The organism is Marinobacter sp. HL-58 (assembly GCF_001314605.1).
Classification (GTDB): Bacteria; Pseudomonadota; Gammaproteobacteria; order Pseudomonadales; family Oleiphilaceae; genus Marinobacter.
This window is the reverse complement of the sequence record NZ_LIHP01000012.1, coordinates 57,672-114,346: the sequence shown is the minus strand read 5'-3', so window position 1 is coordinate 114,346 and position 56,675 is coordinate 57,672. Positions and strand designations below refer to the sequence as shown.

The 56,675-nt window shown below is 58.2% G+C and carries 54 protein-coding genes (2 of these 54 cut by a window edge); 20 read left to right on the top strand and 34 right to left on the bottom strand.

Translation table 11 applies throughout. From position 1 onward, the window contains the following. A protein-coding gene (locus tag HLUCCO03_RS11080) for an ATP-binding protein (RefSeq protein ID WP_027832349.1) crosses the window boundary here: on the bottom strand, positions 1-659 show its beginning. It extends 1,672 nt beyond the left edge of the window; 659 of the gene's 2,331 nt are visible here — the first part of the coding sequence; it begins with the start codon at positions 657-659; the stop codon falls past the left edge of the window. A 63-nt stretch (positions 660-722) separates the two neighbouring features. Beyond that, positions 723-1,496, bottom strand: coding sequence for a hypothetical protein (locus tag HLUCCO03_RS11075; protein WP_027832348.1), 774 nt, complete (start codon positions 1,494-1,496; stop codon positions 723-725). 206 nt (positions 1,497-1,702) lie between these two features. Between HLUCCO03_RS11075 and HLUCCO03_RS11070 the strand changes: the two genes are divergently transcribed. Beyond that, the gene (locus HLUCCO03_RS11070; protein ID WP_027832347.1) at positions 1,703-2,713 is read left to right on the top strand and encodes a LysR family transcriptional regulator; all 1,011 of its coding nucleotides are present in this window, start codon (positions 1,703-1,705) and stop codon (positions 2,711-2,713) included. On the opposite strand, the gene HLUCCO03_RS11065 is transcribed toward HLUCCO03_RS11070, so the two are convergent. From HLUCCO03_RS11065 to HLUCCO03_RS11030, 8 genes are all read right to left on the bottom strand, one after another. Next, a complete protein-coding gene (locus tag HLUCCO03_RS11065; RefSeq protein WP_027832346.1) occupies positions 2,702-3,667 on the bottom strand; it encodes a GNAT family N-acetyltransferase in 966 nt (321 codons plus the stop codon). The genes HLUCCO03_RS11070 and HLUCCO03_RS11065 overlap by 12 nt on opposite strands. A 37-nt stretch (positions 3,668-3,704) precedes the next feature. Then, positions 3,705-4,856 (bottom strand): cupin domain-containing protein, encoded by a 1,152-nt coding sequence (locus HLUCCO03_RS11060; protein WP_027832345.1) that lies wholly within the window; start codon positions 4,854-4,856, stop codon positions 3,705-3,707. Positions 4,857-4,859: 3 nt separating this feature from the next. After that, positions 4,860-6,227, bottom strand: coding sequence for an adenylosuccinate lyase (gene purB / locus HLUCCO03_RS11055; protein ID WP_027832344.1), 1,368 nt, complete (start codon positions 6,225-6,227; stop codon positions 4,860-4,862). Between the two features lie 77 nt (positions 6,228-6,304). Then, positions 6,305-6,949 carry a high frequency lysogenization protein HflD gene (gene hflD / locus HLUCCO03_RS11050; protein WP_027832343.1) on the bottom strand — a complete coding sequence of 215 codons (645 nt, stop codon included), beginning with the start codon at positions 6,947-6,949 and terminating at the stop codon, positions 6,305-6,307. Further along, positions 6,946-8,106, bottom strand: coding sequence for a tRNA 2-thiouridine(34) synthase MnmA (mnmA, locus tag HLUCCO03_RS11045; protein WP_027832342.1), 1,161 nt, complete (start codon positions 8,104-8,106; stop codon positions 6,946-6,948). Before mnmA ends, hflD begins: the two co-directional genes overlap by 4 nt. 49 nt (positions 8,107-8,155) lie before the next feature. Beyond that, complete coding sequence (locus HLUCCO03_RS11040; protein ID WP_027832341.1) at positions 8,156-8,605, bottom strand: NUDIX hydrolase; 450 nt, start codon at positions 8,603-8,605, stop codon at positions 8,156-8,158. Next, positions 8,602-9,246: a pseudouridine synthase gene (locus HLUCCO03_RS11035; protein WP_027832340.1), complete on the bottom strand. Its 645-nt coding sequence runs from the start codon at positions 9,244-9,246 to the stop codon at positions 8,602-8,604. The genes HLUCCO03_RS11040 and HLUCCO03_RS11035 overlap by 4 nt, the downstream gene beginning before the upstream one ends. Before the next feature lie 209 nt (positions 9,247-9,455). Next, positions 9,456-9,782 carry a cold shock domain-containing protein gene (locus HLUCCO03_RS11030; protein WP_027832339.1) on the bottom strand — a complete coding sequence of 109 codons (327 nt, stop codon included), beginning with the start codon at positions 9,780-9,782 and terminating at the stop codon, positions 9,456-9,458. Between the two features lie 330 nt (positions 9,783-10,112). Between HLUCCO03_RS11030 and clpS the strand changes: the two genes are divergently transcribed. Further along, a complete protein-coding gene (clpS, locus tag HLUCCO03_RS11025) occupies positions 10,113-10,472 on the top strand; it encodes an ATP-dependent Clp protease adapter ClpS (RefSeq protein ID WP_027832338.1) in 360 nt (119 codons plus the stop codon). 18 nt (positions 10,473-10,490) lie between these two features. Next, complete coding sequence (clpA, locus tag HLUCCO03_RS11020; RefSeq protein WP_027832337.1) at positions 10,491-12,761, top strand: ATP-dependent Clp protease ATP-binding subunit ClpA; 2,271 nt, start codon at positions 10,491-10,493, stop codon at positions 12,759-12,761. A gap of 86 nt (positions 12,762-12,847) precedes the next feature. Here the strand turns inward: clpA and infA are convergent, their stop codons facing one another. The 9 genes from infA to HLUCCO03_RS10975 all read right to left on the bottom strand — a co-directional run bounded on the left by infA (position 12,848) and on the right by HLUCCO03_RS10975 (position 19,695). After that, the gene (gene infA, locus HLUCCO03_RS11015) at positions 12,848-13,066 is read right to left on the bottom strand and encodes a translation initiation factor IF-1 (RefSeq protein ID WP_007153725.1); all 219 of its coding nucleotides are present in this window, start codon (positions 13,064-13,066) and stop codon (positions 12,848-12,850) included. Between the two features lie 78 nt (positions 13,067-13,144). Next, on the bottom strand, positions 13,145-13,858 hold the full coding sequence (locus tag HLUCCO03_RS11010) for an arginyltransferase (RefSeq protein ID WP_027832336.1): 714 nt from the start codon (positions 13,856-13,858) through the stop codon (positions 13,145-13,147). Further along, entirely contained in the window at positions 13,859-14,572 is a 714-nt protein-coding gene (aat, locus tag HLUCCO03_RS11005) for a leucyl/phenylalanyl-tRNA--protein transferase (protein ID WP_027832335.1), read from the bottom strand. It abuts the gene before it with no gap. Between the two features lie 200 nt (positions 14,573-14,772). Further along, positions 14,773-15,723, bottom strand: a complete 951-nt coding sequence (trxB, locus tag HLUCCO03_RS11000; RefSeq protein WP_027832334.1) for a thioredoxin-disulfide reductase — start codon at positions 15,721-15,723, stop codon at positions 14,773-14,775. Between the two features lie 21 nt (positions 15,724-15,744). Continuing rightward, positions 15,745-16,656, bottom strand: coding sequence for an AAA family ATPase (locus HLUCCO03_RS10995; protein ID WP_292016692.1), 912 nt, complete (start codon positions 16,654-16,656; stop codon positions 15,745-15,747). A 7-nt stretch (positions 16,657-16,663) separates the two neighbouring features. Then, a complete protein-coding gene (locus HLUCCO03_RS10990; RefSeq protein WP_027832333.1) occupies positions 16,664-17,587 on the bottom strand; it encodes a carbon-nitrogen hydrolase in 924 nt (307 codons plus the stop codon). After that, positions 17,584-18,618 (bottom strand): agmatine deiminase family protein, encoded by a 1,035-nt coding sequence (locus tag HLUCCO03_RS10985; RefSeq protein WP_081813565.1) that lies wholly within the window; start codon positions 18,616-18,618, stop codon positions 17,584-17,586. Before HLUCCO03_RS10985 ends, HLUCCO03_RS10990 begins: the two co-directional genes overlap by 4 nt. 95 nt (positions 18,619-18,713) lie before the next feature. Continuing rightward, on the bottom strand, positions 18,714-19,022 hold the full coding sequence (locus tag HLUCCO03_RS10980; RefSeq protein WP_155939960.1) for a hypothetical protein: 309 nt from the start codon (positions 19,020-19,022) through the stop codon (positions 18,714-18,716). A gap of 85 nt (positions 19,023-19,107) precedes the next feature. Beyond that, positions 19,108-19,695, bottom strand: a complete 588-nt coding sequence (locus tag HLUCCO03_RS10975; protein ID WP_027832330.1) for a PilZ domain-containing protein — start codon at positions 19,693-19,695, stop codon at positions 19,108-19,110. A gap of 113 nt (positions 19,696-19,808) precedes the next feature. On the opposite strand from HLUCCO03_RS10975, the gene HLUCCO03_RS10970 reads away from it, so the two are divergent. Both HLUCCO03_RS10970 and HLUCCO03_RS10965 read left to right on the top strand, forming a co-directional pair. Further along, positions 19,809-21,050, top strand: coding sequence for a lipoprotein-releasing ABC transporter permease subunit (locus HLUCCO03_RS10970; protein WP_027832329.1), 1,242 nt, complete (start codon positions 19,809-19,811; stop codon positions 21,048-21,050). Then, the gene (locus HLUCCO03_RS10965) at positions 21,043-21,753 is read left to right on the top strand and encodes an ABC transporter ATP-binding protein (protein ID WP_027832328.1); all 711 of its coding nucleotides are present in this window, start codon (positions 21,043-21,045) and stop codon (positions 21,751-21,753) included. Before HLUCCO03_RS10970 ends, HLUCCO03_RS10965 begins: the two co-directional genes overlap by 8 nt. Here the strand turns inward: HLUCCO03_RS10965 and HLUCCO03_RS10960 are convergent. Beyond that, complete coding sequence (locus tag HLUCCO03_RS10960) at positions 21,741-22,316, bottom strand: DUF2062 domain-containing protein (RefSeq protein ID WP_027832327.1); 576 nt, start codon at positions 22,314-22,316, stop codon at positions 21,741-21,743. The two genes, HLUCCO03_RS10965 and HLUCCO03_RS10960, sit on opposite strands and share 13 nt — an antisense overlap. A gap of 95 nt (positions 22,317-22,411) precedes the next feature. On the opposite strand from HLUCCO03_RS10960, the gene HLUCCO03_RS10955 reads away from it, so the two are divergent. The 9 genes from HLUCCO03_RS10955 to murB all read left to right on the top strand — a co-directional run bounded on the left by HLUCCO03_RS10955 (position 22,412) and on the right by murB (position 31,231). Further along, entirely contained in the window at positions 22,412-24,790 is a 2,379-nt protein-coding gene (locus HLUCCO03_RS10955) for a DNA internalization-related competence protein ComEC/Rec2 (protein ID WP_081813564.1), read from the top strand. A gap of 94 nt (positions 24,791-24,884) precedes the next feature. After that, complete coding sequence (locus HLUCCO03_RS10950) at positions 24,885-25,511, top strand: MotA/TolQ/ExbB proton channel family protein (protein WP_027832325.1); 627 nt, start codon at positions 24,885-24,887, stop codon at positions 25,509-25,511. A 5-nt stretch (positions 25,512-25,516) separates the two neighbouring features. Then, positions 25,517-25,939 carry a biopolymer transporter ExbD gene (locus tag HLUCCO03_RS10945; RefSeq protein WP_027832324.1) on the top strand — a complete coding sequence of 141 codons (423 nt, stop codon included), beginning with the start codon at positions 25,517-25,519 and terminating at the stop codon, positions 25,937-25,939. Beyond that, entirely contained in the window at positions 25,936-27,711 is a 1,776-nt protein-coding gene (gene msbA / locus HLUCCO03_RS10940) for a lipid A export permease/ATP-binding protein MsbA (protein ID WP_051603885.1), read from the top strand. Before HLUCCO03_RS10945 ends, msbA begins: the two co-directional genes overlap by 4 nt. Continuing rightward, entirely contained in the window at positions 27,708-28,736 is a 1,029-nt protein-coding gene (lpxK, locus tag HLUCCO03_RS10935) for a tetraacyldisaccharide 4'-kinase (RefSeq protein WP_027832322.1), read from the top strand. Before msbA ends, lpxK begins: the two co-directional genes overlap by 4 nt. Then, positions 28,729-28,917, top strand: coding sequence for a Trm112 family protein (locus HLUCCO03_RS10930; RefSeq protein WP_027832321.1), 189 nt, complete (start codon positions 28,729-28,731; stop codon positions 28,915-28,917). The genes lpxK and HLUCCO03_RS10930 overlap by 8 nt, the downstream gene beginning before the upstream one ends. A 12-nt stretch (positions 28,918-28,929) precedes the next feature. Continuing rightward, entirely contained in the window at positions 28,930-29,718 is a 789-nt protein-coding gene (gene kdsB / locus HLUCCO03_RS10925) for a 3-deoxy-manno-octulosonate cytidylyltransferase (protein WP_027832320.1), read from the top strand. Next, on the top strand, positions 29,715-30,194 hold the full coding sequence (locus HLUCCO03_RS10920; RefSeq protein WP_027832319.1) for a low molecular weight protein-tyrosine-phosphatase: 480 nt from the start codon (positions 29,715-29,717) through the stop codon (positions 30,192-30,194). Before kdsB ends, HLUCCO03_RS10920 begins: the two co-directional genes overlap by 4 nt. Next, positions 30,191-31,231 (top strand): UDP-N-acetylmuramate dehydrogenase, encoded by a 1,041-nt coding sequence (murB, locus tag HLUCCO03_RS10915; protein WP_027832318.1) that lies wholly within the window; start codon positions 30,191-30,193, stop codon positions 31,229-31,231. Before HLUCCO03_RS10920 ends, murB begins: the two co-directional genes overlap by 4 nt. 4 nt (positions 31,232-31,235) lie before the next feature. On the opposite strand, the gene HLUCCO03_RS10910 is transcribed toward murB, so the two are convergent. Then, the gene (locus HLUCCO03_RS10910) at positions 31,236-32,969 is read right to left on the bottom strand and encodes a proline--tRNA ligase (protein WP_027832317.1); all 1,734 of its coding nucleotides are present in this window, start codon (positions 32,967-32,969) and stop codon (positions 31,236-31,238) included. 107 nt (positions 32,970-33,076) lie between these two features. Here HLUCCO03_RS10910 and HLUCCO03_RS10905 point away from each other — a divergent pair, with 107 nt between their 5' ends. Further along, positions 33,077-33,505 (top strand): PaaI family thioesterase, encoded by a 429-nt coding sequence (locus tag HLUCCO03_RS10905; RefSeq protein WP_027832316.1) that lies wholly within the window; start codon positions 33,077-33,079, stop codon positions 33,503-33,505. A 9-nt stretch (positions 33,506-33,514) separates the two neighbouring features. Further along, entirely contained in the window at positions 33,515-34,129 is a 615-nt protein-coding gene (locus tag HLUCCO03_RS10900) for a TetR/AcrR family transcriptional regulator (protein WP_027832315.1), read from the top strand. Positions 34,130-34,131: 2 nt separating this feature from the next. On the opposite strand, the gene HLUCCO03_RS10895 is transcribed toward HLUCCO03_RS10900, so the two are convergent. Then, entirely contained in the window at positions 34,132-34,629 is a 498-nt protein-coding gene (locus HLUCCO03_RS10895; protein ID WP_027832314.1) for an Lrp/AsnC family transcriptional regulator, read from the bottom strand. A gap of 146 nt (positions 34,630-34,775) precedes the next feature. On the opposite strand from HLUCCO03_RS10895, the gene leuA reads away from it, so the two are divergent. After that, positions 34,776-36,476: a 2-isopropylmalate synthase gene (gene leuA, locus HLUCCO03_RS10890; protein ID WP_027832313.1), complete on the top strand. Its 1,701-nt coding sequence runs from the start codon at positions 34,776-34,778 to the stop codon at positions 36,474-36,476. Positions 36,477-36,555: 79 nt separating this feature from the next. Here leuA and HLUCCO03_RS10885 read toward each other — a convergent pair whose 3' ends face one another. The 3 genes from HLUCCO03_RS10885 to xseA all read right to left on the bottom strand — a co-directional run bounded on the left by HLUCCO03_RS10885 (position 36,556) and on the right by xseA (position 40,464). Beyond that, entirely contained in the window at positions 36,556-36,768 is a 213-nt protein-coding gene (locus HLUCCO03_RS10885) for a cold-shock protein (protein ID WP_027832312.1), read from the bottom strand. A gap of 333 nt (positions 36,769-37,101) precedes the next feature. Beyond that, a complete protein-coding gene (locus tag HLUCCO03_RS10880; protein ID WP_027832311.1) occupies positions 37,102-38,976 on the bottom strand; it encodes a propionyl-CoA synthetase in 1,875 nt (624 codons plus the stop codon). Positions 38,977-39,084: 108 nt separating this feature from the next. Further along, positions 39,085-40,464: an exodeoxyribonuclease VII large subunit gene (xseA, locus tag HLUCCO03_RS10875; RefSeq protein ID WP_036197556.1), complete on the bottom strand. Its 1,380-nt coding sequence runs from the start codon at positions 40,462-40,464 to the stop codon at positions 39,085-39,087. Positions 40,465-40,655: 191 nt separating this feature from the next. On the opposite strand from xseA, the gene guaB reads away from it, so the two are divergent. Further along, positions 40,656-42,119 (top strand): IMP dehydrogenase, encoded by a 1,464-nt coding sequence (guaB, locus tag HLUCCO03_RS10870; protein ID WP_027832309.1) that lies wholly within the window; start codon positions 40,656-40,658, stop codon positions 42,117-42,119. Positions 42,120-42,184: 65 nt separating this feature from the next. After that, the gene (gene guaA / locus HLUCCO03_RS10865) at positions 42,185-43,762 is read left to right on the top strand and encodes a glutamine-hydrolyzing GMP synthase (RefSeq protein ID WP_027832308.1); all 1,578 of its coding nucleotides are present in this window, start codon (positions 42,185-42,187) and stop codon (positions 43,760-43,762) included. Between the two features lie 15 nt (positions 43,763-43,777). On the opposite strand, the gene HLUCCO03_RS10860 is transcribed toward guaA, so the two are convergent. The 7 genes from HLUCCO03_RS10860 to HLUCCO03_RS10830 form a co-directional block, all read right to left on the bottom strand. Beyond that, the gene (locus HLUCCO03_RS10860) at positions 43,778-44,539 is read right to left on the bottom strand and encodes a helix-turn-helix domain-containing protein (protein ID WP_292016691.1); all 762 of its coding nucleotides are present in this window, start codon (positions 44,537-44,539) and stop codon (positions 43,778-43,780) included. 246 nt (positions 44,540-44,785) lie between these two features. Continuing rightward, on the bottom strand, positions 44,786-47,104 hold the full coding sequence (locus HLUCCO03_RS10855; protein ID WP_027832307.1) for an endonuclease/exonuclease/phosphatase family protein: 2,319 nt from the start codon (positions 47,102-47,104) through the stop codon (positions 44,786-44,788). A gap of 7 nt (positions 47,105-47,111) precedes the next feature. Continuing rightward, positions 47,112-48,404, bottom strand: coding sequence for a glycosyltransferase (locus HLUCCO03_RS10850; protein ID WP_027832306.1), 1,293 nt, complete (start codon positions 48,402-48,404; stop codon positions 47,112-47,114). Then, positions 48,401-50,656, bottom strand: a complete 2,256-nt coding sequence (locus HLUCCO03_RS10845; RefSeq protein ID WP_027832305.1) for a hypothetical protein — start codon at positions 50,654-50,656, stop codon at positions 48,401-48,403. The genes HLUCCO03_RS10850 and HLUCCO03_RS10845 overlap by 4 nt, the downstream gene beginning before the upstream one ends. Beyond that, positions 50,653-51,396: a TVP38/TMEM64 family protein gene (locus tag HLUCCO03_RS10840; RefSeq protein ID WP_027832304.1), complete on the bottom strand. Its 744-nt coding sequence runs from the start codon at positions 51,394-51,396 to the stop codon at positions 50,653-50,655. Before HLUCCO03_RS10840 ends, HLUCCO03_RS10845 begins: the two co-directional genes overlap by 4 nt. 75 nt (positions 51,397-51,471) lie before the next feature. Next, a complete protein-coding gene (locus HLUCCO03_RS10835; protein WP_081813562.1) occupies positions 51,472-53,541 on the bottom strand; it encodes a CocE/NonD family hydrolase in 2,070 nt (689 codons plus the stop codon). Further along, complete coding sequence (locus HLUCCO03_RS10830; protein ID WP_081813561.1) at positions 53,541-54,884, bottom strand: ATP-grasp domain-containing protein; 1,344 nt, start codon at positions 54,882-54,884, stop codon at positions 53,541-53,543. Before HLUCCO03_RS10830 ends, HLUCCO03_RS10835 begins: the two co-directional genes overlap by 1 nt. 233 nt (positions 54,885-55,117) lie before the next feature. Here HLUCCO03_RS10830 and HLUCCO03_RS10825 point away from each other — a divergent pair, with 233 nt between their 5' ends. Next, positions 55,118-55,612: a CBS domain-containing protein gene (locus tag HLUCCO03_RS10825; RefSeq protein ID WP_051603881.1), complete on the top strand. Its 495-nt coding sequence runs from the start codon at positions 55,118-55,120 to the stop codon at positions 55,610-55,612. A 103-nt stretch (positions 55,613-55,715) separates the two neighbouring features. Here HLUCCO03_RS10825 and HLUCCO03_RS10820 read toward each other — a convergent pair whose 3' ends face one another. Both HLUCCO03_RS10820 and HLUCCO03_RS10815 read right to left on the bottom strand, forming a co-directional pair. Beyond that, positions 55,716-56,441 carry a Crp/Fnr family transcriptional regulator gene (locus tag HLUCCO03_RS10820; RefSeq protein WP_027832302.1) on the bottom strand — a complete coding sequence of 242 codons (726 nt, stop codon included), beginning with the start codon at positions 56,439-56,441 and terminating at the stop codon, positions 55,716-55,718. 197 nt (positions 56,442-56,638) lie between these two features. After that, positions 56,639-56,675, bottom strand: partial view of a glycosyltransferase gene (locus HLUCCO03_RS10815; protein ID WP_027832301.1) — the final stretch only. Its footprint extends 1,205 nt past the window's final position; 37 of the gene's 1,242 nt are visible here — the last part of the coding sequence; the start codon falls outside the window, past its right edge — the gene reads right to left on this strand; its stop codon occupies positions 56,639-56,641.

The following is a 56,675-nucleotide window of genomic DNA, read 5'->3' as shown; positions in this document are numbered from 1 at the left end:
TGGCCGATTTCATCTTCCCGGTGATTGGCCGGTACCGGCAGCCGGACCTTTTCCGGGGACTCGGCGCGGACGCGGCTCAGTGCACCGATTACATTGAGCATGGGGCGGGTCAGCACGAAATAGAAAATGGCGAGCAGGGCGGCAGTGAGAACCAGGCTTTTCAGCAACCCGCTCACCATAGTGTATCCGGCCCTTTGCATGAACAGCAGGCCATAATGATAGGTATCGATGGTCACGGTCAGTTTGCCAAGGGAAAGATCGCTCAGTTGCGGTACCATCAGTTCCTCGCTGAAAACGCGGCTGTCGCCGAACAACAGGTCGCTGATCCAGCGGTAGCGGGATTCCGGGCTGCTCTGGCTGGCGGCTGCCATGGTCTGGCCGTTATTGTCAGATATACGGGCGTCGATGGTGGCGGGGTGACGGAGCAACCCGTCCAGCAGTTCCTCGGCCAGCCGGATGTCGATGTTATAGGCAATCTGGGAGGCAGGGCTGTGACTTATTTCGATCAGGGCACGGATTTCCTGCTCCATGGAATCCCGGGCACTGAAGTAATCAAGGGTTACCTGGACAATATTGAGTACCAGACCAAGCACCATGGCAATCAAAACGGTGTCCCGGGTCAGGCGGTAGGAAAGCCGTTTTTTGAATGGAGTTGTCACAGTGTATTCACAGTCCCTGTCGGTCAGCAGCGGGTATGGTATTGATCGGCCGCCGGGGCATTGTTAATCGTCGTAATCGGCCTTTTTACGCCATTCGTCATCGTGCAGGAAGGTATCCCATTCACGGTCAAGGCGCGATTGCCCTTCGGCAACGCCCCCCTTTGAGGTGTCATCCTTCATGGCTTCCAGTTCCTTGATGCGGGTGCGGAAACTCTTCACCGCTTTCATGGCCATAGGGTTGTCCCGGGATTTGCCCATTTCGGTACTGGCCAGATGATAGGCGTGAATGGCTTTGCGAATCTGGTTCTGCTTCACATAATCACGGGCCTGGAACACATGCAGGTCAGCGTGGGTCTTGTGGACCAGGAACAATACAAATTTGAGGTTCTTCTTGGCGGTGGCGCTGTCGATCTTGCCGGCCTTGTGCATGCCTTCAATCATTTTGAAGAGATTCTCCAGCAATTCCTTGACGTAGCTGGATTTTTCCGGTGAATCAATCTTCACGGGCGCTCGCTGGTCGTCGTTGTTCATGACCTTCTGTTTGAGCTGTTGAGCGGCACTGAGCCATTCGCTGACGGGCTGGTCGGATTTGAGCGCCTTGAGGTCCCTGCAGGTTTCCTCCATGCGCTTGATCAGCAGGAGCTTGAGATCGGCGGTCAGGTACTGGCCGGGAATTTCGGAAAGCAGACGATTGGCGCGGTTATAGCTGTCTTCCAGGGCAGTAATCTTCCGCGCACGCTCGATACGGGCACGTTCCCGCATCTGGCTGGCCACAATAATGATGATCGACACGGTAACGATAGCTGCCAGAAGCAGCACAATCATTGTGGTATCCATTCTATTGCAAACACTCCGGTTCAAGGGCTGCCACTGGGAGCTCCGGTGACTGAAATGAACCGGAGAAATCCAGCAAGTATTCGAAAGACTAGCAGAAAACCGGAAACGATTCCGTTTTGAAATGTGAAAGATTATGGGTTTCTATCATTTCAGTGAATTGCTACGCTTGGCAATATTAATCCTGTGAATAAAGCCGGTGACAACCAATGGATATCTCCCGGGTCGATCTGAATTTGCTGGTCTATCTCGATGTGCTTCTCAGGGAGCGAAATGTAACCAAGGCAGCGAATCACCTGGGTATTACCCAGCCTGCCATGAGTAATGGCCTGCGCCGCCTGAGGGACCTTTTCGGTGACCCCCTGCTGGTGCGGACCAGTGAGGGAATGACCGCAACGGAACGTGCCGCGGAGCTGCAGCCACTGGTGCGCGGCATCCTCTCGGACATCGAGCAGGCCATTCACGAGAAAACCGCCTTTGCCGCCATGGAAAGTCAGCGGGTCTTCCGGATCATGGCCAGTGACTACGCCGAATCCTGCCTGATGCCGCGGGTGCTTCGGCGGATTCGTCAGGAAGCGCCCCACGTTACCCTGGATGTGCTGACGCCCAGTGACGTCAGCTTCCTGGATGTGGAGCAGGGCCGGCTGGATATGGCCATAAACCGTTTCGACAAGATCCCACAGTCATTCCACCAGAAAACCCTGTGGACGGAATATTTTGCCTGCCTGATGAACGCCCGCAATCCCATCCTGAAGGAACCCTTCACGCTGGACACCTATCTGGATGCCAGTCATATCTGGGTCAGCAAGACCGGCTTTGGTGTCGGGGTGGGTGTGAACCCGAAGGATGTCCAGCGACTGGGCTGGGTGGATGAGGCGTTGTCGCTGATGGGTCGCAAGCGCCAGATTTCGGTGTTTACCCGGCATTACCAGGTGGCAATGTTGCTGGCGGAACAGCACGACCTGATTGCCACACTGCCCTCAAGGGCCGCCTGGTTGCAGAAGGACAACCCCAATCTGGTCGTGAAGGTGCCGCCGTTCGAGATTCCGCCATTCGAGCTGAAAATGGCCTGGAGTCCGTTGCTGCAGCACAATACCGATCACCAGTGGCTGAGAAAAGTGATCGCGGAAGTGGCAGAGGAAGTGGATACGGAATTCGCTCCGTTCGGGGCGCAGTTCGAATCGGCGGATGTCCCCGGCATTCATCACTCAGAGCGGTAGTTCCCGCAACTCCAGTGAGCCTTTTCCGGCATCCCACATGCGCTGGAAGGATTCTGCAAGCAGCTTCACCCGGCCTCCGTCGGCAAACTTCGCGAATCCTTCCGGTTTGTAAAAGTCGTGGCGGTAAACGACGCCTTCCCGGTCGGCCAGCAGGAATGGCTGGTCATCCACAGGATAGTCCTCATTGATCAGCCTGAGTTCGATGCGGCTGGGCAGGCGACGCATCAGCTCCACAATCTGGTGACGGCGTTTGACCAGTGGCCTGTCATCGTGAATCAGCAGGCGCACCTCGCTGAGTCGGTGGCGGCGGGCTAGGGCAGATATCAGCTCACGGAAACGCGGCCGGTCGTAAAGGTCATGATCCAGCAGGCGATCATACAACCAGAGCCGCTGACGTGCCTGGCCGACGACGGAATCCATCAGGTCAGTCATGGTGCGTTCGCTGTCAAACAGCCAGGTGTGCTGGTCTTCCCCAAGCAGCATTGGGTGCGGACGGGATTCGAGGGCGTTACTGACCTGCGCCGGCGCCATGCAGCGCATGTCCACGTGGGGGATGCCGGCATCATCGTAGCGGTCCGAGCAGACATGGAAGCCGGAGCGCTGGTAGAAGGGAATGGCGTGCTCCTGCGCGGAGAGCCGCAGTTCGCTGAACTGGTCGGCGGCCTCGGATATCAGGTGGTGCAGCAGGCGCTCACCGATGCCTTTGCCTCTATGGGCCGGAAGGATCGCCATGCGCCCGATGTGGGCCGTTTCCCCAAGGGTCGAGAACAGACGTCCGACCCCGACCGGGGTGTTGTCGGGCAGTACCACCAGGTAATGGTCTGCAATCTCGTCGGTGTCGTCCCACTCCAGCTCTGGCGGAACCTGCTGCTCTTCCACAAACACCGTCTGGCGTATGTTCCGGACATCGGCCGGTGCCAGTTGCCAGCTATATTTACGAATCCGCACGTTCATTCCGCTTTCAATCACCCTGGTGTCGCGCAATAAAGGGTCACTCGAAATACAGAGACCCCTGGTTAACGAGGTTGGCCAGCAGCCCGCAGATGGCGTCGTCACCTGCGTAACCACCCAGTGCTGCCATATCCGGTCTGGCACCGGCGCAGAGCAGGGGAGCCAGGGGCCGGGCGTCACCGCGCAGCAGGAACTGTTCGCCATCCACGAACAGTGCTGTTTCCTGTTCAAATTCATGGTAGGCGAAACGGGAGCCTTCATTCCAGCGCAACCGGTCGCCGGCGGCAATCCAGGCACTGAGCGACTGCGGTGTTACCGGCTCTTCCGCAGGCACCACGATGTCGAGGCTTTTCGGAGCTGTGGCGTACTGGCCGAACCACAGCGCCAGCTGGCGTTTGTCGGTGAGCTTTGCGCGAATCACGCTGTCGAGGCGGTCAATGACTTCCGGGGCAATGGTTCCCGGATTATCCTGAACCTGCAGGTCCGGGTCGTTCAGGTGTTCGGAGGCATCGGACTGGCCGCAGAGAAAATCTGTAAAACCGGTCAGAACGTCGTCAATGGTGGGCGCACGGAAACCCACCGACAGGGTAATGCAGTCATCCTCGGCCACGCCGTGGTGGCCAATGCCGGGTGGCAGGTAGAGCATGTCACCGGGCGCCAGGGTCACGGTTTCCTCGCCATCCCAGCTGCTGAGAATTCTCAGGGGCGTGCCGTCCACCCGGGGTGAGGTGTGATCGCAGTGACCGCCAAAGGTCCAGCGCCGATGCCCCTGGGCCTGCAGCAGGAACACATCGTACTGATCGTAGTGGGGGCCCACGCTGCCACCCTCGGGTGCGTAGCTCGCCATGATGTCGTCCAGCCGCCAGTTGGGCACGAAACGGAACTCGTCCAACAGGTCGGCAATGTCCGGAACCCAATGATCAAGGCCCTGTACCAGCAGGGTCCAGTGGGTTTCCGGCAGTCTGGCGAAACGCCCGGGATCGAAGGGACCGTTGTGCAGCTGCCAGGGTTTGCCGTTGTCGTTCTCGATGACAATGCGGGACTCGACAGCTTCCTCACAGGCCAGGCCCGCCAGTTCGTCCGCTGAAACCGGGCATTCGAAGCCGGGGAATGCCTGGCGGATCACCAGTGGTTTCTTCTGCCAGTAATCCCGCAGGAATTCCTGCGCGGGCATGCCGCCGGGCAGTTTCATGGTTCAGATATCCCTGGCCTGTTGGACGGCATTGCCGATGTAGGTGCCGGGAGTGAGCTCCATTAACTCCGCCTTGGCGGCATCGGGGATATCCAGCGACTCCACAAAGGACTTGATCACATCCGGCGTCATGGCTTTACCACGGGTCAGATCCTTGAGCTTCTCGTAGGGTTTCTCGATGTTATAGCGCCGCATCACGGTCTGGATGGGCTCCGCCAGCACTTCCCAGGCGTGGTTCAGGTCTTCGTCCAGTCGTGACGGATTGATTTCCAGTTTGCTCAGGCCCTTCAGGGTGGACTCATAGGCAATCAGGCTGTGGGCGAAACCGACGCCCAGGTTACGCAGCACAGTGGAGTCGGTCAGGTCCCGCTGCCAGCGGGAAATCGGCAGTTTCGCGGACAGATGGCTGAACAGGGCATTGGCGATGCCCAGGTTGCCCTCGGAGTTCTCGAAATCGATGGGGTTAACCTTGTGGGGCATGGTGGACGAGCCCACTTCCCCTGCCACGGTTTTCTGCTTGAAGTAACCCAGGGAAATGTAGCCCCAGATGTCACGGTCCAGGTCAATCAGGATGGTGTTGAAGCGGGCTATGGCGTCGTAAAGCTCGGCAATGTAATCGTGGGGTTCGATCTGGGTGGTATAGGGGTTCCAGTCCAGGCCAAGGCTTTCAATGAACTCCCGGGCGTTGGTGGCCCAGTCGATGGACGGGTAGGCCGACAGGTGGGCATTGTAGTTGCCCACGGCGCCATTGATTTTGCCCAACAGTTCTACGGCGCGAACTTGTTGCATCTGCCGGCGCAGGCGGTAAACCACGTTGGCCAGTTCCTTGCCCACGGTGGATGGCGAGGCGGTCTGGCCATGGGTGCGTGACAGCATGGGCTGGTAGGCGTGTTCCCGGGCCAGATCGGCCAGTCGGTCCACCACCCGGTCCATCGCCGGCAGCAGGCCGTGGTCCAGGCCTTCCCGGAGCATCAGGGCGTGGGACAGGTTGTTGATGTCCTCGGAGGTGCAGGCAAAATGCACGAATTCGGTGACGGCGTGCAACTCCGGAACCCCGGCGATTTTTTCCTTGATGAAGTATTCCACCGCCTTCACGTCGTGGTTGGTGGTCCGTTCAATGTCCTTGATCCGCTCCGCGTCCGCCAGGCTGAAGCCGGAAATCATGTTGTCCAGGAACTGACTGGCTTCGGCGGAGAAGGCGGGTACTTCGGTAATCCCGGGGTGGGCGGCCAGCTTCTGGAGCCAGCGGAGTTCGACGGTCACCCGGTTCCTGATCAGACCATACTCACTGAAAATGTCACGGAAAACGCTGACTTTGCTGCCATAGCGTCCATCGACCGGGGAAATGGCGGTCAGAGCGGTGAGTTCCATCGAAAACCTCTCAAGTCATCAAAGAATCGGTAAAGAAAAACAGGGGGCGCATATGATACACCAGCGACAGCCGGGATTCAGTCGTAAACGGAACGGTTTGCCTTCTCGGCCAGTTCACGGGCAGTCATGATCACCTTGCGACGGTTGAAAATCAGTTGCCAGCGGCGACCGCCGGTCTGGTTCCACAGGATTGCGGAGCGAATTCCGGCCAGAAGCAAGGCGCGAACCCTGGCAGCGTTCTCCTCGCGCTGGAGAATGGTCGGTTCGCCGGTAACCTGGATGCGCTGTCGAAAAGTGCTGATGGTGTCCGCGTAGATGGAAGCCAGGTTGGCAATCAGGTTGCCGTGGCTGTAGCCAAAATGGCTGGCGGTGTGCCGGGCCTGGTCAATGCGACTGCCGATCACCTCAAGCATATCCTTGTTGCGCTGCAGCTTGGACGACAGATTGATCAGGTTAAGGGCGTAACGCAGCACTTCAATGTCCTGCTGCTTGCTTTGCTGGCTGAGAACGCTGGCGAGGGTGGACAGGCCTTCCCGCAGATCCTTCAGCTCACCACCGAAGACATCCAGCGTGGTTTCCGGTTGGGTGGCGAAAAGCGAACGCATGCAGGTTTCGAAGCTGGATTCCGCGCATTGGCCGGAATGGGCCACTTGCTGCACCAGTGCCGCTGCCTGGAAAACCCCGGCCAGGGCAAGCGTCTGGTCGTGTATCGATCGGCTCATGCGCCGGCTTCCTCTGGCTTGTTGATGGTCACTGCCGGTTCGGGTTCACCGTCGCGCCAGGTTTGCTCGATAACCCCGCCACCCAGGCAGACTTCACCATCATAGAACACCACCGACTGGCCCGGTGTGACAGCCCGCTGGGCTTCGTCGAAAACTACCCGGAATCCACTGGTTGTGGCCGTAACCACACAGTCCTGGTCCGGCTGGCGGTAACGGGTTTTGGCTTTGCAACGGAATTCGGTCGCCGGTGGCTCACCGGCAATCCAGTCCACCGGGCCACTGAGCAGGCCACGGGAAAACAGCAGCGGATGGTGCTTGCCCTGGACGGCAATCAGCACATTCCGGGAAAGGTCTTTCTCTGCCACGTACCAGGGCTCGTCGCCAAACTCGCTCAGGCCGCCGATACCAAGGCCCTGGCGCTGGCCGATGGTGTGGTACATCAGGCCCTGGTGGCGCCCGATCACTTTGCCATCGGGGGTTTCGATATTACCGGGTTGGGCGGGAATATACTGCTTCAGGAAATCCCGGAACTTGCGTTCACCGATAAAACAGATGCCGGTGGAGTCTTTCTTGTCGTGGGTAATGAATCCCTGGTCGGCGGCGATGCGCCGTACTTCCGGTTTCTCAAGTTCGCCCACTGGAAACAGGGTGCGGGCAATACGTTCGCCGGAAACCGCGTGCAGAAAGTAGCTCTGGTCCTTGTTGGGATCCAGCCCTTTGAGCAGTTGGGCCCTGCCGCTGCCATCGTTCAGGGGCCGCTGGCGAGTGTAATGGCCCGTGGCGATGTAATCAGCACCGAGGGTGATGGCGTAATCGAGGAAGGCCCGGAATTTCACTTCCTTGTTGCAGAGGATATCCGGATTGGGAGTCCGACCGGCTTTGTATTCAGACAGAAAGTGCTCGAATACCCGGTCCCAGTATTCGGCCGCGAAGCTGGCAGTGTGCAGGGTGATACCGATGGTATCCGCTACTGCCCGGGCGTCGGCCAGGTCTGTCATGGCGGTGCAGTATTCGGTGCCGTCGTCCTCGTCCCAGTTCTTCATGAACAGGCCTTCCACTTGGTAGCCCTGGTCTTTCAGGAGCCAGGCTGCCACGGAGGAGTCCACGCCGCCGGACATGCCGACAATCACTCGGGTATTTTCAGGTGCTTTAGTCATGTCTGGGTCTGTCGGGTTCAAAGGGACGGATTCTAGCATTTAAGCCAGGTTACGTCTGCGGTTCGACAATGACATCCAGGGGAAAGCGGCGCCCGTTTCGGTAATCTTCTATGCACTGCATCACCAGCGGGCTGCGGAGCCTGTCGGATTGCTCCCTGATCTCGTCCGGTGTCAGCCAGTGGGCGGCAATGATGCCGTCATCCAGCTCGCGGGTGACCCGGGACAGGGCTCTTGCCGAGAAGCAGAAGCGGTAATAGGTGACCCCGTTTGCCGGCGCTTTGTAGGTATAAACGCCCAGGAAGTGTTCAGGCTCGACTTTCCAGCCGGTTTCTTCCAGGGTTTCGCGAAGTGCGGCGTCGATGATTCTCTCGCCCTCTTCCACGTGTCCGGCGGGTTGATTGTACACCACCTCGCCATGGCTCATTTCTTCCACCAGCAGAAAGCGGCCCTGTTCATCTTCCACGATGACGGCAACGGTGGCGTGGGGTGTCCAGGTCATGATCGGCGGCTTCTCCGAGGTGGCTGTTTGCGAAAGGTGGAGGGTTTCTTTGCCCGGTACCCGGGTGGCGACGACGCCGGGGTATGGACAGTCAGCTTCCTGAATTCGCCAGGGGCGAGTCCGTCCAGCGTCCACTCACCGATACCATAGCGAACCAGCCGCAGGGTAGGGAAGCCTACGGCAGCTGTCATGCGGCGTACCTGGCGGTTCCTGCCCTCGGTAATGGTCATCCGTATCCAGCTGGTGGGTACGGATTCCCGGTATCGAACCGGCGGATTCCGGGGCCAGAGCTCCGGTGGTTCCATGGGTGCCACATCGGCTGGCCGGGTCTTGCCGTCTTTCATTTCTACCCCTTCACGCAACCGCTTCAGGGCCTCCGGCGTTATCTCACCCTCTACCTGCACCCAGTAGGTTTTCGGCATTTTGTGTCGAGGAGACGCGATGCGGTGCTGTAGCTGCCCGTCGCCCGTCAGGAGCAGCAGGCCCTCGGAGTCGAAGTCCAGGCGGCCGGCCGGATAGACATTCGGAATGCGGATCCAGTCCGACAGGGTCGCACGGCGGTTGCCATCGGCGTCGCCACGGTCGTCGGTAAACTGACACATCACCCGGAAAGGTTTGTTGAACAGAATCAGCGTTGCCATCGCGGGCTGGAGCCTTCGCAGGAAATTTCAGGAGGGTAGTATGCCAGAAACCGGAGCCATCCGGAGATAAAGGCAGAGAAATCAGGAGGCCCTGCAACACTGATAGTTTTCGGACAAACAAAAGCAATGCCGCGAAATTGCCTTCACGGCTGTTGCAGGGCGGCACAGCTGCAGGCAGTGTGCGGTAGCAAAAGTCCAGGGGCTACGGGTCAGGCGTTCGCTGCGCGAGGATGATCCCGGTAGTCACTGTTCTGATCATGCTGGGTGTCGCTACTGCCACTGCCTGGTTGCTTTTCGGCACTGGTCTCCGAAGAAGCCTGTTTCTGCGGTTGCTCTTCAGGAACAATATTGACCGCGTGAATGCCCTTGTCACTGGGTTTCTTGTCGAAGGTGACGGGCTGGCCGGCCTTGAGGGTCTTGTAACCTTCCATTTGCACTGAAGAGAAGTGAGCAAACAGATCGTCACTGCAGCCTTCCTCGATAATGAAGCCATAACCCTTGGCATTGTTGAACCACTTTACTTTGCCTCTTGGCATGATGAACTCCCCTGTTCTTTCACTGTCAGTGTCTTTGTTCTTGATGTTTTTGGCCGAGCGTTTTGCCTTGCATGGATACCGGGCGCCAACAGGGCCGAGTTACAAAGCCCTTACGCCAATTTACATTATTTTACATTGCTATCGTACTGTTGACCAATATTCGCTCAGAGTCAATAGCAGTTATAGCCGGAATGTATGGTTGAACCGGGTCCGGAGCCTGTATCATGGCGTTATTGCTAACCAGTGCACGCCCGGCCCGTTCAGGCACCTTGAAAACCGGGCGGCAGACAACCATCTTTAGGAAGAGGCACCGATTTCCGGTAAAGAATCATGCGGACTATCCAGAATTCTCTACTAGTATTAAATCAGGGAGAGGACGAACAACCCGGGCGTCAGGACGATGTCAGTGTTGCTCCCGAGAAGCCTGCTCTCAAGCGTCCGGCACGCTTCAGAGTGATGCTTCTGAACGACGATTACACCCCCATGGATTTTGTCGTGGAGGTGTTGATGAAGTTCTTCGGAATGAACGAAGAAAAGGCGACGCAGGTGATGCTGCTCGTCCATACGCAGGGAAAAGCCGTATGCGGGGTTTATACCCGGGACATCGCGGAAACAAAGGCGGCACAGGTGAACCAGTATTCTTCGGAATGCGAGCATCCGCTCCTTTGCGAGATTGAACGTGCGGACTGATAGACCTTGGGGTGGCCCATGCTGAGCAAAGATCTTGAAATTACACTGAATACGGCTTTCAAAAGTGCCCGTGACAAGCGTCATGAATTCATGACCGTGGAGCATCTTTTGCTGGCCCTGCTCGATAACGATTCGGCAGTGGGCGTCCTGAAAGCGTGCGGTGCAGATCTTGCCCGGCTTCAGGAAGAACTCGTTGAGTTTGTGGATTCAACCACACCACTGATCCCCAGCAACGACAGCGAGCGGGAAACGCAACCCACGCTCGGATTCCAGCGCGTACTGCAGCGTGCTGTCTTTCATGTGCAATCTTCTGGCAAGAAGGAAGTGACCGGTGCCAATGTACTGGTGGCTATCTTCAGTGAACAGGAAAGCCAGGCGGTCTATGTGCTCAAGAAGCAGAGCATAGCCAGGATTGACGTGGTCAATTTTGTTTCCCATGGTATCTCCCGCGTTCAGGGTGCCGAGGACCAGGAAGGACATGATCAGGCTTCCCATGAAGAAGCCGGAGAGGAAGGCGGAGCCTCGCGCCCGCTGGAAAGCTATGCAACCAACCTTAACGAGCAGGCACGTCAGGGCCGGATTGATCCGCTGATTGGCCGTGAGCACGAAGTGGAGCGGGTGGTCCAGATACTGGTCCGCCGGCGCAAGAACAACCCGCTGCTGGTGGGCGAGGCCGGTGTGGGCAAGACTGCCATCGCCGAAGGCCTGGCCAAACGGATTGTGGATGGCCAGGTACCGGATATCATCTCGGATGCCGTGGTCTACTCACTGGATCTGGGCGCACTGCTGGCCGGAACCAAGTACCGCGGTGATTTCGAGAAGCGTCTGAAGGGCCTGCTTGCGGAGCTCAAGAAAGAGAAGCACGCGATCCTGTTTATTGATGAGATCCACACCATCATCGGTGCCGGGTCCGCGTCCGGCGGTGTCATGGACGCATCCAATCTGCTCAAGCCCATGCTGAGCTCCGGGGAAATCCGTTGCATCGGCTCCACGACGTTCCAGGAGTTCCGGGGCATTTTTGAAAAAGACAGTGCGCTGGCCCGTCGCTTCCAGAAAATCGATGTGAACGAGCCCAGTGTCGAGGATACCTACCAGATCCTCAAGGGGCTGAAGTCACACTTCGAGAAGCACCACGACCTGAAGTACACGGATCAGGCGCTGCGCGTTGCGGCAGAGCTGTCCGAACGCTACATCACGGATCGTCACTTGCCCGACAAGGCCATTGACGTGATTGACGAAGCCGGCGCGCACCAGCGCCTGCTGCCTGTTGCCAAGCGCAAGAAAACCATTGATGTCTCGGAAATCGAGGATGTGGTGGCCAATATTGCCCGCATTCCGCCGAAGAATGTATCCACCAGCGACAAGGATCTGCTCCGTAACCTGGAGCGGGACCTCAAGATGGTGGTGTTCGGGCAGGATCCGGCCATCGAGTCCCTGTCCACTGCCATCAAGCTGGCCCGTGCCGGCCTGAAAGCGCCGGAGAAGCCGGAAGGTGCCTTCCTGTTTGCCGGCCCCACTGGCGTGGGCAAGACCGAGGTCACCAAACAGCTGGCCAAGGTGCTGGGTATCGAGCTGGTACGCTTCGACATGTCCGAGTACATGGAGCGTCATACCGTGTCCCGTCTGATCGGTGCGCCTCCGGGCTATGTGGGATACGACCAGGGTGGCCTGCTGACGGAATCCGTGAGCAAGCATCCGCACTGTGTGCTGCTGCTGGATGAGATCGAAAAGGCTCATCCGGAGGTCTTCAACCTGCTGTTGCAGGTGATGGATCACGGTACCCTGACGGATAACAACGGCCGCAAGGCGGATTTCCGCCACGTGATTCTGGTGATGACCACGAACGCCGGTGCCGAGAGCATGGCCCGCCGTTCCATTGGCTTCAGCGAGCAGGATCATAGAAGCGACGGCATGGAGATCATCAGCAAGACCTTCACGCCCGAGTTCCGTAACAGGCTGGATGGCATTATCCAGTTCGGCGACCTGCAGCCTGCAACCATCACCTACGTGGTGGACAAGTTCCTGACCGAACTTCAGGCCCAGCTGGACGAGAAGCATGTTGTGCTTCACGTGGACGATGACGCCAAGCAATGGCTGGCTGAGAGGGGTTACGACGTTACCATGGGCGCCCGCCCGATGGCCCGTCTGATCCAGGACAAGATCAAGCGGCCGCTGGCCGAGCAGATCCTGTTCGGACGCCTGTCAGAACACGGTGGCGATGTCCATATTCGTCTCAAGGATGACGAGCTGGTATTCGAGTATGAGGATGAGCCGGCCGAGGCTGTCTGATGTGAGCCGAGTTCAAGGCAACCAACGAAAAAACCGCACTGGCAACAGTGCGGTTTTTTTCGGGGCTTCCGGGTACCACAGGGTAATCAACGGGCGCGGTAAACGATGCGTCCCTTGCTCAGGTCGTATGGGGTCAGTTCTACCTTGACCTTGTCTCCTGTCAGGATACGGATATAGTTCTTGCGCATCTTGCCGGAAATGTGAGCGGTAACGATATGGCCGTTCTCAAGTTCAACACGGAACATGGTATTTGGAAGCGTGTCTACAATAACGCCTTCCATTTCAATAGCATCGGACTTTGCCATTCAGTAAAAACCTCATAAATTGGCTTGCTGGAATTCTAAATTGCGCAATTCTGCCTGATTTGTCGCCATTTGGCAAAGTCAGTTCACGTCCATTGCCCGCCATTGACCGTCTCGTAGCGCCTCGATGGGGCGGAACCGGGTCTTGTAGTTCATCTTCCGGCACTCCCTGATCCAGTAGCCAAGATACAGATGGGGGAGGCCCCGCCGTTTTGCTTCCTCGATCTGCCAGAGTACTGCGAATGTCCCCAGGCTTCTTCGCTCGTACTCCGGATCGAATACGGTATAGATGGCGGAAAGCCCTTCGTCCAGCATATCCACAGCGGCGAGGCCCACCAGCCTTTCACCATCCAGGATTTCAAGGAACCAGGAGTCCGTGGCGCCTTCCACCAGGAATGACATGAACTGTTCACGGGAGGGCGGGTACATGTCACCGTCCGAATGTCTTTGTTCTATGTAATGGGCGTAAAGACGGTAATACCGCTCGGAGAAGACTGCCCGGACCATTCTGCAGGTGAGATCCGCGTTGTTCTTCATGACCCTTCGCTGGCTGCGATCCGGCCGGAACTGGTCCACCTTCAGCCTGACCGGAACACAGGCGTTGCAGCTTTCGCAGTGGGGGCGGTAATAATGCGAGCCGCTGCGACGGAATCCCAGCGCGGTTAACTGGCTGTATAACCGTTTATCAACCTGTGCCCGCGGATCAACGAACATGGTGGTTGCTTCTCGATCGGGCAGGTAGCTGCAGTCATGGGCGGGCGTGGCAAAAAACACCAGGGTCCTGAGATTGCTCATTCACACCTCCGGGCCGGGCCATTGCCACTGGAAGTCCCAGTGTTTGTGGTCCGGACTGCTGTCGACGCATGCTCTGAGTATAGATAAAAATTCGCTGCGGGGAATACAGCGGGCCCCCATTCTGAGCAGGTGTCCGCTTTCAACCTGGCAATCCATAATGCGGTATCCCCATGCTCTGAGCTGGTTAGCCAGGTGAACCATGAGGACTTTCGAGGCATTGGTTTCCAGGGAGAACATGGATTCCCCGAAAAAACACTGGCCGATGGCCAGTCCGTACATGCCCCCCACCAGTTCGCCGCGGGGGTTCCACGCTTCAATGGAGTGGGCGATACCCTGTTTGTGTAGCTGGCTATAGCTGTCAATCATGTCCCGGGTGATCCAGGTGCCTTCGGCCCGGGTGTTGGCGCACAGGCGAATGACTCTGGCGAAGGCCTGGTCGGCGGTGATGGTGAAGTAGCCGCTGTTGAGGGTCCGGCGCAGGCTTCTGGCGATGTGGATTTCTTCCGGGAAGAGTACGCAGCGGGGGTTGGGTGACCACCAGAGTATGGGTTGGTCGTCGCTGAACCAGGGGAATATGCCGCTTCGGTAGGCCAGTTTGAGCCTTTCGGTGGAGAGGTCGCCGCCCAGGGCCAGCAGTCCGTCGGGGTCGTCGAGGGCTTGTTCGGCGGGGGGGAACCAGAGTTGGTCTTGTTCTAGCCAGGGTAGTGTCGTCATGCTAGTCCGGCTTTTGCGGTTAACTTCAAGTTTTGACCTCGGGGTGTCGGCGGGTGGAACCGGGTGTCTGAAACACGCTCGAGCACATCCATGTGGCGCTTGGGCTCCGCCATCCATGGCTCCGCACAGTTTCAGACACCCGGTTCCACCCGCCTTTCGGGTCTGGGAGTTGCCCGCTCTCTCCCTATTCCTTATTCCCTTTAGTCCTGATCCAGGAATTTCTCTGCATCCAGTGCCGCCATGCAACCGAAACCGGCGGAGGTAACCGCCTGGCGGTATACGTGGTCGGCTACGTCTCCGGCGGCGAAGACGCCGGGGATGCTGCTCTGGGTCGCCATGCCTTCGAGGCCGGAGCGGATTTTGATGTAGCCGTTTTCCATGTCCAGCTGGCCGGTGAACAGGTCGGTGTTGGGTTTGTGGCCGATGGCGATGAAGACGCCGGCCAGGTCCAGTTCCCGGGTGGAGTCGTCTTTGGTGCTTTTGATGCGCATGCCGGTGACGCCGGTGCCGTCGCCCAGGACTTCGTCCAGGGTGTGGTCCCAGATGATCCGGACGTTGCCGTTTTCGGCTTTTTCGAACAGTTTGTCCTGCAGGATTTTTTCGGCGCGCAGGCTGTCGCGGCGGTGTACCAGGGTGACTTCGTCGGCGATGTTGGAGAGGTACAGCGCTTCTTCAACGGCGGTGTTGCCGCCGCCGATGACGGCGACTTTCTGTTTCTTGTAGAAGAATCCGTCGCAGGTGGCGCAGGCGGAGACGCCCTGGCCCTTGAACTTTTCTTCCGATTCCAGGCCCAGGTACATGGCGGAGGCGCCGGTGGCGATGATCAGGGCGTCGCAGGTATACTCGCCGTTGTCTCCCTTGAGGCGGAAGGGGCGGTTGCGCAGGTCGGCTTCGTTGATGGTGTCGTAGACCACATTGGTCTCGAATCGTTCAGCGTGTTTGAGCATGCGCTGCATCAGTTCCGGGCCCTGCACGCCGTCGTTGTCACCTGGCCAGTTGTCCACGTCGGTAGTGGTGGTCAGTTGTCCACCTACCTCGATACCAGTGATCAGCGTCGGCTTGAGATTCGCGCGGGCGGCGTAGACAGCAGCGGTGTAGCCGGCCGGGCCGGAGCCGAGGATGATCAGTCGGGAGTGCTTGGTTTCGCTCATTAGGTGTCTCTCGTTAACGATTTATTCAATGACAGATACGGAGGTCAGAAGTTGCCTGATTCTTTCAGCGCTCTTACCGGATTCTCCCTGTTCCAGGCGGTGTTCTGCAACTGCGGGAAATACGGCCTGGATGTCGTCGGGCAATACATGGTGACGGCCGTCCATCAGCGCCCAGGCCCTGGCGGCACGCACCAGGCCAAGGCCGGCGCGGGGTGACAGGCCATAGAGCAGCCCCGGCATGCGGCGACTCTGCTCCAGCAGGCGTTGTACATAATCCAGCAGTGCGGGGCTGGTGGTCACCCGGTGGACGGCGTCCTGCAGGGTCTGCAGATCTTCTGCGGAGAGGATGGGCTGCAGGCGTTCGGTCATGGCCCGGCGGTCCTCACCTTCCAGTAGCTCACGTTCAGCACGGGGATCGGGGTAACCGAGCCGGATACGCATCAGAAAGCGGTCAAGCTGGGACTCCGGCAGGGGGTAGGTGCCCCCCTGTTCAATGGGGTTCTGGGTGGCGATCACGAAAAACGGGTGGGGCAGTGGCCGGGTTTCACCCTCGATGGACACCTGTCGTTCTTCCATGGCTTCCAGTAACGCACTCTGGGTTCGGGGGGAAGCGCGGTTGATCTCATCAGCCAGGACAACCTGGGCGAAGATCGGGCCCGGGTGGAACACCAGGCTGCCGGCCTCCTTGTCGTACATGGAGAAGCCAAGTACGTCAGCCGGCAGCAGGTCGTTGGTGAACTGAATACGTTGGTAACTCAGCCCCATGACCTTCGCCAGGGCGTGGGACAGGGTGGTTTTGCCCATGCCGGGGATATCTTCGATCAGCAGGTGCCCCCTGGCCAGAAGGCCGCACAGGGCGAGCCGGACCTGGTGGTCCTTGCCCAGGAGTATGCTGTTCAGTTCACGGATAACCGTATCCGTCAGCTTCTTCATGAAATGCTCAGTCCCTTACCCGCTTGAGAATGTCGCCATAGGCATCGATGCGTCGATCCCTGAAATACGGCCAGATGCGTCGAATCGATTCACTGCGTGCGCGGTTGATGGTGGTGGACAGTATGGTTTCGGAGTGATCGTCGGCCCGTGCCAGGAATTCTCCCTGGGGGCCACAGATGAAGCTGTTGCCCCAGAAACGGATGCCATCTGACTGCCCCGAGGGATCTGGTTCGGTTCCCACCCGGTTGGGAGCAATGACCGGCAGGTTATTGGCCACGGCGTGGCCACGCTGAACCGTGACCCAGGCTTCCAGCTGGCGTGCCTGTTCTTCCGGGTCGTCCGTGATGTCCCAGCCGATCGCGGTGGGGTAGATCAGCACTTCGGCGCCAGCCAGGGCCATCAGGCGGGCGGCTTCCGGGTACCACTGGTCCCAGCAGACCAGCACACCGAGCCGGCCCACGGATGTTTCGATCGGGGTAAACCCGCTGGTGCCATCGTTGAACGTGGCATCGCCGGGGGTGAAGTAGAACTTCTCGTAAAAGCCGGGGTCGTCCGGGATGTGCATCTTTCGGTACATGCCGGCAATGGTGCCATCCCGCTCAAAGACAACCGCGGTGTTGTGATAGACCCCGTTCATCCGCCGCTCGAAAATGGACCCGACGATCACAATCCCCAGATCTGAAGCCAGTGCCGACAAGCGGTCACTGGTGGGCCCGGGAATGGGTTCGGCCAGGTCGAACACGGTGGTGTCTTCGGTCTGGCAAAAATACAGGGTGGCGTGCAGCTCCTGTAGAACAACCAGCTGTGCGCCGTCACTGGCAGCCTGACGAAGCAGTCGCTCGCTGGTGGCCAGGCTGGTGTCCTTGTTGGCGTCGCACGTTTGTTGGATGGCGGCAATGGCCAGTACACCGGCCGGAGTGGGGCGAATCATACCTGCACAACTCCAGCGGGTATCTGCATGGTGACACAATGAAGGCTGCCGTGTTGCCTGATCAGCGGGCGGCAGTTCACCGGAATCATCTCCCGGCCCGGGAAAAGGCCAGCGAGGACTCTGAGTGCATCATCATCCTGGGGCACGCCGTAGGCAGGCACCAGAACGGCACCGTTGATAATCAGGAAGTTGGCGTAGGTGGCCGGGAGCCGTTCGCCGTCGTCACCGTAAATGGCATCGGGCCACGGCAGTGGCGTCAGTTTGTAGGGCTGGCCGTTCGCCTGGTGAAACTGCTGCAGTTCTTCTTCCATGGCCGCCAGCGCACTGTAATGCTCGTCGCTGACATCCGGGCAGGCCACGTAACAGATGTGATCGTCGGCACAGAATCGGGCCAGGGTATCGATATGACTGTCGGTGTCGTCGCCGGCCAGGTAGCCGTGATTAAGCCACAGGATCCTGTCAGCCCCCAGGGTTTCCCCCAGCAGATGTTCAATGGAGGCACGGTCCATGGAAGGATTTCGAGAGGGTGTCAGCAGGCATTCACTGGTGGTGAGTATGGTTCCCTGCCCATCGGATTCGATGGAGCCGCCTTCGAGAACAAACTCCACCGGTACCAGGGGAGTGGTGCCAAAACTGCCGAAGTTTGCCAGATGCCGGTTCAGCGCATTGTCCTTTTCCCAGGGGAATTTGCTACCCCAGGCATTAAAGCGAAAATCCAGCAACCGGGTGCCATCCGCACCGGACACGGCAATGGGGCCATGATCCCGTGCCCAGGTGTCGTTGGCAGGGGCAGGCACACCGACTACCCGTCCCGGCAGACCCAGTTCCTGCGCTTCGGCGTTGAGATTCCTCTCCAGTTCCTGCAGGCGAAACACATGTTCGCAGCTGAGCACGACGTTCTCGAAACGGAGCACTGCCCGCGCGATCTCCATGAACACGGGCTCAACCTCGGAGAGGCTGTCGCTCCAGTCGGTTCCCGGATGGGGCCAGGTCAGCATTACGGCACTTTGGGGTGCCCACTCTGCGGGCATCAAAGGTCTGGAAGTCAAGTTGCGAACACCTTTATGCAAAAGCCGACATTCTATCGAAGAGGAAGGGTTGCGTCAGGATATAATTGAACGATTTTTCAGCGTTGGGGTTTCAGTACCGCATGAACAACCCTGTCATCCTCAAAGTACACGACAAAATCTTCGTAATGCCACTGGGAAATGGGAGGATCTCCCACCGGGCCGTTGGTTTCCGTGGGGCTGCCCCAGCCGTTACGGACGCTGGACTCGCTCATGCCGGTGCGGGGAAGGTTGGCCTCAGCGCTGCGCTCGGCGTGCGACTTTACCGGTACGCGGACTTCCTCTGCGGCTGCGGTAGGGATGGTTCCCAGGGCCAGTCCGGTCAGGGCGGTGGCGGCACAGACTGATTTTATTGTGCATTTTTTCATCAGTGACTTACTCCCACATTGATAAAACGTAATAACGAATAAAGACTAACAAAAGTCAGACCTGATTCGGTGATTTACCGACAGTTTATTCTTTTTGCCGTTGCCGGATCTGCCACCGCATCACATGGCGGGCAATCTGCTGGCGGTCGCCGTCATGGATGTCGCTGAATTCCGTGTGAACCCTGGCACCTCCGCTTCCGTCCGGCTCGACACTGATAACCCGGGCAATCGCAACGGGCTGAAACAGTTCCGGGGGAAGCGTCATTCTGAGGGCCAGAATTTCCCCGGGGGTGAAGCTGCTGGTAGAGCTGTGGAATGACAGACCGCCTTCGCTGAGGGTGACGTCCTGCCAGTCTTCAGGTTGCAACGGATTTTGCTCAAAGGCCATAATGCGCGCCAGCGTATCCAGCTTCCCGTTGAGTGACTTGATCAGTGAGGTCAGCAGGCGGTCTCGTTCCGCCAGATTGGCGAGATGTGCCCGGACGTCCTGATCAAGGCGCCTGAATTCGGAGCGGAGATTTTCCAGGTGGCTGCCATTGAAGGGATTATCCTTACCGGCATCCTCCGGGCCGAGCTTGCGGATTTCCAGGCCGATATGGTCGCTGATGCGGAAAAAGTCCCTGCGGTCAGAGGGGATATCCGCCGGGTTGTTATGGGGTGTCGTTACAGCCATCGGGACTCCAGAACGCGGTATTATTGTTTCCTGATAGAAGTTTAGCAGCTTCCTGCCGGTTCGTATCGGGCAGGATTTTCGACAGACCAGAAGGCAGCGACAGGCTCCTCCCAATGTTCAGACCCTTATCACTGTATGTCGGTTTGCGGTACACCGCGGCCAAGCGACGGAATCATTTTATTTCTTTCATATCACTGACCTCCATGATCGGCCTGATGCTCGGTGTTGCCGTGCTGATCATTGTTCTGTCGGTAATGAACGGCTTCGACCGGGAGCTCAAACAGCGGATTCTGGGAATGGTGCCCCATGCCACCATACAGGCCGATGGCAACCTTAAGGACTGGGAAGAGGTTGATCGAAGGGTTGAACAGCATCCATCGGTTATTGCCGCGGCACCCTATATCGAGGGCCAGGGCATGGTGACCGGTGGTGGTGAGGTCAGGGGTGTCATGCTCAATGGCATTCTTCCGGAGCAGGAACGGAGCGTTTCGATCATTGAAGATCATTTTATCGAAGGCGGGCTGGAGGACCTCAGGTCCGGCGAGTTTGGAATTATTATTGGCAAGCAGATGGCGTCGGCACTCCGGCTCCAGATTGGTGACCGGGTAACCGTGGTGCTACCGGAGGCCTCGGTGACGCCTGCCGGTGTCATGCCGCGCCTGAAACGGTTTACTGTCAAGGGCATTTTCAGTGTGGGGGCCGAGCTTGATGGCAACTACACCCTGATTCACATGGACGATGCCGCGAAACTCATGCGCACCGGCGGCAAGGCGGAGGGCGTGCGCCTGCTGGTGGATGATCTGTTCAAGGCTCCACAGGTGGCAAGGGAAGCTGCCAGCGAGCTCAGTGGCCGTCATTACATTTCTGACTGGACCCGCACCCACGGCAACCTGTTTCAGGCCATACGCATGGAGAAAACCATGATCGGCCTGTTGCTGATGTTTATTGTGGCGGTGGCGGCTTTCAATATCGTCTCGACCCTGGTGATGGTGGTGACGGACAAAACGGCGGATATAGCCATTCTGCGTACCATGGGGGCGACGCCCGGCAGGATCATGCGCATCTTCATTGTTCAGGGAGCGGTTATCGGTATCACCGGTACCATCGTCGGAACGGCGCTCGGGATATTCGGAGCCTACAACATCAGCGGATTTATCTCCTGGCTGGAGGCCTTTATGGGGCACCAGTTCCTCAGTGCGGATGTGTACTTCATCAGTTATCTGCCTTCCCAGCTGCAGTGGCAGGATGTGTGGATTATCAGCGGTGCCGGCCTGACCCTGAGTCTGCTGGCGACGATTTACCCGGCGTGGCGTGCATCCCGCGTCGACCCGGCGGAGGCTTTGCGATATGAGTGATTCAGCATCCATGAACCCGGAAAAGACGCTGGTAATTGACTGTGACAAGGTTACCCGTACCTACAATGAAGGCCCCGGTAAGCTCACTATTTTCTCGGACATTTCGCTGCGGGTCAGTGCCGGGGAAACGGTTGGTATTGTGGGTAGCAGTGGCGCCGGTAAAACAACCCTGCTGAACCTCCTCGGCGGGCTGGACAAGCCCTCATCGGGGCATATTGATATCTGTGGCCAGGACATTCACCGGATGAGCGAGGCCGGCCGAGCGCACTTCCGTAACCGTCACCTGGGTTTTGTCTATCAGTTTCACCACCTGCTTCCCGAGTTTTCAGCGCTGGAGAACGTCATGATGCCCTGCGCCCTTGGCGGAATGGGTATGAAGCCGGCGTCCGCCAGGGCCAGTGCCATGCTCGAGCGCGTGGGCCTGGCCCACCGTCTTGCCCACAAGCCGGGTGAACTGTCCGGTGGCGAACGCCAGCGGGTTGCCATCGCCCGCGCACTGGTTAATGAGCCTGAGTGTGTACTGATGGACGAGCCGACAGGCAACCTGGATGAACAGACCGGGGAAGGGGTTCGCGATCTTATCGAGTCACTTCGGGATCAGATCGGTATCGCCTTTGTGCTGGTGACCCATGATATGAAAATGGCCAGTAGCCTCGGGCGGGTGTTGCGACTGGAGCAGGGTGAGCTGTTTCAGGAGCGCTGATTATTGCTGTCACGTTCTCGCCGGGCCTGTTTCATCAGCCGGCGATGGCGGATCTGAAGCAGCCTGCGTTCCTGCCAGTCGGAACGGACCTTGCGGCGCCAGAGGAACTGGATGATCAGGTAGGCCAGGCACGCCGACGTGGTAGCTACCAGCAACGACCCCAGGTACAGAGGAATGCCGATATCCAGAAGGCGGTCGCTGAGCCAGGACCAGGACAGCTGGAACTCAAAGTTCAATACCGGGCGATCCAGAATCCAGGCTCCGACCTTGTAGTTGAAGTAGAACAGCGGGGGCATGGTGACCGGATTACTGATCCACACCAGGACCACGGATAAAGGCAGGTTGGCATTGAACCAGATAGCAAAGATTGCCGCTGCGAGCATCTGGAATGGCATGGGGATGATCGCCAGGAAAATGCCCACGAGAAACGCGCGGGCAACACTGTGTCGGTTGATGTGCCAGAGGTTGGGTTCATGAAGGATATCGCCGAGGAAGTGCAGCGATTCAATGGCGCGCACCCTCTCCGGCGATGGTAGATATCGTTTCATGAACTTCTTTGGCATCGGGAAGTTCTGCCTGCTCAGGATGATGGTTCCGGGAATTCGCAGCCCCCGGAGAGGACCAACTATCAGGAGGACAAGGATTGTCCGGAAGTTTTATGGCCAGAATCGGCCTCGCGGGCTTCGCCTGCGGCGTTATCTTACTGTATAGCCTTGAGCGCTTACCACCTCTGTACTGGCTGATTTGCGCGACGGCGATCCCGTTTCTCGCCTTCAAAGTAGTTGACTCGCCTGGGCTCAGGGCCATGACCATGCTTCTTGCCGGCGCTCTTGCGGGCATGTCGTGGGTGACCTGGCAGGCGCAGGCCCGTCAACAGGACGCTCTTTCAGCCAGTCTGGAAGGCGAGGTTCTGGAGGTATCCGGGTATCTGTGCAGTGTTCCCTCCACGGGAAGTTTCAGCAGTGTCCGCTTTGCTTTCTGTGCTGAACAATGGCACCCGCCTGACCACCTCACCGATGGTGACCTTCCCGCGATGCCCCGGAAGCTCCGCCTTGCCTGGTATGGCGAGGAAGCGACAACCGGTATTCCCGAACGGCTGATGCTCAGGGTTGTTCTCAAGCGTCCCCACGGCGCTGTGAATCCAGAGGGCTTCCGCTATGAGTCCTGGCTGTACCGCAAGGGATTTGGTGCCACCGGCACTGTCCGTGAGCTGGCTCCCGACGCAGACCTGGACTGCCATCTGGTCTGCCATTACCACAGCTGGAGGAACGGACTGGTCAGGGCAACTTCGGAACGGTTGTCCGGCGCCCGGCATTTTCCGCTGATATCTTCCCTGTTGTTGGGTTACCGCGGGCATATGGAGCCCGGCCACTGGGATATTCTCAAGGCCACCGGCACCATTCATCTGGTGGCCATTTCCGGCCTGCACCTCGGCCTGGTAGCCGCCGGCACAGCGTTTGTCTGCCGGCGGTTACTGCTCTGTCTGCCGGCGGGACGGCTGTCTCCGGGGCGCCTGCGGCGCCTCGTGTTTCTCCTGGTTTCGCTCGCCAGCCTTGTGTATGCACTGGCGGCAGGCTTCTCCGTGCCGACGCGCCGGGCACTGATCATGGTGATCATTGCCGGCTGGATTCTGCTGGCCGCGCGTCGTACCGGGGCATTTACCGGGCTGTTGGGTGCTCTGGTCGTGGTACTGGCCAGTGATCCGTTTTCACCCCTTGACCAGGGATTCTGGCTGTCTTTTGGTGCTGTTTCCGTTCTTGTGCTGCTGTTCAGTTCCCGGGTTCGCCAGGCGGGTTGGCTTCAGGGCTTGTTACTGGCGCAGCTGGCTGTCTTCGTGGCGCTCTGGCCGATTCTGCAGGTGCTGGGGCAGTCACAGGTTGTGACCGGCTTCGTTGCCAATCTGTTTGCCATCCCCTGGGTTTCACTGGTCGTAATGCCGTTACTGGTGGTTGGAGCATTGGTAATGATGATTACGCCGGCGGCAGACGGTGTGGCTATCGGTGTGCTTGATCTGGCGTTCGGGGTGCTGTGGCAGGGGCTGTCGTGGCTTGCGGTCCTGGACATCGCCATGCCATCCCTTGGTTTGTCGCCGGTCCTCCTTCTTGCCGGTGTAGTGATGCTGGCCTTGCTTTTGCCTTTCCGGGGCTTTCGCCAGGCCACGACAGCGCTGGTTTCGCTCTGGATCATGGCAATGCTGGTCGGAGGAACAGGAGACAGTGCGGGAAACACTCCGGCAGAGGACCCGGAACTCTGGATATGGGATGTCGGCCAGGGGCTGTCGGTGATGGTGCGGGATCAGGACCGGGTGCTTGTCTATGATACCGGACCCGCCCTTGAGTGTGTCTATTCAGCCGTGGACTCGGTACTGATACCCAATCTCAGGGCGCTGGGCGTCCATAACATCGATACGCTGGTAATCAGTCACGGGGATGGTGACCATGCGGGCGGATTGCCGCATCTTTTCGAAAACTTCGGGGTGGGGCGGGTAATCACCGGGGAGCCGGAGCGCGTAGCTGGCATGCTGCCTGTCGGTTCCGGCACCACAGTGCAGTCCTGCGCTGACCTGGGTCGCCACGCCCTAGGCGACCTTGAGCTTTCGTTCTGGCGCAGCCCCGGTGACGTCAAGGGTAATGACGCCTCCTGTGTCCTGACGATCCGTAACGAGTCTTCAGGCGCGGAGGTGGTGCTGCCAGGGGATATCACCCGTCGGGCAGAACGTTTCCATGTTGCGGATACACAGCCGAAGTCCGCGGATTTTCGCGTTGTGCTTGCGCCCCACCACGGCAGTAAAACGTCATCATCCGAAGACTGGGTCAGGGAATTGGCGCCGGACCTTGTGGTGTTCAGTGCCGGCTACCGGCACCGATTCGGACACCCTCACACGGATGTGGTCAGCCGGTATCGGTCTGCGGGCAGTCGCCTGCTGAATACGGCAACATCGGGTGCCGTGCAGCTCTTGTTAGGGGAAGATGGCGTATCAATAAGCGAGGCGAGAGCCGAAACGCCGTTCTGGATACGCAAACCTGAAAGTCCATGATGTCCGGTGTAAAAAACCGTGACATTCCGGGTGTGGCCTGGGCCGGTAGCTATGCTAAAGTAGCGCGGCTTGCTAACAATCAGGGAGACCAAGCGTGTTCGAGCTTTTGAAAGCCGGTGGCATCCTCATGGTGCCGATTCTTGCCTGTTCCATTCTTGCACTTGCCATCATCCTTGAGCGCTTCTGGACCCTCAGACCGTCCAGGATAACGCCGCAGCATACCATTAACGAGTTGTGGCGCTGGATCAAGAAGAAAGAGCTTAACGGCCGCAAGCTCAAGGCCCTGCAGGCCTCTTCTCCCATGGGCCGTATCCTGGCCGGCGGGCTGATGAATGCGAAGCATGGTCGCGAGATCATGAAGGAAAGCATTGAGCATGAGGCCAGCCAGGTCATCCATGAACTGGAGCGCTTCCTCAATCCGCTGGGCACGGTGGCAACCATTACTCCGCTGCTGGGGCTCCTCGGTACGGTCATTGGCATGATCAAGGTGTTCGCTGAGATCCAGCTTGCCGGTGTCGGTGATGCCGGCAACCTGGCCGGTGGTATTTCGGAAGCCCTGATCACCACGGCCGCGGGGCTGAGTGTGGCTATTCCTGCACTGATCTGCCACCGCTATTTCATTCGCCGTGTTGATGAGCTGGTGGTTGGCATGGAGCAGGAAGCCATCAAACTGGTTGAAGTGGTGCATGGTGACCGCGAAATTGACGTGGAAGGAGCCTGAACACCGTGAAGTTCAAGCGCCAGAGAAGTCAGGAAGTCGGGGTTGACCTGACACCACTGATCGATGTGGTCTTCCTGCTGCTGATATTCTTTATGGTTTCCACCACGTTTACCCGTGAAAGCCATCTCAATATCGAATTGCCGGAAGCCAACGGTGAGCGGTCCGAGTCTGAAGCGACGCTGATTGATGTGGTAATCAACGCTGAAGGTCAGTACATACTCAACGACCGGACACTGGTCAATAATCGCCGTGAAACCCTTGAGCGCGCCGTCAGCGAGCTTGCGGGTGATGACGCATCGTTACCCTTTATCATTACCGCTGACGCCCGTACACCCCATGAATTTGTGGTCCGGGCCATGGATGTAGCCGGCCGCCTTGGCTTTGCCAAACTCAGTATCACGACCGAGCGCGGGGCCGAAGGGCAGTGAGTGAATCCACCTCCACCGCAGATCCGGGCCAGCAACCGGTGGGCAACTGGGCAACCTACAAGCGCCTGCTGGCTTATGTAAAACCCTTCTGGGTGGCCTTCGCCCTGGCGGTCGTGGGAAACGTTATCTATGCAGCGGCATCCACCGGCATGGCCGCAGCCATGGAGTACGTGATCACGGCGCTGGAAAATCCCACCGATGAGAACCGCATCCAGCTGACACTGCTGATCGTGGGGGTGTTCGCCTTCCGTGGTGTGGGCACATTCATGAGCCAGTACTTCATCAGCTACGTTGGCCGGCAGGTCATCAATGCCTTGCGCAAACAGGTGTTTGACCGTTTGCTGAATTTGCCTTCCCGTTATTTTGACGAGAACGCCTCGGGCCGGCTGGTGTCCAAGCTGACCTTCAATGTGGAGCAGGTTGCCGAAGCCACCACCAATGCGGTCACCATCACCCTTCGCGAGGGCCTGACAATTGTTGGCCTGCTGGGCTTCATGATCTACACCAACTGGAAGCTGACACTGGTGTTTCTGGCGGTCGGTCCGCTGATCGCCCTGGTGGTCAGCTACGCCAGCAAGCGGTTCCGCAAGATCAGTCAACGTATCCAGGGTTCCATGGGTGATATTACCCATGTGGCCTCCGAATCCATCAGTGGTTACCGGGTGGTGCGTACCTTCGGGGGGGAGCACTATGAACGGGACCGGTTCCGCAAAGTGAGCGAGAAAAACCTGGAGCAGAGCCTGAAAATGGCTTCCACCCAGGCCATCAGCATTCCGGTGATCCAGGTGCTGGTTGCTATCGCCATTGCTGCTCTGGTCTGGTTCATGCTCGCTCCTGAGTTGCGGGGCGAAATGACCACTGGCCAGTTGGTCGCATTTATCACAGCGGCAACCACCATGGCCAAGCCTATTCGCCAGGTCACATCCGTACACGCCAAGATCCAGAAAGGGGTGGCTGCGGCCCATGATGTATTCGGCACCATGGACGAAGAGCCGGAGCACGACCCGGGTACCTATGCGCCGGAGCGGGTTGAGGGCAATATCGAGTTCGACAATGTCAGCTTCCGTTATCGCGACCAGCTGGAAGACGTTCTCAAAGGCATTACCCTGACCATTCCAGCCGGACAGAGTGTTGCGCTGGTGGGGCGTTCCGGCAGTGGGAAATCCACCTTGGTCAGTCTGTTGCCCAGGTTCTATGAATATACCGGCGGCGACATCCGGTTGGATGGCCATTCCCTGAATGAATTTACCCTGGAGGCATTGCGGGCCCAGATTGCACTGGTCACCCAGAATGTGGTGCTGTTCAACGACACCATTGCCGCCAATATTGCCTATGGCGCACTTCGCCACCACAGCCGGGAACAGATCATTGATGCGGCGAAGAAGGCCCATGCCATGGAATTCATCGAGCGCATGCCGGAAGGCCTGGACACCATGATCGGTGACAACGGCGTGATGCTTTCGGGCGGTCAGCGTCAACGCCTTGCCATTGCCCGGGCGTTGCTGAAGGATGCGCCGGTGCTGATTCTCGACGAGGCCACCTCGGCACTCGATACCGAATCGGAACGCCACATCCAGGATGCCCTGGAAACAGTGATGAAAGGCAGGACCACGCTGGTCATTGCCCACCGGCTGTCCACCATTGAAAAGGCGGATCGGATCCTGGTCATGGACGGTGGAAGGATTATCGAATCCGGCCGCCACGATGAGTTGCTGGCTCAGGGCGGAGCCTATGCCCAGCTCCACCAGATGCAGTTCAGCGAGCAGGCATGACCACGCTGGTTGACCGGCTGTGGTACAGCGGAAAGCGGCCCCTGTGGCCGTTGTATCCCCTGGTCTGGCTGTACCGGACAATTGCTGAAAACCGGAGGCGAAGGGCATGGCAGGCCCGGGACGAGAGTATCCCTGTTCCGGTTGTGGTGGTGGGCAATATCACCGCCGGTGGCACCGGAAAGTCGCCATTGACGGCAGCCCTGACGGCGCTTCTTCAGGAGCATGGCTGGCAACCGGTTATTCTCAGCCGTGGCTATGGTGGCAAGGCTGACCATTACCCCCTGCAGGTAACCCCGGAGACCGGCCCCGAAGTCGCCGGCGACGAGCCGGTGATGCTGGCCGCGGAATCCGGATGTCCGGTTGTGGTGGACCCGGACCGAAGGCGCGCTGCCCTCTGGGCCCTGGAACGGAAACTCGGTACCATTCTGGTGTGTGATGACGGCCTCCAGCATTACCGGTTGCCCAGGGACATAGAACTGGCGGTGTTTGATGGTGCCCGGGGCCTCGGTAACGGCGCCCTGATTCCCGTAGGCCCCCTGCGTGAACCCCTGGACCGGTTGGCTTCGGTCGATTTTGTCATCACCAACGGTGGCTACCTGGTGGAGATTGACCACGAACACCAGTTCACCATGACCCTGGCGCCGTCCGCTCTGAGAAATCTTGTCACCGGCGAGACCCTTGCGCCGGAACGACTCAGGGGACAGGCCGTGAGGGCCGTGGCGGGAATCGGCAACCCCGGGCGGTTTTTCGATACACTGAAGAACTTGGGAGCCCGGGTCCGGTCCCGGGCCTTACCGGACCATCATCGTTTTACCCCTGAGGATCTGCAGTCAGAACCGGGGGAGTGGCTGGTCATGACCGCGAAAGATGCCGTCAAATGCCGGCACATGGCTCCGGATAACGCCTGGGTTCTGGCCGTGAAAGCCGGGCTTCCCGATGCATTCAGGGAAGCGTTCATGGCCAGCGTCGATCATTGTCGTCAATCACCGGATTCCAACGAAACTGTGAGAACACACCATGGATAAGAAACTGATGGCCCTGCTGGCATGCCCGGTTTGCAAAGGGGACCTCAAGCTGAATGAAGACAAGACCGAACTCATCTGCTATCAGGATGCGATGGCTTTCCCGATTCGTGAAGGGATACCCGTCATGCTGGCCACGGAAGCCCGCACCCTGACCACCGACGAGCGCCTGGATAAGCGCTGACACGGAGCCAGTATGTCCTACACTGTTGTGATTCCGGCCCGCTATGCCTCGACACGCCTGCCGGGAAAGCCCCTGGCGGATATTGCCGGCAGGCCAATGATCGCACATGTTCATGACCGCGCCTGCGAGAGCGGGGCCAGCCGCGTGATCATTGCCACCGATGATTCCCGGATTGAAACCGCCTGTCGGGCTTTCGGAGCGGAAGTGGTGATGACATCGGCCAACCACGCCAGTGGAACCGATAGGCTGGAAGAGGTCGCCCGGCTGATGAATTTCGGGCCCGACGAGCGGGTGGTCAATGTGCAGGGTGATGAACCGCTGATTCCCCCGGAACTGATTGATCAGGTGGCTGCCAACCTGGAGGCCCATCCCGACGCCGCCATCGCCACCCTCTGCGAGCCAATCCCCGATGCGACCAGTGTATTCAATCCCAATGTGGTGAAAGTGGTGTTTGATCACCGTGGCATGGCACATTATTTCAGCCGCGCCCCGATTCCCTGGGCTCGGGATGCGTGGCATACCCCGGAAGGGGACAGGTCGTTACCGGAAGGGGTCGGTTACTATCGCCACATCGGCATTTACGGTTACCGTGTCAGTCTTCTGCGGGATTTCGTGACCTGGGCACCAGCCCCTGCGGAAGTAACGGAATCCCTGGAGCAACTGCGGGCCTTGTACAACGGAGCCCGCATACACGTGGAGGAGGCCTGCCGGATACCGCCCTCCGGTGTGGACACGCAGCAGGACCTGGAGCGTCTGCGAACCATCATGGCCGCAAAGAAAAAGGAGGCCCCGAAACCATGACTGAACCGGTAAAGGTACTGTTTGTCTGCCTCGGAAATATATGCCGTTCCCCCAGTGCCGAGGGAGTTTTCCGCGAGGAGGTTCGCAAGGCGGGGCTTGAAGATCAGATCCTGATCGACTCCTGTGGTACTGGCGACTGGCATGTGGGCAAGGAGCCGGACAGCCGGGCGATAGCCGCGGCCCGGAAACGCGGCGTTGATATCGGTGACCTCCGGGCTCGGCAGTTCCGCAGTGAGGACCTGGACGAATTCGACTATATCCTGGTGATGGATCGGCAGAACCTGGCGGATATCCGGGATATCTGGCGCCAGAACGGCGGTACCGAACCGGTCCTGTTTCTGGGTTATGGTCGGTCCGGATATGATGAAGTGCCAGATCCATACTATGGCGGCAACCATGGCTTCGAACATGTGCTGGACCTGATTCATGAGGCCAGTGAAGGTCTCCTGACCCACATCCGGGAGCAGCTGGCTTGATCGATAAGGCCCGGATTCAGGAGAACGTCTTTCTGGGCGAAATGAATAGCCTGGCCATCGCCGCGAGAGCGCGGTATTTCGTATCCGTGACGTCACTGGAGTCGCTCCGGCAGGCCCTGGACTGGGCCGCGGATAAATCCGTGGAACCGCTGATTCTCGGTGGCGGCAGCAACCTGTTATTTGCCGGTGACTATCCCGGGCTGGTTATTCGAATGGCCATCTCCCGCCGGTGCTGGGAGCACATCGACGGTGACGAGGCGACGCTGGTGCTGGGTGCCGGCGAGAACTGGCATGACGTTGTCATGTACGCCGCTTCCGCAGGTTACCGTGGCATCGAGAACCTGGCGTTGATTCCGGGTACCGTTGGCGCTGCTCCGGTCCAGAACATCGGAGCCTATGGTGCGGAACTGCGGGATACCCTGCTGGAGGTGTCCGCCCTTGACCGTCATACCGGCCAGGAAATCAGCCTCACCAACAGCCTCTGCCATTTCAGTTACCGCGACAGCGTGTTCAAACACGAACCCGGCCGCTATGTTATCACCACGGTTCGCCTGAGGCTGTCCCGCTCCCGGCCTTTTTCCCTGGGTTACCGAGATCTTGCCGACTATTTCGAGGGGCAGGACACCCGTGACCTGACGCCACTGGATGTGGCCAATGGGGTGATGGCAGTGCGGCGGCGGAAACTGCCGGACCCGGCGCAACTGCCTAATGCCGGCAGCTTTTTCAAGAATCCGGTCGTACCCCTCGACACCTGGCACGCCCTGCAACGAACCTGGCCGGACATTGCCGGTTATCCAGGCGATGACAGCGCCAAGGTGGCTGCAGCATGGTTAATTGATCAGTGTGGCTGGAAGGGGTATCGCAACGGCAGGGTGGGGGTTCATAACCGGCAGGCGCTGGTGCTGGTCAACCATTCCGGCGGCAGTGGCGGCGATGTGCTGGCGCTGGCAGACAGAATTCGCAGTGACGTTGAAGCGCGCTTTGGCATAGCGCTGGAGATGGAGCCAGGGGTGGTTGGTACCACCCCCATGCACTGAAGCCTCAGAGCCCGTTGCGGGGTGAAGCGCTGATCAGGAACGGAAGGGCTTCGTCCAGCGCAATATCCTGCTTGTCCGCATCGCGGCGGCCCTTGTATTCCAGTGTTTCCGCCGCCAGCCCCCGCTCGGACACCACGAAGCGATGGGGTATGCCAATCAGTTCCATGTCCGCGAACTTCACGCCGGGCCGTTCGTTGCGGTCGTCCAGCAGCACATCAAAACCGGCCTGGCGAAGTTGTGTGTAGAGCTTCTCACCGGCTTCCATCACCGCCGGTGATTTGTGAGCATTCAGGGTCACGACAGCCACCTCAAAGGGTGCAATGGCCTCTGGCCAGATGATGCCCTTGTCGTCGTGGTTCTGCTCGATGGAGGAGGCGACGATCCGGGAGACGCCAATGCCATAGCAGCCCATCTCCAGGATGGCGCTCTTGCCGTTCTCGTCCAGCACAGTGGCGTTCATGGCCTTGCTGTACTTGTTGCCCAGCTTGAAAATATGGCCAACCTCAATGCCTCGGCGGATTTCCAGCGTGCCTTTTCCGTCCGGGCTCGGATCGCCTTCCACCACATTGCGCAGGTCTTCAACCCGGCCCAGGGGTACATCCCGCTCCCAGTTGACACCCGTCAGGTGGTAGCCTTCCTTGTTGGCGCCGCAGACAAAGTCAGCCAGGTGGGCTGCGCTGCGGTCAACAATCACCGGTACCCGCAGATTGACGGGGCCGATGGAGCCGGCCTTGCAGCCAATGGCCTGTTCGATTTCCTCATCGGTGGCCATGGTGAGTGGTTCCGCTACACCTTCGAGCTGTTCCGCCTTGATGTCGTTGAGGGTGTGGTCACCCCTCAGGACCAGCGCAACCAGTCCGTTGTTGCCGTTCTCATCTTCCTCGGCCCTGACCATCAGGGTCTTGACGGTTGCGCTGGCGTCGACACCGAGGAAACCGGCAACCGCCTCAATGGTGCGCTGTCCCGGCGTTGCCACTTCTTTCATGTCCTGTGCCGGTGCCGGACGTTCGCCGGCCGGCGCAACAGCTTCCGCCTTCTCGATGTTGGCGGCGTAGTCGCTTTCGGTGCTGAAAACGATGGCGTCTTCCCCGGAAGAGGCCAGCACATGGAATTCATGGGAAGCGCTGCCGCCAATGGCGCCGGAGTCCGCTTCCACCGGGCGGTAATCCAGGCCCAGCCGGTCGAAAATGGCACAGTAGGTCTGGTGCATCACCTGGTAGGTTTCGTTGAGAGACTCGGCATTCACATGAAACGAGTAGGCGTCTTTCATGATGAACTCACGGGCCCGCATCACGCCGAAACGGGGGCGTCGCTCATCGCGGAACTTGGTCTGGATCTGGTAGAAATTCGCCGGCAGTTCCTTGTAGCTCTTGAGTTCGTTGCGGATCAGGTCGGTGATCACCTCTTCGTGGGTCGGCCCGAAGCAGAAGTCGCGCCCGTGGCGGTCCTGCATCCGCAGCAACTCTCCCCCGTATTGCTCCCAGCGCCCGGATTCCTGCCACAGTTCGGCGGGCTGCACCGCGGGCATCAGCACCTCCTGGGCACCGCTCTTGTCCATCTCTTGCCGCACGATGCGTTCAACCTTGCGCAGCACCCGCAGTCCCATAGGCAGCCAGGAGTAGAGGCCAGAGGCCAGTTTGCGGATCATCCCGGCCCTGAGCATCATCTGGTGGCTGATGATCTCGGCATCTGCAGGCGTTTCTTTCTGGGTGGCAATCAGGTAACGGCTTGCTCGCATTGTGTTATCCGTAAGCAGTTGAGAAGGATTCTTTATTTATCACATGGTGGCCGTTATTGTACGGAGCGATTACCACAAGGTACAGATGGACATACGGAGAGTCGTGAATGACCCTGACAGCCGCAGAGATTGAAGCCGTAATACGCGCCGGAGTGCCCATGGCGGAGGACATTGGTTTTACGGTCGATGAAGCCGGTGAGCAGGGGTATGCCCGCACCCGCCTGGTGTTTTCGGAGCGGCTGATTCGCCCCGGTGGCACCCTGTCCGGTCCGGTGCAGATGGCGCTGGCGGATGCGTCAATGTACGCGGCGGTCATGGCGGCCATCGGGAAAGTCGAGATGGCGGTGACCAGTAACCTGTCGATCAATTTTCTGCAGAAGCCGGCACCGGCGGATCTGGTGGGAGAGGCCACGGTCCTGCGCCTGGGCAGACGGATCGCATTCTGTGAAGTCCGGTTGCTGTCCGGGGAAGGGGATGAGCAGCAACTGGTCGCCCACGTTACTGGCAGCTATGCTTTACCCTATAACCATAACTGAAGCAGGGATATGACCGACGAATCCGCAGACGTCACGCCCCGCCGCCGGCCGGTGCAGGCCAGAAGCCGGGAGCGGGTTAATAACATACTCAGCCACGCGGCGGCGATCTTCCATGAGGTCGGTGTCGACGCCACCAGTATGTCTGCCATAGCCCGCCAGTCGAATATGTCACTGGCCTCCCTGTATCGTTATTTTCCCAACAAGACAGCCATCGTAAAAGCCATTGCCGAAGAACATGTCAGGAAGATGGAAACCGCGTTGCGGGACAGGCTTGAAACCCTGGACCTGACGGACGCAGTGGATGTGCTGATTGATCAGTTCTATGAATTCTACCGCACGGAGCCGGCTTACTCGGCCATCTGGAGTGGTGTTGAATCGATACCGGAGTTAAGGGAGCTGGATGTCCGTGAACTATACACCCATGCCCGGGATATGGACGCACGCCTGCGGCGGGAATGCCCCCAAATACCGGATGACCGGCGCTGGACCGCAAGCCTGATGCTGCCAAGATCCGCCGGTACCGTCCTCAGGCTAGCGGCCACACTGCCGGAGCACCAGGCCCGCCTGATGATCAGCGAACTCAAGTGCATGGCCCGGTGCTACCTGGCCGAACTCGTCGGTTAATCTCAGGAAAGGTACCCCAGAGGTAACGCGGTACTGTCGATCACCCGTCTCAGTACGAAACTGGAGTGGACGCCGCTCACGCCCTGAATGCGGGTAATCCGGTTCAGCAGAAAGTGGTGATAATGGTCCATGTCCGGCACCACCACCTTCAGCATGTAGTCGGCATCCTGGCCCGTGATCAGGTAGCACTCCTGTACTTCCGGGTATTCCCCCACCTGCTTCTCGAATTCGGCAAAGCGCTCGGGAGTATGACGATCCATACCGATCAGGATGATCGCGGTCAGAGAAAGGCCGAGTTTCTTGTGGTCGAGTATGGTGACCTGCCGGACAATGACGCCGGCCTCTTCCAGGGCGCGAACCCGCCGCAGGCAGGGTGAAGGAGAAAGCCCCACCTTGTCCGCCAGCTCCTGGTTGGTCAGGGAACCATCCCGTTGCAACTGTTCGAGGATATTGCGGTCAATCTTGTCGATTTTGACAAGCGTTTTCGAAGTTGTTGACATAAAATGCTCAGGTAAAGTCATTTGGTAGAATAATATAGCTATTCTCAGTCTTATGGAGGCAAAAAAGCAATCATTTTCCCCTCCAGACCCGTTAATCTGGTACACAATCAATGAATTCCCGGACAGAACAGCAAGGAATCACCCCAATGACATTTGATCATCGTAAATACGTTGCGTTTAAACCAGTGGCAAAGAAAGATCGCCGCTGGCCCGACCAGGTCATTACCCGTGCACCGCGTTTCTGTGCCGTGGACCTCCGGGATGGCAACCAGGCACTGGTGAAGCCCATGTCGGTGGCCCAGAAGCAGCGGATGTTCGACTTGCTGGTGAAGCTCGGATTCAAGGAAATCGAGATCGGCTTCCCGGCGGCCAGCCAGCCAGATTTCGATTTCTGCCGCAAACTGATCGAGGAAGACCGGATTCCTGACGACGTGCATATCCAGGTTCTTACCCAGGCCAGGCCAGAGCTGATCGAACGCACTTATGAGGCGCTGAAAGGCGCACGCAAGGCCATTGTGCATGTGTATAACTCCACCTCCACGGTTCAGCGTGAGCAGGTGTTCGGCATGGACCGGGACGGCATCAGGGACATCGCGGTTAACGGTGCTCGCATCGTCAAGGCCAACGCCGAGAAATACCCGGATACCGAGTGGACCTTCCAGTACTCCCCGGAGAGCTTCACCGGCACCGAACTGGACTACGCCGCCGAAGTGATTGATGCGGTCAATGATGTCTGGCGCCCGGACCAGGGGCAGCCGGTGGTGATCAATCTGCCGGCGACCGTGGAGATGGCCACCCCGAATGTGTTCGCCGACCAGATCGAATGGATCTGTGACAACGTCCGTTATCGTGAGCACATCAGTATCAGTGTCCATACCCATAACGATCGCGGTTGTGCCGTGGCGGCTGCGGAACTGGCGGTCATGGCCGGTGCCGACCGGGTGGAAGGCACCCTGATGGGTAACGGTGAGCGTACCGGGAACATGGACCTGGTGACCATGGCCATGAACCTTTATTCCCAGGGCGTGGATCCTACCCTGGATCTGTCCGGGATGGCCGAAATTACCGACGTAGTGGAAGCCTGTACCGAGATATCCACTCATCCGCGCCATCCCTACGCCGGCGAGCTTGTATTTACCGCCTTTTCCGGCAGCCATCAGGATGCGATCCGCAAGTGTCTGGCGAAGCGCAGGGAGGGCGACACCTGGCATGTGGCCTACCTGCCAATCGATCCGAGGGATCTGGGCCGCCGATACGAAGAGGTGGTCCGTATCAACAGCCAGTCAGGCAAGGGCGGTGTTGCCTATGTGCTTGAACGTGACTACAACATCAGTCTGCCGCGCTGGTTGCAGATCGAGTTCAGCAAGCTGGTGCAACGGGAGGCGGAAACCAACGGCGGTGAAATCGACTCGCTGACCATCCACCGTCTTTTCGAAGACCGTTATCTGAAAGTCGTCGGGCCCTGGGAGCTGCGGTCCTACGATCTGCACCGGGACGACGAGGGCGTAACAGCCACAGTCAGTATTGGTGCCGGCGACAACCCGGTGACTCTGAAAGGGCAGGGGCTCGGTGCTGTTGAGGCGGTCTGCGCAGCTCTGGAAGCGGAGTATGACCTGTCCCTGGCGGTAGAGGCCTATGACGAGTTTGCCCTCGGTGAGGGCACCAATGCCAATGCACTGGCCTGCATCCGTGTGACCATCAATGGCCAGCACTGCAGTGCGGCTGCCCTGGCCGAGGATACCACTTCCGCAACACTTCAGGCGCTGTTCTCGGCAGTGTCCCAGGCGGTGAGTGGGGAGGACCCCCGGGGAGCCCGCCATGAAGAGGCCGCCGAGGCGGGTGCCTGAGCACTAAAAAAGCCGGCAGCTGCCGGCTTTTTCGTATTCCCTGTGCCCGTGAGGGGCATAGGGCGGGGTCGCGTAAACCTCAGACCGGGGTTACGTTTTCCGCCTGGGGGCCTTTCGGTCCCTGTGTAACGGTAAACTGCACCTGCTGACCTTCGGTCAGGGTGCGGAATCCGCTCGCGTTGATTGCACTGTAGTGAACGAAAACGTCACTGCCACCGTCCTGAGCGATGAAGCCAAAGCCCTTGGACTCGTTAAACCACTTTACGTGGCCTGTTTTTGTATCATCTGACATTGATCTTTCCTGTATTTCCGAGATTTTTGCCCTCACGGGACCTTCGGTGTTCCGACGGGATTACCGATGCTGCAAAAATCCAGAAAGTACTGAGGAAAGGGGCAACGAAGAGCTCTTCGGCAGGACGTTGAAACGCATTCACCAAATACCGCTGTATTTTCACAGCATTTTCAGTATAGACCGCGCTGGGAGTGCGTCAACGCTTTTTTTAGCACTTTATGCAAGTTTTTTAAGCCTAAAAAACAACAAGTTGTAATAAGCTTGTCGCCAAACCGAAGCTTTGCCGGCTGGCAGGCTCCGGTTGGTGACAGAAGGGGGCAGGGGCGCTACCCGTCAGCGTTTGAACTGCTGGCTGATTTCTTCCAGTATCGCCGGGTCGTCAATGGTGCTGGGCACCGAGTATTCCTCGCCGTCTGCGATCTGGCGTATAACCCGGCGCAGAATCTTGCCGGACCGGGTTTTAGGCAGCCGGTCCACTACCAGGGCCCTCTTGAAGCAGGCAATGGCGCCAATCTTGTCCCTTACCATTTCCACCAGCTCGTCTTCAAGCTCGTCATGATCGATGGTCGCGCCATCCTTGATCAGCACCAGGCCGATGGGGATCTGGCCTTTCATTTCGTCATGGGCGCCTACCACGCAGCATTCGGCAATGGCAGGGTGAGAGGCCACAACCTCCTCCATTTCGCCGGTTGAAAGCCGATGCCCCGCCACGTTGATAACGTCGTCGGTTCGTCCCATGACGAACACATAGCCGTCATCGTCGATGTAGCCTCCGTCACCGGAGCTGTAGAACCCCGGAATCGGCTCCAGGTAGGTTTTGCAGAAGCGGGCGTCGTCACCCCAGACGGTTGTCATGCAGCCGGGGGGCAGGGGCAGTTTGACAGTGATCTGGCCCTGTTCGCCGGCAGGCACCTGGCTGCCTTCCATATCCACCACCTGAACGTTATAACCCGGCGAGGGCACGGTGGCGGATCCGGGTTTTGTTTCCATCATCTCGATACCCACCGGGTTACAACAGATGGCCCAGCCGGTTTCCGTCTGCCACCAGTGGTCGAGAATTGGCAGGCGGGTATGCTCCTTGAGCCACTCATAGGTGGGCGGATCCAGCCGCTCTCCGGCCAGGAAAATTCGCTTCAGGGAGCTGATGTCATAGCGTGCCAGCTCATCCGCTTCCGGGTCTTCCTTGCGAACCGCCCGGAAGGCTGTGGGGGCGGTAAACAGCAGGTTGACGCCATGATCCTGGACAACGCGCCAGAATGCACCCGCGTCCGGTGTCTTGACCGGCTTGCCTTCATAGAGAATGGTGGTGCACCCTGCAAACAGGGGAGCGTAGACAATATAGCTATGGCCGACCACCCAGCCTACGTCAGAAGCCGCCCAGTAAACATCGCCCGGGCCGGCATCGTAAACCAGTTGCATGCTGTAGCGCAGGGCCACCGCATGGCCGCCGTTATCACGGACAACACCCTTGGGTTTACCGGTAGTGCCTGAAGTATAGAGAATATACAGGGGGTCTGTTGCATTGACCGGCACCGGGTCCACGGGACTGGCCTGCGCCATGAGCTCGTTCCAGTCAAAGTCGCGGCCTTCCCTGAGCTCGGCTTTCACCTGGGGACGCTGAAACACAATGCAGCATTCCGGTTTATGGTCAGCCTGATCGATTGCCCTGTCCACCAGCGGCTTGTACTCGATCACCTTTTTCACTTCGATACCGCAGGAAGCGGTAATGACAGCCTTGGGTGTGGCATCGTTGATGCGCACTGCCAGTTCATGAGCGGCAAAGCCACCAAATACCACGGAATGTATGGCACCTATACGAGCGCAGCCGAGCATGGCGATGACGGCTTCGGGAACCATGGGCATATAGATAATCACCCGGTCGCCCTTGGTTACCCCCCGGTCCTGCAGTGCACCGGCAAAGGTTGCCACGGCCCGGGTAAGCTCGTTATAGGTGTACGAACCGGTGGTGCCGGTTACCGGGGAGTCGTAGATCAGGGCTTTCTGCTCACCGCGTCCGGCGCGGATGTTCGCATCCAGTGCGACATCCGAGGTGTTCAGGATGCCGTCCGGGAACCATTCGCCATGACCATTATCCTTGGGCTGCCAGATGGTTCTGGGCGGCTCGATCCAGTCAATGGCAGCCGCCTTTTCCCGCCAGAATTCTTCAGGCCGGTCGATGGATCGCCTGAATTCGGAGTGGTAGTCCATAACATCCACCTCGTAACATTGTTGTTGTGTTGCGCATTAATCACAACTGTAAGCGCTTTGAGAGGCAGGACTACTAGACCATAGGCTAAGTTTCTGTCTTTTTGACGGTTATCGGTCCCCGGAATTGACTGAAATCACATTTGCACTGAGCTCGCCATCGGCTACCCGGGCCCTGATGGTTTCGCCCGGTTTTACATCCCCGGCCCGGCGGACAATGTCGCCATTCTCCTGCTGAACGATTGCATAGCCCCGGCCCAGAGTGGCCAGGGGGCTGACCACATGGAGTGTCTGGCCCATGTGTTCCAGTAGTTCGCGCCGCCGGTTAATGGTTTCGCGGGTTGCCCGCAGCAGTCGGTCTATTAGCTGGCTCACGGTACCCTGGCAATCGCTAAGGGCTTTCGCCGGTGACTGCATCGCCAGGCGTTGTTCCAGGTGGGCGGCGCGGACCCTGTCCCGATCAATGCGTTGCGCAATGGCCTTGCCCAGCCTCAGGTCCAGTTCATCCATGCGCTGGGCTTTTTCCATCAGCTCCCGGCGTGGGTCCCTCAGCCGGGCGGAAAGGTGCTCCAGTTTTGTCTCCATGCGTTTGAGGGCCCGGCTTGCGGCCCCTGCCAGCCGCAGCTCCTTTTCCTTGAGCTGGCGCAGCCAGTCATTCTGGTCGGGCGAGATTTTCTCCGCCGCTGCCGAAGGCGTGGCGGCTCGCAAGTCTGCGACGAAATCGGCAATAGTGATGTCCACTTCGTGGCCTACCGCGCTGACGGTGGGCAATGGGCATTGTGCTATTGCACGGGCTACGGCTTCCTCATTGAAGCACCAGAGATCCTCCAGGGATCCACCGCCACGGCCGATAATCAGAACGTCAGCAACACCGTGGCGTGCAGCCCGGTCAATGGCCCGAACGATGTCTGCGGTGGCTGCCTTGCCCTGGACCGCCGTGGGGTAGAGGGTAACGGGTATGGCGGGGCATCTTCTGGCGAGCACGGTCAGAATGTCGTGGATGGCCGCGCCGGTGGGCGAGGTGACCACACCGATATGCCGGGGTGTTGTTGGTAATGGCTTCTTGCGGGCTGCATCAAACAGCCCTTCCTGTTGCAGTTTCCGCTTCAGTTCCTCGAAAGCCTGTTGCAGCGCCCCCAGGCCGGCGGGCTCGATATGCTCCACAATAATCTGGAAGTCACCCCGGTTCTCATAGAGCGTGACCTTGCCACGGATGCGCACCTGCTCGCCTTCTTTCGGAACCTCCCTGACGTGCTGGTTGAAGCCCCGGAACATGGCGCAGCGGATCTGGCACCTGCGATCCTTGAGGGAAAAGTACCAGTGTCCGGAGGGCGGGCGGGAAAGCCCTGACAGCTCCCCTTCCACCCAGACCTGCATGAAGCTGGCCTCGAGTAAATGGCGGGCCTGATGATTCAGTTCGCTGACACTCAGTGCCCGGGGTCGGGAATCCTGAAAACCGCTGTCCAAGGGAGGCGCTCCGTGTTGATGCATACGCACAAGCCGAAAATGGAGGGTAAAAATAGCGAAAATTCAAAAAGATGCAACCCGGCAGTCAAACAACGCCGGTTTACTGTCAACCAAGGCCCATTTATAATAGGCCGATTAAGGATTTTGCTTTGCCGCTCCCTGCACGAAGCGGCACCGGAATCCTCCAATCTAGCATGTTCAAAAGGCGGATCCCAATGCTGCGAATTGCCGAAGAAGCCCTCACATTTGACGATGTACTGCTCGTTCCCGGACGTTCAGAGGTTCTTCCTCATCAGGTCAGCCTGCAAACGCAGCTGACCAAAGCCATAACGCTCAATATCCCCCTCTTGTCCTCGGCCATGGATACGGTCACCGAGGCAGAGCTGGCCATCTCCATGGCGCAGGAAGGTGGCATCGGCATCATGCACAAGAGTATGTCGGTTGAGCAGCAGGCAGCCGCGGTCCGCAAGGTCAAGAAGTTTGAAAGTGGTGTTGTGAAAGACCCGATCACCGTTACACCGAATACCACGGTGCGCGAGCTGGTCGATATCACCATGGCGAATAATATTTCCGGACTGCCGGTTGTCGACGGCCGTGATCTGGTCGGTATTGTGACGGGCCGGGACATCCGGTTCGAGAGCCGGCTGGACACGCCGGTTTCCGAAATCATGACCGGAAAAGACAAGCTGGTAACGGTAAAGGAAGGTGCGAACCTGGACGACGTCAAGGAACTGCTCCATCGTCATCGCATCGAGAAGGTGTTGGTGGTCAATGATGAGTTCCAGCTCCGTGGCCTGATCACCGTCAAGGATATCCAGAAAGCCAAGGATTATCCGCTGGCGTGCAAGGACGACCAGGGGCGTCTCAGGGCTGGTGCAGCCGTGGGAACCGGTGCTGATACCGACGCCCGGGTTGCCGCACTGGTTGAAGCCGGGGTGGATGTAATCGTGGTGGATACTGCCCATGGCCACTCCAAGGGAGTGCTGGACCGGGTTCGCTGGATCAAGCAGAACTTCCCGGATGTACAGGTTATTGGTGGCAACATTGCCACTGCAGATGCCGCTATTGATCTCGCAGACGCCGGCGCAGACGCCGTCAAGGTGGGAATCGGCCCCGGTTCTATTTGTACCACGCGTATTGTCGCCGGAATCGGCGTTCCCCAGATTACAGCGGTATCCAATGTGGCGACCGCACTGAAAGACCGCGGCATCCCCGTGATTGCTGATGGCGGTATCCGTTTTTCCGGTGACATCTCCAAGGCCATCGCCGCCGGCGCCTACAGCGTAATGATTGGCAGCCTGTTGGCAGGCACCGACGAGGCACCGGGTGAGGTCGAGCTGTTCCAGGGCCGGAGCTACAAAGCCTATCGGGGCATGGGTTCCATCGGTGCCATGGGGCAGGGTTCCAGTGATCGTTATTTCCAGGATGCCAGTAAAGGCACTGACAAACTGGTGCCGGAAGGCATTGAGGGCCGGGTGGCCTGCAAGGGTCCGATGCGCAACATCGTTCACCAGTTGATGGGTGGTCTGCGGGCCTCCATGGGGTACACCGGCTGCGCCACCATGGAGGAGATGCGCACCAGGCCCGAGTTTGTCCGCATTACCAATGCCGGTATGCGCGAGAGCCACGTCCACGACGTGACCATCACCAAGGAAGCCCCCAACTACCGTATCGGCTGATTATTGTCGTTCCAGGCGCGGCTCAGGGTATGAGCCGCGCTTTTTCTTTCTGATCCGAGGATTTCATGGCCCACAACATCCACGACCACCGCATTCTGATTCTCGATTTTGGCTCCCAGTACACCCAGCTGATCGCACGTCGTGTGCGGGAAATCGGTGTCTATTGTGAGGTCAAGGCCTTTGATATCACCGATCAGGAACTGAAGGACTTCAACCCCAAGGGAATCATCCTTGCCGGCGGCCCTGAATCCGTCACCCAGCTCGGAGGCCCACGTGCGCCCGAAGGGCTGTTCGAAAAGGGGATTCCAGTACTGGGTATCTGTTACGGCATGCAAACCATGGCGGAACAGCTCGGCGGCCGCGTGGCCAGTTCCGAAAAGCGGGAATTCGGTTATGCCCAGGTCAAGGTTCGGGCCAAGGGGCCATTGCTCCAGGACATTACCGACCACCTGACACCCAGCGGTGACTCATTGCTGGACGTATGGATGAGCCATGGCGACAAGGTGGTGGCCATGCCGGAAGGCTTCGAGCTGCTGGCCTCCACTGAAAGCGCGCCCATCGCTGCAATGCAGGACCTGAACCGCCATCTATATGGTGTGCAGTTCCATCCCGAAGTGACTCACACCCTGCAGGGCAAGCGCATTCTCGAACACTTTGTACTCAATATCTGCCAGTGTGAAGCCCTGTGGACGCCCGCCAGGATTGTCGACGATGCGGTTCGGCAGATCCGTAACCAGGTGGGTGACGGCAAGGTACTGCTGGGGCTTTCCGGTGGCGTTGATTCTTCGGTCACGGCGGCCCTCCTGCACAAGGCCATTGGTGAGCAGCTGACCTGCGTGTTCGTGGACAACGGCCTGCTACGCCTGCACGAAGGTGACCAGGTGATGGATATGTTCGCCAGCAACATGGGCGTCAAGGTCATCCGTGTGGATGCGGAAGACCTGTTCCTGTCCAAGCTGAAGGGCGTTGATGATCCCGAGAAAAAGCGCAAGATTATTGGCAACACCTTTATCGACGTATTCGATGAGGAAGCGGCCAATATCCGCGATGTAAACTGGCTGGCCCAGGGTACGATCTACCCGGATGTGATCGAATCCGCTGCCTCCAAGACCGGCAAGGCCCATGTCATCAAGTCCCACCATAATGTGGGCGGTTTGCCGGAAACCATGAAGATGAAACTGGTTGAACCGCTGCGGGAGCTGTTCAAGGACGAAGTACGCCGGATCGGGCTTGAACTTGGTCTGCCATACGACATGGTGTACCGCCATCCGTTCCCCGGGCCGGGCCTCGGCGTGCGGATTCTGGGTGAGGTCAGGAAGGAATACGCCGAAATCCTGCGCCGAGCCGATGCCATCTTCCTGGAAGAACTGCATCGCGCCGACTTCTATCACAAGACCAGCCAGGCTTTTGCGGTCTTCCTGCCAGTGAAGTCCGTGGGTGTCGTGGGAGATGCCCGTCGATATGAATACGTGGTGGCGTTGCGGGCCGTGGAAACCATCGACTTCATGACGGCGCGCTGGGCACATCTGCCCTACGATCTGCTGGAAACCGTGTCGAACCGGATTATCAATGAAATTGAAGGTGTTTCGCGGGTAACCTATGACATATCTTCAAAACCGCCAGCAACCATCGAGTGGGAGTAGGCAGCCTGAAGCTTTTCAGCACTGAATGTCACCGCGCGCAATCGCGCGCAAGCCATCCAGGTCATAATGTTTGATGTAACGCCGCCTGATTCTGAGGATTCCCCGATCATGAAAGCGGGAGAACACACGGCTTACGGTTTCTTCAGCCAGTCCCAGATAGCTGCCAATATCAATGCGGTGCATGTGAAGCACCAGCTCACCCTTCCGGAAACCGGCATGCTCCATTCTGGTTGTCAGATTGACGAGAAAGGTGGCGATGCGCTGACTGGCATTCATTGTGGCCAATGAGTAAATCAACGCTCTGTCGCTCAATATGATGCGGCCCATGAGTTCGAGCATCTTATGCAGAAGTGCCAGGCCGGTTTCGGAGTTTTCCCGCAACAATGAGAGCGGGACAAGGCACGCTGATCCGACACTCAGCGCTTCTGTGGTATAGGTATGGCCCCCTTCGCCAATACTCTCGAGGCCAAAGATGTCACCCGCAATATAGAATCCGGTCACCTTTGAATTGCCATCCTCGGTCACCGAATAGGATTCGAAAAAACCGGACTTGACGATGTACATTCCCTGGAAGGGCTCACCCATTGTAAATACAGGGTCTCCGGGCTGGTAAGTCTGATTTTGCTGGATCCGGCTATTGTAATCAGCCAGTTGGCCGTCGTTCAGATCGCCTGCCAGGCAGGATGAACGTCGGGCGCATGAGAAACAATCCGATGCGCGTGGGTTGAGGCGGGCTATTAGGCCATCTGGCCTGACTGAATCCCTGGTCTGCGGCATGACAGGTGCTCCGGTCCATGAAAACATCAGCTGTTGGGCGCCAAGTCTACAATCGCAATCCGCTCTAACCGCCTGCAGGATGCGACAGAAAAATAATATAGAAAGCGCAATGTGGTTTCCATTACTTTGCTCAGAATTCGCAGGGCTGGCTTTCAGGCAGGGAACGCCCGTGTTCGGCAGCCGGAACCGGTTGTATGGGCCAAGGCGGTTATTGGAGCACTATGTAACCGGTAAGAAAACGCCGGTTCAGTCTTCGGTCATCTGGTGTGCGGGTACAGTGACTCTGGCCAGCAATGGCAGGTGATCGGAAGCGACCCGGGCCAGTTGTGAGCGGTAGGTTTCCAGGCCGCTGATCTGCAGATCGCTGCTGACAAAAATGTGATCAATACGCAGGGCGGGAAAGCGGCTGCTGAACGTTGCCGCCGGGCGGTGCCCGGGGGCCTGCAACTGAACGTCGTTCATCTGCCGGGCCAGGCGTTGGTAGGCAGCGGATGACGGTATGGCATTGAAGTCACCGCAGAGGATGACCGGCTGCCGGCAAGCGTCATTGCCCAGCCAGTCATCGCCAAGCAAGGCGTTGACCTGTGCGTTGCGTTCTGCCGGGCTGAGGCCCAGATGGGTGTTGATGATCTGCAGTTCCCGGCCATTGAATTCCACCGCCACCCAGATTGCGCCACGCGGTTCCAGTGCTGGCCGTCCGGGGAGACCTGGCAGCAGGGCCGCCTTGACCAGGCGCTGTGGCAGGTGTGTCAGGATGGCGTCACCATAGCGTTCCTCTTCCAGGTGAATGGCAGGGTGGAACTGATAGGTCATCTTGAGATGGTGTGCTATCTGGTGGGCCTGGTCCAGGTTCAGGCTGCGTGATCGGCCAACATCCAGCTCCTGCAGTGCAACCACGTCAGGATGACTGCGCGCAATGACGCGGGCGATACGGGCAGCGTCTGCCTTGCCATCGAGTCCGATACAACTGTGAACGTTGTAGGTCATGACTTTCAGGGTATCGGTCTGCCGATCTTCAGTGCGATGTGGTATCCGGGCCCCGAAAGCCGGTTGTTCTGCGTGACTGCGGAGATGTTTCAGGGCGCTCTCGCGCAGATCCAGAGGACGCAGGAATGAATAGTCCCGGACCGGCAAGGGGGCGTCTATGGGCAGCAGCGCAAAGCCGTGGGTTTCTTCGGGCGTCAACCCGCCATGGGCCCCGTTTTCGATAGCAAAGCTCAGCGGGTCAACGCCCTGGTGCCAGCCCAGCGCTACAAGATTACCGGCATCCTCATGCCGGCACAGACACGCGAGATCCTGGCCCAGCATAGTGATGAAAGGATGCCGCTCATCGAACAGCAGGGCGGTATCATCCGGGATACGATGTATACCCAATGTGCTGTACGCAAGGATGCAGCCCTCCCCGTCGACAGTCAGTACCACGGGCACCTGATGGTGATGCACCAAGGAATGACTCAGCCTGTGACGCTCATCCTCACTGAGCTTATGGGGGGCGTACAGGTGCGCGACGGGGCCCAGGTCGGTGACCACCCAGTCTGATCCGTCTGTTGTTCGGCCCTTCAGTGTCTGGCAACTTTGACGCAGCGCTTCGGATAGTGGGTATCCCTGCCGGGTTTCATAGGGTGTGACACCGGATTGTCCGTGATCAGAGTAAACCCAGAGATCATAGTGTCGCCACGGAGAGCGGTTGGTGGCATGCCAGAGGCGGGATATGGCGTCGTCTATACCTTTGAGTGTCCAGTGAGCAAACAGGGAGCCGGGGCCGCGCCGGTGTGACTGCTCGTCATAACCGAGCAGATTGATATGTATGACTGGCAATCCTCGGGCAATATCGATTTTTCCCCCGATTACACACAATTCCCGCAGTACAATGGATACCCCGACTCGCGACGGAATGAACCGTAGTTCCCTGAAAAAGTCCTGGCCCCGGATGATGCCACGCACCAGATCAGTTGCAGCCAGACCCAGTTCCAGAAACAGCAGGGCCATGATGCGGACAAAGCTGTACAGATTGGCCGTCAGGAATGTCAAAAGTACGAAAGGGTTGGCACCTCGCAGCGCCGGCCCCCAGCCCATGGATGTGGGGCAGAAGTGGGGCTCCGCCGCCCCGCCGGAGTAATTGTCTGAATACGCGCTGCCGCCGGCAAGCAGAGGTTCGGGGTCATCAGTGGCGTAACGGCGTTCAATTCTCTCGGCCGGCTCGGCTTCATGCATGCGCACAACCTTGCCAGAGTGTGAATCAAGGAAGGAGTAGGCTGGCACAGCCGTTTTTGTGCCATAGAAAAGCTCAGCCTGAACGGCAGCTGTGGAGGCAGGCAGGCCAGAATAAAAGCTCCTGGTCTGGTAGTGCTCTTTCTGTAACAGGCGCTCGAGGAAGGGCATTTCGCCTGATGCGAGTGCCTTTTCAAACTGCGACCGTGACAGTCCGTCTATCTGCACCATGACCAGGCCCGGTCTTTCCGTAGCGCCTTCGGAAAACGGCAGGCGCAGCAGACGGGCGAGCCAGAGACTGCGGCTGAGGAAGTGGCGCAGCCGCCGGAAAAAGTGTTCGATCCGGCTTATCATAGAGTCTTCATGGGCCCGGATCCCACTCAGTGATCCGGGCCGAGCCGATAGCGGTGTCCCCGGCTTCAGCGAGGCTCTTCAGTATGTGCCACTCGGTTTTCAGCCAGGCCAGCACGCCTTCCCAGTCCCTGCCAGTATGCCTGTTTTCTGCCGGGTTGCTGGCGGTCAGCTCCTCGTAACAGGTCAGTGCCTTGTCCGCTGAGCGGGGCAGGGAGTACCTTTCCGCAGTTTGACGGGCATGGCTGTCAAATACCCGGGTTTCCTGGGCAGACAGCGTGGCCATCCCCTGAATGGCCGTGCTGAAGTCTGAAATGGTTCCGGCTTTCAGTAGCCTGCCGTTGTATCCGTCCCTGACAACTTCGCGTACTCCCGGTGCGTCAAGAGCAATCACAGGCAGCCCGGCTGCCATGGCTTCGGTGAGAACCATGCCCTGGGTTTCGCTGTGGGATGCAAAGACAAACACATTCATTGCATGCATCGCATCGGCCAGATCCTGGCTGGTCAGGATGCCCAGCACATGCAAACGATCTTCCAGGTTCGCCTCCCTGAAGATGGCACGTATCCGGGCTTCTGACGGGCCGGTACCAATGACTATGAAATGACTGTCGGCCCGCCGGGACATGAAGTCCACTACAGACCTTGACAGGAATTCGAGATTCTTTTCAGGGGCCAGTCTGCCGAGATGACCGACCACATAGTGCTGGTCGGGGATACGGAGCCGTTTGCGCACAGCTTTGCCGTTTCCTGTAGCGAATTTTTCCAGACTCACGCCGGTAGGAACAACTGTTATGGGTTTGTTAACGCCTCTATCGAGCAATAGCTGCTGTATGCTTTCACTGGGTGCGAACACCTGATCGCACTGGTTGGCATAGCGAGTGGCCAAATCGATGACAAATCGTTTCAGAGCGGGTGAGTCGCCGGGAACGTAGTGGGTATATTGCTCATAAAGGGTGTGATGGGTGAAAATCAGCGGCAGTTGGCGATAGCGGGCAACACGCATGGCTGTCATGCCAAGGAGAAAGGGATGCTGGGAGTGCACGATGTCCGGTTTGAACTCATCCAGTACCTCACTCAACCCCTGATGAAAAGGTAATGCGACGGAAAAGTCACTGGTATTGAAGTTCTGTATTGCGGGTACCCGGAATACTCCCTTTTCATTTTCTGGCATATCCCTGAATGTCGGGGCCACCACCAGTACACTGTGGCCCCGTTTCCGGTATTCACTGGCAAAGGCTTCCACTGAACGGGCGACCCCGCCAACATGGGGAGCGTAGGTGTTGGTAACAGTCAGAATGTTCACGAAGTGGCCCTCCGCCGATCCGGGCGAACAGCGCACTGCCCTGCATCGGGGTTGACGGCATGGTATCCGGGCAAAGCCACAACAATGTCCGGAGGTTGGTGATGCCAGATTCCTTGCCATTCAATCAGCGGCTGACCAGTAGGATCGGGTTTTATAGACACGTTTACTGTTCCGAAAGTGGTTGGTGCCGGTCCGAAGTGTATGGGGGCCTCCTGATCCAGCCAGCGGCCGGGTATGCCGCTGCACAGGATCAGTTGTTCCCCTTCTTCGCGCAGGAAGCAATTGCGCAGCATCAGGACCCATTCCGCTGAAGCCCAGACATGATGGCCGTCTCCCATGCAGCCGCCGCCAGTGAGGGGATGGATGGCCTCTGGCCATTGGCCGGTGGACGAGGCCATTGAGGCAACCGTGTCCATTAATGCCAGATAGCGCGGATCTCCTGCGCGTAAAAGGACCTGTGCTACATGCAGGGTCAGATAGGCATTGAGGCCGGAATGAATCATGTCCTGATAGAATGCGCCGTTGACAAAACAGTTACGGAGCAGGAATTCGAGGCTGTCCTGTAATCGATAGTCATGGGCTGTAACCTGCTGCGTGGGATAACTGGCAACCAGTGATCCGATCGCCCCGGCATCCATACGCCGGTAGGGTGAGGCTGGCATAGCGGGCCGCTGCAGTTGTTGTTCACAGAGTGACAGACTGCGGTCAATGGCCGTGGATAAGGAATCTGCTGCATCGGAAAATTCCCTGACTGATCGGGGATCGGTATGACCGACCATCCGGGCGGCTGCCCGCAGGCCTGCCACACTCCAGAAATCATCCCAGTAATAATAGTCATTCGGTCCCAGGTGTTCGGCGCTGAAGCCGGCCGGTAGCAGTCCGGCATGGGCTGAATCGCTGTTGTCTGTAAGGCGCTTCTGCATGATCCAGCGGGCACCGTTTCTGATCACCTTCAGCCAGCGGGCGGAAGGTGCCGTGTTGGTCATGTCAAAATAGCGTTTCAAAATCCACAGTACTTCGCCGTTGGAATCCCACTCGCCGTCCTGGGAAAGGAAAAATCCGTTTCTGCTCTGACGGGGAGGGAACTTCTCCAATGCCCGTTCTGCGCGGTCAGTCAGCCCGGCACAAAGCAGTGCATGGATGATGAATGCGGCATCACGAAACCAGAACCGTCGATAGGTATAGGGACCGGGGAACACATCGCCGGGTGAATGCAGCACCAGGGAGGTAATGGCGGCATCGTATAATGACTGATACTGGCGGTCCGGACACTCCAGCCTGCAACGTTTCTTATCGATGATTGGCCAGGCTTCGGCCGGCAGTGGCTCGGTTCGCTCGTCATCAAGTGGCACAGTGAGGGTCACCTCTTTCTGTTCATCCGCTGTCAATGGGAACATGGCGGCTGCGGTCACCATGCCCACGTCGCAAATGCCCTGAATCTGCTGCTTCCTGTCCAGAAGGTGGATATACACATCACCATTACGGTAGTTGGATATGTGGTGGCGGGAGGCTGGCTCGCTGAATTCAACTTTTCGGGTCTGGTCAACAAGCCAGAAATCACCTGCCGGGCCCAGGGTCAACTGGTGTATGAAACTGATGCCCTCCGGGTTCTGGGGACGCAAGCTGGCGACTATCCAGCCACTGCGGTCGGCACTTGCCAGGATACGTAACCGGCATACGGGTTTGCCGTTGCGCAAGGTGACGCTGGCCCGGGTCCTCAGTTGCAGGTTCTCATGTTTGGTTATGGTGTCTATGTAAAGTGTGTCGCCGTCCTGCTGCTGGTGCTGCTGGCTGTCCGTGGCCCGTGAAGGGATCAGGCAGTTGCCATCGTCGCTTATCAGCCAGATATCCAGGGACCAGCCATCGAGAAAAGGGGTGAGCAGGCCGCGCGGGTCGACAATCGGCAGTTCCGGGCAGTCCGGGTATCCGATAGCAGTCCAGTTACGATGAGACAGGTTGATGTGTGTGATTGAGAAAGCGCGCGGGATAAATGATGGATCACGAGGGTTGAACTGGCGTTCTATCCAGTAGGGCCAGACCCAGTCGAGGTTGTGCTGTATCACTCTGCTGTTGATCAGACCACGTGCGTGGAAGACCACCCCGGCCCGCAATAACTCAATGGGCTCGGCAACTTCCGAAGGTTGCGCGAACCGGTGCAATCGGGACAGTAGTGCCACCGGATCCAGGAAGCCGTGTTTTTGTGCCATATAGCGCAGAACATATCGCCAGGGGAGCCAGTTTAACCAGGTCATACAGTCCTCTCTCCGGTCTCTGTGTCATTACTGTCGGCCTGCGCCAGATAACGCGCCATGCTTTTCCTTGCTATGCGATTGATATAGATGATGGTGATTACAGTAGCGATGAATCCAGTACCGTACAGCCCCCATTGCAGAGGCGTACGTTGTACTTCCCCCATGCCGAGCAAAGACAGGTCAGCGGCGATGGCTCCGAGGTACACATTGTGAAGCGAGTAGGGCACAAAACCGATGAGTGATCCGAAAGTGAAAGCGGATAACCTTATTTGTGTCAGCCCGAAACAGTAGTTGGATATTTTGCTCGGAAAGAAAGGAATCAGTCTTGTAAGCATGACAATTTTCCAGCCATGGCGTGCCAGCTCCTCGCTGAACAGGTAGAGGCGGTTACGGGCCAGAATGTAGCGTCGGGCCCGGGGACCAAACAGGTAACGGGCAATGAGAAAAGCAAGCACGGCCCCCAGCGTCGTTCCTGACACAACGTACACAGTGCCTTCTGCAAGTCCGAATACGAAACCGGCCCCCATGGTGAACAGCGCACCGGGCAAGAGCAGGATGACCACAACAGCCATGACGGCAATAAACAGCGCGGACCTCCAGGCACCCCAGGTATCGAACCATCGCAACAGAGTGACTACGCGATCATTGACATCAAAATACACCAGAACAGCCAACACAATAGCGACCAGAAGGATGCCGGCGACGATACCGTACAGTGGTGAAACAGCCCTCAGTTTCATTATGTGACTCCCCGGAGCCGGGCGGCCTAGCCGTTCCGCAACCCGATGAACGGTTGCTATTGTTAAAGGCGCCGGTCAAAGCAAATCACGGGGAATCTTCCGGTCCCAGTTGTGGCAAAAAATACGTTTGTCTCCTTCCCAGGCATCGATCTCGGCGACAATATAAAAGTCCGTGGCTGACGAGGTGACCCTGGTTCGGGTCCGGATAGTTACCCGCCAGTCTCCGCGGTGGAATTCCCGAAACGTTCGGGTTTCCCCTGACACCGACGCAAACTCGTCATCCCGGCTCCGGTACCACTCGTCAACCCGGGCGCTGACCGTCAGGCCGATATCATCAATCAGCCAGGTGCCACTGTCCCTGATCACCTCCAGTTCAGAGCTGTCGAGCTCAAGGTTGCGATGCACAAGCCAGTTATGATGTTCCGGTTCAATCAGGGTGTGTTGCAGCGGGGGAGCGCCCTCGGGCGGGCCCAAAGGGCGTAGTGTCGAATCCTCCGCAGCCGGAGTGCGGCAGGGCAGCAGCAACCGGCTTTCCAGTGGTGCCAGGGAAAGCTCAACGGGCTCAGGAGACGGCCATGCCAGAGGCCAGTAGGAGCTGCTTATGGCCAGCCTTATCCGGTGCCCCCGGGCAAAGGACTGGGCCACATGGTTCATCGGAACCCGCACAAGATAACGCTTGCCCGGTTGCACCGGCTTTGGTGATTCGCTGCCGTGGCGGTGAGTGAGGTTCAGCAGCCCGTAGGTGACCCGGGTGGCCTTGCCGTCAGGAAGTACATCTTCCAGGCGGACGCATACCTGGGCAACGGGGCGGTTGACCGATATGGACAGTTCAACCTCGGCTGCCCCCAGGATCTCCAGAGGTTCTGCCAACGGTGCCGAGGTGTACAGCAGGGCACCGCCGTCTTCCTGGCGCTGGTCGTGGGGAAGGTCCGGCGCAGCCGGGTAGGAGCACCACTTGCCAGCGAACAGTCCCAGGGTCAGAGGCGACTGAATGCAGTCCGTGGTTGCCTGCGCGTTCCCCCTTTTCTCGCCCGGAAACAACAGGTGGTAGCGGGTCATTGTCAGAGGCAGTTGCTTAACCCTCGTTGAGGGCCAGCTCTGTTCCGCCACCCAACGTCCCGGGCGGTGCTGGTAGCGCGTTGATGGCGGTATGCTGTCCTGCATCCAGGCCCGCAACATCGGCTCGTCTTCAATGCCGTTATCGATATCCTTGAGCCAATGATCGAACCAGCGTACAACTTCCTGTAAAAAGCCGATGGCCGGGCCCGGGATTCCCTGGTGTGGAAACTTGTGTCCCCAGGGGCCGATAAGTCCCTGGCGGGGCACCTTCAGGTGCTCCAGAAGGCGGAATACGGCATTGGTGTAGCCATCCGCCCAGCCACTGACTGCCATCACCGGGCAGTTAATTGCGGCGTAGTCTTCGCAGACAGATGCCCGGGTCCAGAAACTGTCACGGTGCTGGTGACGGAGCCAGATATCCAGCCAAAGACCGCTTTCGGCGAGTCGGTCCAGCCACATCTGCCGCCACCGGTCACCCACGATCTCTGGGTCGGGCGGGCAGCTTGTGTGGCCGAACATGGTGGTCGCCTCGGACAGGTTATCGGCCAGCAGGCAGCCCCCCATGTAGTGCATGTTATCGGCATAAAGGTCGTCCGTGGCACAGGCGGCGATAATGGCCTTGAGTGCCGGGGGCCGACGGGCGGCTATCTGCAGGGCATTGAAGCCGCCCCAGGAGATACCCGACATGCCGACCTTGCCATTACACCAGGGCTGGGCTGCGGCCCAGGCAACACAGGTCTCGCCATCGCTCAGTTCCTGCTCCAGATACTGGTCCCGCAGTACACCGTCAGAATCACCGCTACCACGTAGATCAATCCTCAGACAGGCATAGCCATGGCCCGCCAGATAGGGCTGGTTGATCTCATCGCGGGCCCGGGTGAGATCGCGCTTGCGGTAAGGAATGTACTCGATCAGTGCCGGCACCGGCCGCTGTTCAGCATCTTCCGGCAGCCACAAACGGGCGGCGAGACTGGCCCCGTCCGCCATGGGAATCCAGATGTTCTCGATGCACCTTACACGGACGGGAAGTTGTTCCGGATCAATGGTGTGCAGGGTATCCGCAACGGGCTCTTCAGGGGTAGTCATCAGTCGTGGACCTTTCCATGGGAGGCTTCTGATTCGGAACCGGTGACGGGTTCGAACTCGAATGGCAGAAGGTCCGAGGCCTCATCGAATTTACGATCAAGATCATGGATGTCGTCGCCACCGATCACCAATTCAGCCAGTATCCAGCTATACGGGTCCTGCTCGGCAGCTTCACTCAGGCGCATGCCTTCCCGTACCCGGAGGAAAACGGTGGTCTCGGGCTGGCGCTGATACAGTCGCGCCAGCGCTTCTTCTCCCGGTGCTGAGAGGCAGCGGGCATCCGCAGTGTCAAAGCGGCGAAGCAGAAACTTTGCCGCCATTTTGAACTGCCCACCGCCATGTTCGTACTGCGGGTTGTCGCCGAGCCCCACATGGATGGCGACCTCGTAGTTTGACATGCCGTCAACCTTGAACATCAGATTGCTGTGGGACTGTGAGATACGGGTATTGACTTCGACAATGCGCATTTCATCGGTATCTTTGTCCCAGAAATACTCCACATTGAAGCAGCCATTGTTATAGCCGACGCCCAGTAACAGTTTCCTGGTGGCGTCGATGGCCCTGGTCTGGATGCGCCGGAGATGGGACGACGGGTAGCGATAACACTTGAAGCTCTTGTGATTGGGGGCCCGCACCATGTCCACCACGCCATGGACCTTGACCTCTCCGTCTTGAGCATACCCTTCGGGCGCCAGTTCGATGCCGGACAGTAACTCTTCGGCGATCATGTGCTTGCCATCCACTCCCCCGAGTTCCGAGGTATCAACTCTGGCGAGGATGGCATTGAAAGGATCGCCAAGATAACCGATCTTGCGCCTTGTGATGTCCATGGCCCGATCGAATTCTCGCCGGTTATTGATCCGGAAGCCCAGCATTGACCCGTAGCCGCAGACAGGCTTGATCCAGAAAGGAAAGTCCAGGGTGATATCCTCGAAAGGATCCCGGGCGAAGGGGTCAACCGCGCAGAAACCAGGGGTAAGCTCCGGGATATGCCTGCGTTGCTCCAGCCGGCTCCAGTATTTATGGGCACATTTGAGCACCGGTTCCAGGCCTGGCGATGGCAGCCCGAATTTCTCACAAAGAATGGCTTTGATTGCGGTAACCGGAAAATCCCAGTAACCGATAATGGCATCGACGGGCCCACCAAAAGCCGATAGCTGTTCTTCTGCCCGTGCTATGGCGGAGTCGATTTCCTGACCACTCTTGCCCCGGAGTTCCTCCAGGGTCAACAAGCCATGGAATCGGAAGCTATCGCGATCCGGTATGCGCTCCAGGTCACGACGATGAAAATCATCCAGGCAGAGTACAAAGATATTTTTGCAACGAGGCTTCTCTTGATCCATAACAGAATGCTCTCAGTGATTACCATTAACCTAGCGTATAAAAACCATAACCTCCCCCGGGTACCCCGCACTTGACCGCAATCAACCCGGGCAGAGTTGTCAGGGCCCCAGTTGACTCCCGTCAAGAAGGTCCCGGAACGCTGCCCTACTATTGAGTGGCATCCTGTTTGAGCCAGTCCTCTGGTATGAGCAGGATTTCTGTTTGAATATCCAATCCTCGGGAGGAGGTTCTCATGCTGGTAAAAGATGCAATGATAAGTGAAGTGGTTTCATGCACGCCTGAAAGCTCACTGCAGGAAATCGCTACCCTGATGTGGGATAACGATTGTGGGGCGGTACCGATTACCGATGATGAACAACGACCCGTGGGTATTGTCACTGATCGGGATATTGCCATGGCTGCAGCGCTTGAGCACAAGCCGCTTTGGGACATCAGGGCCGAGCAGGTCAGTAACGGTAAAGAAGTCTTCTGTTGCGGGCCGGATGACGACATTCAGGAAGCTCTTGGCGTGATGGAGCAACATGAGGTGCGCAGGCTTATGGTCACCAATCAGTATGGTCAGTTGGCCGGTATCCTGACGATGGGTGATATCCTTTCCTTCGCTCAGGCAACACCTTCGCGCAGCAAGAAGGCCGGCAACAGCCAGATTAACGCTTCGGATGTTATGGGGTTTCTCAAGCACGTCAGCGGGCACCACGAACCCCATAAAGCGATGCTCGCAGGCTGAGTCAGAGCGCTCAGAGCCCCTGCCTCGCCCTTACGGTGAGCACGGTTATTGTTTATCGGGCTGTCAATCCGCCGGAAGGTTTCCGGCCCTCCGGCGGCATACGTTATCCTTCCCTGTGAAGCAGCGCTGTCAAACCTGCATGGTCAACGATTTCCACTTGCTTTTTTGTGCTACGGATCAGGCCATTGTCTTCAAAGCGGGTGAAAAGACGACTGAGTGTTTCCGCAGACATTCCCAGATAACAGGCAATATCCTGGCGGGCCATCGGCATCTCCAGTGGGATGGGGGCAATCCTGCAAAACCGCTTACATTGTGCCAACAGGAAGGTAGCCAGTTTCTGGTCTGCTGCCTCCAGGTGTAATACGTTTACACGCTTCCTTGCCGCGGTTATCGCCTCTCCCATCATCCCCCATACATAATGCTCAAGTTCGGGTGATTTTGTGAAGAGATTGCTTTTAAGCTCAGGGCAGGGGATGCCAGAGACCTGGCATGAGGTGATCGCTTCAGCGGTCTTCTCATAAGCGGGCTCACCCAGTGATTCCAGGCCCATAAATTCATTGCTGTAGTAAAACCCGAGAATGGACTCAATTCCCGCCTGATCTACATATGACTCCTTGAGACAGCCATCCAGAATCAGGTAGAAGCGATCAGCAGAACTGCCTTGCCGGAACAGTTTGCTGCCGGGTTTCAGTTCAAAGGCGTGGGATTCAATGTCCATCAGGCTTTCAAGTTCGGTCAGGAACTCTTCATTGAATGGGGTAATTGTCTGTTGCCAATTGATAGTCTGAGTCTCGTTGCCTCCAGGCCAGAGTTTTTGACTACTTTCCATGCTTTTATCTCCTTGCGGTCAGACGAGCCGCGCTAAAGAGTTGGATTCCAGTCCAAAAAGCCGATGCCTTCATTGTGAGTGCAATCATTCAGAGCAGAAATACAAAAGTGTAGGTCAGACAGCCGCACTCCGACACTGAGTGCACAAAACTTTATGTAACGGGCAACCGTCTGCCTGGCAACCATCCTCCAGTGCTGTTACGAAAGCTCGATACGGTCTGTATCGCCATCGCGA

Bases quoted from the DNA above. Each gene is read 5' to 3' on its own strand.
- HLUCCO03_RS11075 (WP_027832348.1), bottom strand. From the start codon at position 1,496: ATGGATACCACAATGATTGTGCTGCTTCTGGCAGCTATCGTTACCGTG.
- HLUCCO03_RS11070 (WP_027832347.1), top strand. From the start codon at position 1,703: ATGGATATCTCCCGGGTCGATCTGAATTTGCTGGTCTATCTCGATGTG.
- HLUCCO03_RS11065 (WP_027832346.1), bottom strand. From the start codon at position 3,667: ATGAACGTGCGGATTCGTAAATATAGCTGGCAACTGGCACCGGCCGAT.
- HLUCCO03_RS11060 (WP_027832345.1), bottom strand. From the start codon at position 4,856: ATGAAACTGCCCGGCGGCATGCCCGCGCAGGAATTCCTGCGGGATTAC.
- purB (WP_027832344.1), bottom strand. From the start codon at position 6,227: ATGGAACTCACCGCTCTGACCGCCATTTCCCCGGTCGATGGACGCTAT.
- hflD (WP_027832343.1), bottom strand. From the start codon at position 6,949: ATGAGCCGATCGATACACGACCAGACGCTTGCCCTGGCCGGGGTTTTC.
- mnmA (WP_027832342.1), bottom strand. From the start codon at position 8,106: ATGACTAAAGCACCTGAAAATACCCGAGTGATTGTCGGCATGTCCGGC.
- HLUCCO03_RS11040 (WP_027832341.1), bottom strand. From the start codon at position 8,605: ATGACCTGGACACCCCACGCCACCGTTGCCGTCATCGTGGAAGATGAA.
- HLUCCO03_RS11035 (WP_027832340.1), bottom strand. From the start codon at position 9,246: ATGGCAACGCTGATTCTGTTCAACAAACCTTTCCGGGTGATGTGTCAG.
- HLUCCO03_RS11030 (WP_027832339.1), bottom strand. From the start codon at position 9,782: ATGCCAAGAGGCAAAGTAAAGTGGTTCAACAATGCCAAGGGTTATGGC.
- clpS (WP_027832338.1), top strand. From the start codon at position 10,113: ATGCGGACTATCCAGAATTCTCTACTAGTATTAAATCAGGGAGAGGAC.
- clpA (WP_027832337.1), top strand. From the start codon at position 10,491: ATGCTGAGCAAAGATCTTGAAATTACACTGAATACGGCTTTCAAAAGT.
- infA (WP_007153725.1), bottom strand. From the start codon at position 13,066: ATGGCAAAGTCCGATGCTATTGAAATGGAAGGCGTTATTGTAGACACG.
- HLUCCO03_RS11010 (WP_027832336.1), bottom strand. From the start codon at position 13,858: ATGAGCAATCTCAGGACCCTGGTGTTTTTTGCCACGCCCGCCCATGAC.
- aat (WP_027832335.1), bottom strand. From the start codon at position 14,572: ATGACGACACTACCCTGGCTAGAACAAGACCAACTCTGGTTCCCCCCC.
- trxB (WP_027832334.1), bottom strand. From the start codon at position 15,723: ATGAGCGAAACCAAGCACTCCCGACTGATCATCCTCGGCTCCGGCCCG.
- HLUCCO03_RS10995 (WP_292016692.1), bottom strand. From the start codon at position 16,656: ATGAAGAAGCTGACGGATACGGTTATCCGTGAACTGAACAGCATACTC.
- HLUCCO03_RS10990 (WP_027832333.1), bottom strand. From the start codon at position 17,587: ATGATTCGCCCCACTCCGGCCGGTGTACTGGCCATTGCCGCCATCCAA.
- HLUCCO03_RS10985 (WP_081813565.1), bottom strand. From the start codon at position 18,618: ATGCCCGCAGAGTGGGCACCCCAAAGTGCCGTAATGCTGACCTGGCCC.
- HLUCCO03_RS10980 (WP_155939960.1), bottom strand. From the start codon at position 19,022: ATGAAAAAATGCACAATAAAATCAGTCTGTGCCGCCACCGCCCTGACC.
- HLUCCO03_RS10975 (WP_027832330.1), bottom strand. From the start codon at position 19,695: ATGGCTGTAACGACACCCCATAACAACCCGGCGGATATCCCCTCTGAC.
- HLUCCO03_RS10970 (WP_027832329.1), top strand. From the start codon at position 19,809: ATGTTCAGACCCTTATCACTGTATGTCGGTTTGCGGTACACCGCGGCC.
- HLUCCO03_RS10965 (WP_027832328.1), top strand. From the start codon at position 21,043: ATGAGTGATTCAGCATCCATGAACCCGGAAAAGACGCTGGTAATTGAC.
- HLUCCO03_RS10960 (WP_027832327.1), bottom strand. From the start codon at position 22,316: ATGCCAAAGAAGTTCATGAAACGATATCTACCATCGCCGGAGAGGGTG.
- HLUCCO03_RS10955 (WP_081813564.1), top strand. From the start codon at position 22,412: ATGGCCAGAATCGGCCTCGCGGGCTTCGCCTGCGGCGTTATCTTACTG.
- lpxK (WP_027832322.1), top strand. From the start codon at position 27,708: ATGACCACGCTGGTTGACCGGCTGTGGTACAGCGGAAAGCGGCCCCTG.
- HLUCCO03_RS10930 (WP_027832321.1), top strand. From the start codon at position 28,729: ATGGATAAGAAACTGATGGCCCTGCTGGCATGCCCGGTTTGCAAAGGG.
- kdsB (WP_027832320.1), top strand. From the start codon at position 28,930: ATGTCCTACACTGTTGTGATTCCGGCCCGCTATGCCTCGACACGCCTG.
- HLUCCO03_RS10920 (WP_027832319.1), top strand. From the start codon at position 29,715: ATGACTGAACCGGTAAAGGTACTGTTTGTCTGCCTCGGAAATATATGC.
- HLUCCO03_RS10910 (WP_027832317.1), bottom strand. From the start codon at position 32,969: ATGCGAGCAAGCCGTTACCTGATTGCCACCCAGAAAGAAACGCCTGCA.
- HLUCCO03_RS10905 (WP_027832316.1), top strand. From the start codon at position 33,077: ATGACCCTGACAGCCGCAGAGATTGAAGCCGTAATACGCGCCGGAGTG.
- HLUCCO03_RS10900 (WP_027832315.1), top strand. From the start codon at position 33,515: ATGACCGACGAATCCGCAGACGTCACGCCCCGCCGCCGGCCGGTGCAG.
- HLUCCO03_RS10895 (WP_027832314.1), bottom strand. From the start codon at position 34,629: ATGTCAACAACTTCGAAAACGCTTGTCAAAATCGACAAGATTGACCGC.
- leuA (WP_027832313.1), top strand. From the start codon at position 34,776: ATGACATTTGATCATCGTAAATACGTTGCGTTTAAACCAGTGGCAAAG.
- HLUCCO03_RS10885 (WP_027832312.1), bottom strand. From the start codon at position 36,768: ATGTCAGATGATACAAAAACAGGCCACGTAAAGTGGTTTAACGAGTCC.
- HLUCCO03_RS10880 (WP_027832311.1), bottom strand. From the start codon at position 38,976: ATGGACTACCACTCCGAATTCAGGCGATCCATCGACCGGCCTGAAGAA.
- xseA (WP_036197556.1), bottom strand. From the start codon at position 40,464: ATGCATCAACACGGAGCGCCTCCCTTGGACAGCGGTTTTCAGGATTCC.
- guaB (WP_027832309.1), top strand. From the start codon at position 40,656: ATGCTGCGAATTGCCGAAGAAGCCCTCACATTTGACGATGTACTGCTC.
- guaA (WP_027832308.1), top strand. From the start codon at position 42,185: ATGGCCCACAACATCCACGACCACCGCATTCTGATTCTCGATTTTGGC.
- HLUCCO03_RS10860 (WP_292016691.1), bottom strand. From the start codon at position 44,539: ATGCCGCAGACCAGGGATTCAGTCAGGCCAGATGGCCTAATAGCCCGC.
- HLUCCO03_RS10855 (WP_027832307.1), bottom strand. From the start codon at position 47,104: ATGATAAGCCGGATCGAACACTTTTTCCGGCGGCTGCGCCACTTCCTC.
- HLUCCO03_RS10845 (WP_027832305.1), bottom strand. From the start codon at position 50,656: ATGACCTGGTTAAACTGGCTCCCCTGGCGATATGTTCTGCGCTATATG.
- HLUCCO03_RS10840 (WP_027832304.1), bottom strand. From the start codon at position 51,396: ATGAAACTGAGGGCTGTTTCACCACTGTACGGTATCGTCGCCGGCATC.
- HLUCCO03_RS10835 (WP_081813562.1), bottom strand. From the start codon at position 53,541: ATGACTACCCCTGAAGAGCCCGTTGCGGATACCCTGCACACCATTGAT.
- HLUCCO03_RS10830 (WP_081813561.1), bottom strand. From the start codon at position 54,884: ATGGATCAAGAGAAGCCTCGTTGCAAAAATATCTTTGTACTCTGCCTG.
- HLUCCO03_RS10825 (WP_051603881.1), top strand. From the start codon at position 55,118: ATGCTGGTAAAAGATGCAATGATAAGTGAAGTGGTTTCATGCACGCCT.
- HLUCCO03_RS10820 (WP_027832302.1), bottom strand. From the start codon at position 56,441: ATGGAAAGTAGTCAAAAACTCTGGCCTGGAGGCAACGAGACTCAGACT.